The 57671-nt window shown below is 58.8% G+C and carries 36 protein-coding genes (2 of these 36 running past the window's edge); 10 read left to right on the top strand and 26 right to left on the bottom strand.

Features of this window, described 5'->3' with window-relative positions:
- Window positions 1-450 carry the beginning of a TolC family protein gene (locus Mal15_RS27690; protein WP_167547089.1) on the bottom strand. Its footprint begins 1032 nt before the window's first position, so only the first 450 of its 1482 coding nucleotides appear in the window; it begins with the start codon at window positions 448-450; the stop codon falls past the left edge of the window.
- A 390-nt stretch (window positions 451-840) separates the two neighbouring features.
- Between Mal15_RS27690 and Mal15_RS27685 the strand changes: the two genes are divergently transcribed.
- Window positions 841-1992, top strand: coding sequence for a BBP7 family outer membrane beta-barrel protein (locus Mal15_RS27685; protein WP_167547088.1), 1152 nt, complete (start codon window positions 841-843; stop codon window positions 1990-1992).
- A gap of 25 nt (window positions 1993-2017) precedes the next feature.
- On the opposite strand, the gene Mal15_RS27680 is transcribed toward Mal15_RS27685, so the two are convergent.
- The gene (locus Mal15_RS27680) at window positions 2018-3679 is read right to left on the bottom strand and encodes an Ig-like domain-containing protein (RefSeq protein ID WP_147870718.1); all 1662 of its coding nucleotides are present in this window, start codon (window positions 3677-3679) and stop codon (window positions 2018-2020) included.
- A 341-nt stretch (window positions 3680-4020) separates the two neighbouring features.
- Between Mal15_RS27680 and Mal15_RS27675 the strand changes: the two genes are divergently transcribed.
- A complete protein-coding gene (locus tag Mal15_RS27675) occupies window positions 4021-5466 on the top strand; it encodes a TonB-dependent receptor (protein ID WP_147872596.1) in 1446 nt (481 codons plus the stop codon).
- On the opposite strand, the gene Mal15_RS27670 is transcribed toward Mal15_RS27675, so the two are convergent.
- From Mal15_RS27670 to Mal15_RS27635, 8 genes are all read right to left on the bottom strand, one after another.
- Window positions 5433-6152, bottom strand: coding sequence for a class I SAM-dependent methyltransferase (locus Mal15_RS27670; protein ID WP_233903071.1), 720 nt, complete (start codon window positions 6150-6152; stop codon window positions 5433-5435). The genes Mal15_RS27675 and Mal15_RS27670 overlap by 34 nt on opposite strands.
- 255 nt (window positions 6153-6407) lie before the next feature.
- Entirely contained in the window at window positions 6408-7736 is a 1329-nt protein-coding gene (locus Mal15_RS27665) for a protein kinase family protein (RefSeq protein WP_147870717.1), read from the bottom strand.
- Window positions 7736-8314 (bottom strand): RNA polymerase sigma factor, encoded by a 579-nt coding sequence (locus Mal15_RS27660; RefSeq protein WP_147870716.1) that lies wholly within the window; start codon window positions 8312-8314, stop codon window positions 7736-7738. The genes Mal15_RS27665 and Mal15_RS27660 overlap by 1 nt, the downstream gene beginning before the upstream one ends.
- Window positions 8315-8544: 230 nt before the next feature.
- The gene (locus tag Mal15_RS27655) at window positions 8545-9078 is read right to left on the bottom strand and encodes a DMT family transporter (RefSeq protein ID WP_147870715.1); all 534 of its coding nucleotides are present in this window, start codon (window positions 9076-9078) and stop codon (window positions 8545-8547) included.
- Window positions 9075-9452, bottom strand: coding sequence for a response regulator (locus Mal15_RS27650; protein ID WP_147870714.1), 378 nt, complete (start codon window positions 9450-9452; stop codon window positions 9075-9077). The genes Mal15_RS27655 and Mal15_RS27650 overlap by 4 nt, the downstream gene beginning before the upstream one ends.
- The gene (locus tag Mal15_RS27645) at window positions 9449-11815 is read right to left on the bottom strand and encodes an outer membrane protein assembly factor BamB family protein (RefSeq protein ID WP_147870713.1); all 2367 of its coding nucleotides are present in this window, start codon (window positions 11813-11815) and stop codon (window positions 9449-9451) included. The genes Mal15_RS27650 and Mal15_RS27645 overlap by 4 nt, the downstream gene beginning before the upstream one ends.
- A 129-nt stretch (window positions 11816-11944) precedes the next feature.
- On the bottom strand, window positions 11945-14206 hold the full coding sequence (locus Mal15_RS27640) for an outer membrane protein assembly factor BamB family protein (RefSeq protein WP_233903070.1): 2262 nt from the start codon (window positions 14204-14206) through the stop codon (window positions 11945-11947).
- 124 nt (window positions 14207-14330) lie between these two features.
- Window positions 14331-14666 (bottom strand): cupin domain-containing protein, encoded by a 336-nt coding sequence (locus Mal15_RS27635; RefSeq protein WP_233903069.1) that lies wholly within the window; start codon window positions 14664-14666, stop codon window positions 14331-14333.
- Between the two features lie 1192 nt (window positions 14667-15858).
- Here Mal15_RS27635 and Mal15_RS34270 point away from each other — a divergent pair.
- Complete coding sequence (locus tag Mal15_RS34270; protein WP_167547087.1) at window positions 15859-16122, top strand: hypothetical protein; 264 nt, start codon at window positions 15859-15861, stop codon at window positions 16120-16122.
- Between the two features lie 138 nt (window positions 16123-16260).
- Here Mal15_RS34270 and Mal15_RS34955 read toward each other — a convergent pair whose 3' ends face one another.
- Complete coding sequence (locus Mal15_RS34955) at window positions 16261-16383, bottom strand: hypothetical protein (protein ID WP_261344528.1); 123 nt, start codon at window positions 16381-16383, stop codon at window positions 16261-16263.
- Between the two features lie 564 nt (window positions 16384-16947).
- Here Mal15_RS34955 and Mal15_RS27625 point away from each other — a divergent pair.
- Window positions 16948-18042: an Mrp/NBP35 family ATP-binding protein gene (locus tag Mal15_RS27625; protein WP_147870710.1), complete on the top strand. Its 1095-nt coding sequence runs from the start codon at window positions 16948-16950 to the stop codon at window positions 18040-18042.
- Window positions 18043-18223: 181 nt separating this feature from the next.
- On the opposite strand, the gene Mal15_RS27620 is transcribed toward Mal15_RS27625, so the two are convergent.
- Entirely contained in the window at window positions 18224-18424 is a 201-nt protein-coding gene (locus Mal15_RS27620; RefSeq protein ID WP_233903602.1) for a hypothetical protein, read from the bottom strand.
- 835 nt (window positions 18425-19259) lie between these two features.
- Window positions 19260-20045 carry a site-2 protease family protein gene (locus Mal15_RS27615; RefSeq protein ID WP_147870708.1) on the bottom strand — a complete coding sequence of 262 codons (786 nt, stop codon included), beginning with the start codon at window positions 20043-20045 and terminating at the stop codon, window positions 19260-19262.
- A 493-nt stretch (window positions 20046-20538) separates the two neighbouring features.
- Between Mal15_RS27615 and Mal15_RS27610 the strand changes: the two genes are divergently transcribed.
- From Mal15_RS27610 to Mal15_RS27600, 3 genes are read left to right on the top strand one after another with little or no spacing between them, the layout of a single operon-like run.
- Window positions 20539-22995 (top strand): DUF1588 domain-containing protein, encoded by a 2457-nt coding sequence (locus Mal15_RS27610; protein WP_233903068.1) that lies wholly within the window; start codon window positions 20539-20541, stop codon window positions 22993-22995.
- Between the two features lie 4 nt (window positions 22996-22999).
- Window positions 23000-24322 carry a DUF1552 domain-containing protein gene (locus Mal15_RS27605; RefSeq protein ID WP_147870707.1) on the top strand — a complete coding sequence of 441 codons (1323 nt, stop codon included), beginning with the start codon at window positions 23000-23002 and terminating at the stop codon, window positions 24320-24322.
- Window positions 24323-24354: 32 nt separating this feature from the next.
- Window positions 24355-25374 carry an NAD-dependent epimerase/dehydratase family protein gene (locus tag Mal15_RS27600; RefSeq protein ID WP_147870706.1) on the top strand — a complete coding sequence of 340 codons (1020 nt, stop codon included), beginning with the start codon at window positions 24355-24357 and terminating at the stop codon, window positions 25372-25374.
- A 191-nt stretch (window positions 25375-25565) separates the two neighbouring features.
- Here the strand turns inward: Mal15_RS27600 and Mal15_RS27595 are convergent, their stop codons facing one another.
- The 9 genes from Mal15_RS27595 to ccoN form a co-directional block, all read right to left on the bottom strand.
- Window positions 25566-27818, bottom strand: coding sequence for a heavy metal translocating P-type ATPase (locus tag Mal15_RS27595; RefSeq protein ID WP_199773746.1), 2253 nt, complete (start codon window positions 27816-27818; stop codon window positions 25566-25568).
- A complete protein-coding gene (gene ccoS / locus Mal15_RS27590) occupies window positions 27811-28023 on the bottom strand; it encodes a cbb3-type cytochrome oxidase assembly protein CcoS (protein ID WP_147872586.1) in 213 nt (70 codons plus the stop codon). Before ccoS ends, Mal15_RS27595 begins: the two co-directional genes overlap by 8 nt.
- Window positions 28024-28167: 144 nt before the next feature.
- Window positions 28168-30654, bottom strand: a complete 2487-nt coding sequence (locus Mal15_RS27585) for a heavy metal translocating P-type ATPase (protein WP_147870705.1) — start codon at window positions 30652-30654, stop codon at window positions 28168-28170.
- 282 nt (window positions 30655-30936) lie between these two features.
- Window positions 30937-31749, bottom strand: a complete 813-nt coding sequence (locus tag Mal15_RS27580) for a sulfite exporter TauE/SafE family protein (RefSeq protein ID WP_233903067.1) — start codon at window positions 31747-31749, stop codon at window positions 30937-30939.
- A gap of 2 nt (window positions 31750-31751) precedes the next feature.
- The gene (locus Mal15_RS27575; protein ID WP_147870704.1) at window positions 31752-32273 is read right to left on the bottom strand and encodes a FixH family protein; all 522 of its coding nucleotides are present in this window, start codon (window positions 32271-32273) and stop codon (window positions 31752-31754) included.
- Window positions 32274-33674, bottom strand: coding sequence for a cytochrome c oxidase accessory protein CcoG (ccoG, locus tag Mal15_RS27570; RefSeq protein ID WP_147870703.1), 1401 nt, complete (start codon window positions 33672-33674; stop codon window positions 32274-32276).
- A gap of 308 nt (window positions 33675-33982) precedes the next feature.
- A complete protein-coding gene (locus Mal15_RS27565) occupies window positions 33983-34594 on the bottom strand; it encodes a cbb3-type cytochrome c oxidase N-terminal domain-containing protein (RefSeq protein ID WP_233903066.1) in 612 nt (203 codons plus the stop codon).
- Window positions 34587-34766: a hypothetical protein gene (locus Mal15_RS27560; protein WP_147870701.1), complete on the bottom strand. Its 180-nt coding sequence runs from the start codon at window positions 34764-34766 to the stop codon at window positions 34587-34589. The genes Mal15_RS27565 and Mal15_RS27560 overlap by 8 nt, the downstream gene beginning before the upstream one ends.
- Window positions 34767-34790: 24 nt before the next feature.
- A complete protein-coding gene (gene ccoN, locus Mal15_RS27555; RefSeq protein ID WP_147870700.1) occupies window positions 34791-37148 on the bottom strand; it encodes a cytochrome-c oxidase, cbb3-type subunit I in 2358 nt (785 codons plus the stop codon).
- Between the two features lie 442 nt (window positions 37149-37590).
- Here ccoN and Mal15_RS27550 point away from each other — a divergent pair, with 442 nt between their 5' ends.
- Complete coding sequence (locus Mal15_RS27550) at window positions 37591-38178, top strand: hypothetical protein (protein ID WP_147870699.1); 588 nt, start codon at window positions 37591-37593, stop codon at window positions 38176-38178.
- Window positions 38179-38185: 7 nt separating this feature from the next.
- Window positions 38186-38818 (top strand): hypothetical protein, encoded by a 633-nt coding sequence (locus Mal15_RS27545; RefSeq protein ID WP_199773745.1) that lies wholly within the window; start codon window positions 38186-38188, stop codon window positions 38816-38818.
- A gap of 91 nt (window positions 38819-38909) precedes the next feature.
- On the opposite strand, the gene Mal15_RS27540 is transcribed toward Mal15_RS27545, so the two are convergent.
- Complete coding sequence (locus tag Mal15_RS27540; RefSeq protein ID WP_147870698.1) at window positions 38910-39380, bottom strand: hypothetical protein; 471 nt, start codon at window positions 39378-39380, stop codon at window positions 38910-38912.
- A gap of 75 nt (window positions 39381-39455) precedes the next feature.
- On the opposite strand from Mal15_RS27540, the gene Mal15_RS27535 reads away from it, so the two are divergent.
- Entirely contained in the window at window positions 39456-39788 is a 333-nt protein-coding gene (locus tag Mal15_RS27535; protein ID WP_147870697.1) for a hypothetical protein, read from the top strand.
- A gap of 57 nt (window positions 39789-39845) precedes the next feature.
- Here Mal15_RS27535 and Mal15_RS27530 read toward each other — a convergent pair whose 3' ends face one another.
- From Mal15_RS27530 to Mal15_RS27520, 3 genes are all read right to left on the bottom strand, one after another.
- A complete protein-coding gene (locus Mal15_RS27530; RefSeq protein WP_147870696.1) occupies window positions 39846-40235 on the bottom strand; it encodes a hypothetical protein in 390 nt (129 codons plus the stop codon).
- A 5-nt stretch (window positions 40236-40240) separates the two neighbouring features.
- Entirely contained in the window at window positions 40241-41659 is a 1419-nt protein-coding gene (locus tag Mal15_RS27525) for a polymorphic toxin-type HINT domain-containing protein (RefSeq protein WP_233903065.1), read from the bottom strand.
- A gap of 166 nt (window positions 41660-41825) precedes the next feature.
- Window positions 41826-57671: the 3' portion of a DVUA0089 family protein gene (locus Mal15_RS27520; protein WP_233903064.1), read on the bottom strand. 8118 nt of this gene lie beyond the right edge of the window; only the last 15846 of its 23964 coding nucleotides appear in the window; the start codon falls outside the window, past its right edge — the gene reads right to left on this strand; its stop codon occupies window positions 41826-41828.

Genomic DNA, 57671 nt, shown 5'->3' with positions numbered 1-57671 from the left:
CGTATCGAGATCCAGAACGAATTCGGGGTTCTGACGGGACGCGGCAAGACGCACCTGCGACTCGGCCTGATCAATCAAACGCTTGGCCGCAATCACCCGAGGGTGTCGCAACCGGGCCTGCGCGACCACCTCCTCAAGACTCAACGCGTCGGAGACCGGAATGACAGCTTCCTGGTCGTTCTCGTGGTCGCCCTCGATCGCGTGATCCGGTTCCGGACCATCGTCCGGCGTCTCGACGGGCTCGGCATGTTCGACCAATCGGATTTCCGGCGTCTCGTCGGTCGCCGGGTCGAGCGCAGGATCCGCGACCGTTGTCAAATACGTCGCCAGGTCATCTGCGTCGCTGGTTCCCGACACCAAACGGGCACAGCCGACACCGCACGCGCACACGACCACTGCCACCAGGGCAGAGCCGGCTGCGATTCGATGCGTGGGGAAAGAAAAACCCAAGACAATGACATTCGCCGGGGATTAGTCGGGCGGATCGCGATGAACTTTTTTCCAATGCTGGAAATCAACGTGTTCGATACACCAGCAACTCGGGTGGGGTCAAGACTGGAAAACCTTGCCGATTCCACAGCTTGCAGCGACTAAAGAAACTTTAACGATCAGCCGGATTGAGTGCCGATACTGCTCCCAGAGCCTTGCCGCAAACCCATTCCCCAACGCACCCCCGCCATGATCAACTCGGCTTTGATTCGAAACGCGACCGTGGCGTTTGCGACGATTTTACCTCTACTCGTCTTTCAGGTCGTCAACGCCGCGGATCGTTCACGCATCGCAACGCGTCCGCTGCCATTTCATGCGACGAGGGCAACGCCAGAAAGACGCGGACATTCCATGCATGGATTCCCACCCGAATCGCCGGTCTGCTGCGATGCCGCGTGGTGCTCGGACTGCGATACACGACAGATCCGCCCACGACAGCGAGCGACTGAATCCTACTGGGTCGATGTTGACTATTTGAATTGGGATTTGCGGGGAATCGATGTTCCCGTGTTGGTTTCGACCAGCCCATCGGGAACACTCCAAGAGGACGCGGGGGTACTGGGCGACGCATCAACAAGCGTCCTGGTTGGCAATCGCGCACTCGCCGACGGTGAACAGTCGGGCGGAAGCGTCTCGTTGGGTTTTTGGTTGGATCGCAGCCAGCAAATCGGACTGGAATACACGTACACCGGACTGGGGGATCACACCGAGTCATTCCGGGCTTCCAGTGATTCGTCGACCATCCTGGCGCGGCCTTTTTTCAATGTCGCGGAGCACCGAGAAGACGCCAGATTGCTCGGTTTTCCGAACACGCTGTCGGGCGATGTTCAAATCGACGCTTCCACGGAGTATTTCGCACAAGAGATCCTGCTCCTGTACCCCGTTTCACGCCATCGTCGCTGGCAGATCAACTTTGCCGCCGGTTACCGCACCACTGAACTCAACGATTCATTGGCGATCAACGATTCATCGCTGGTGCTGTCGGGGATCACGGCGGGCACGTCGATCAATATTTCGGAGCAGTTCGAATCACGAAATGAGTTTCACGGCTTCGAAGGCGGACTGTTAACGAGGATTCAGTTGCCACTTGACTGGAGGTTGGAGATTGACGCAAAAGTGGCTTTCGGAGAAACCGATCACTCCAATCGCATGATTGCCCGGACGGTCACGACAACGGCATCGGGGCAATCCGCTTCGAGCGAAAGCGGATTGCTGGTGCAGCCATCGAACCTCGGCACGCACGCGACGTCCTCCTACAGTGTCCAACACGACTTGGCGATCATGTTGCGTCGGAACCTAGGCTGGGGTGTTTCAGGGAACATCGGGTATTCGATCCATCATTGGACCGATGTCACTCGTGCCGGAGATCAGATTGACCGACAGATCAATCCGACTCAGATCCCTCCCGGGACTCTTTCCGGTGCGGCCCGCCCCAGCGTGAACGAGGTGACGAGCGACTTCATCGCACAGGGTCTGACGGCGGGAATCGAGTGGACTTGGTAGCCGAGCGGCACGATCGGTTGCCACCCTAAGGTGTGATAAACCCTTCCGGCGCTTTGCCGCGATTGGTATTCACGAAATCGCGAATCGTGGATGGAGCGTACTGATCGAGCGTGAGCAATCGCGCCCAGGAGGCAAGGGCAATCGCGTCGTCGTTGGCCGCACGCGGCGTCAGAATCACGCCGACTCCGTTGCCATTGGCGTCGCCGGTTCCGTCGCGAACGAGTTGCTCCAATGCGGCGATGTCGGCGGTAGAGATCAGGTTCGGGTTGTAGCTGATCCAGACGTGACCGTGTTCGAGGTTATGAATCAGATCTTCGTCAGGCTGCTCGGTCGTATAGATGCCTGTCGGACGCGGCGTGATTCCAGGATTGGAATCTGTACCGTTGGGATCAAACCCGTGGTGGTCACCGTAGGTCGGTGGGTTGGAATGGTTTGAGTAGTCGATCTCGCCGTCGACATGATTGGCGGTGATTGCCGGTGCCCCGGCGACAAGGTCGGTACGTGTCCCTAACAGACTCGGATCGGTGAAGGAGCCCGTCGTGACTGAAGCGAATGCGGTTCCGTCGTCGACGGGCGCCACCCTGATTGAAACGCTGGCCGCGCCAGAGGTTGCGATCCCATCGCTTGCGACATAGGTAAACGAATCGGTCCCAAAGAACGCTGCGTTCGGCTGATACGTGAATGATCCGTCCGAATTCAACGAGAGCGTCCCGTTGCTCGGCTGCGTCACGAGTTGGGCGGTCAACGCGTCGCCATCGGCATCGCGATCGTTGGCAAGCACCCCACCGGCCGCATTGATCACCAGCGACGTGTTCTCGCTGACTTCATACGAATCGCCGTCGGCGGTGGGAATCTGGTTGGAATCCGACGGATCGGTGACCGTGATCGTGACCGTGGTCACCCCGGAATCGGATCGGCCGTCTCCGGCCCGGTAGGTGAAGGTGTCCACGCCGACAAAATCCGTTTCCGGAACGTAGGTAAACGCTCCGTTGGAATTCAGCACGACCGTTCCGTGGTCGGGTTGCGAGACGATCAACGCGGTCAGCGGATCACCGTCCCGGTCAAAATCGTTTGCCAACACCCCAGCGTTTACACCGACACTCAACGGCTCATTGACATCCGTTTGATAGCTGTCGACCTGAGTGAGAGGTGGCTCGTTCACGTCAACAGGTGCTTGCTGACCGCCGGATCGTATCGACTCGGCCAACGCGAAATGCCCGTCCAATTCCTCTCCCAATGCGATCGCCCGGCGAACCAGTTCCGATTCCGGCGGAGACGACGCAAAGAACCAGCCGATGGTGATAAACTCCGGACGCATCGCTTGCTGGGCGAAGGGATCCACGTTGACGGTCGCACCGTCTTCCAATGTTAAACTTCTGACCGCGACATCGGTCGCCGACTCGACCGCCCGCATCGCCCGTTTGCTGATTCGATACTCCCCGTGCTCAAGTTCGTCAAACGCGTAATTGCCACGATTGTCGGTGATCGCCGATCGGCTGACCGCCCCGTCGCCGGAGGACAAATCGACCACGACGCCGGGAACGCCCGCCTCCACGGCGCCACGACTGCCATCGCCGTCAGAATCCCAAAAGACATTTCCGGTGATCACGCCCGCGGCGTGTAGCAGTTGCCGCCGCTCCAATCGTTGCATCAAAATCGAGCGGCGCATCCTTTTCTCTGCAGTCATGTTCAACGGTCTCTACGGTGCATTTTCGAGCGGGCCTGGAATTCGCCACTCCAATCCTGCTTACGCGTCGCAATCTGTCAATTCGATGATTTCAAGATAGCCAATGTTCCCGTGGATTCATCGATTTTGGGACAGAATGGTCAACTGGGCGCGATCGTGACCGTTTGTCCTCATTGCGGCCGAATCGCTTCTCGACGCCGGAATCAGCATGGATCGGGAGCAAATCGCGAGCCATGTTCTATCGCGAGCGGTTTGGCGGCCCCTGTGGTATTCACGCTTTCTGGCCGCTGATGCTCGCCCTCGATCGTCCCGACGCGTCCCACCACCGGCAAGAACAACAGATGCTCCGAAACCGTCAGCCTCTCCAGCACTCTGATCCCATCGACACCCACCAGAAGGCGTTGGACGTCAACCTGGATCCCCGTCGCTACGGCACCTTTGCCGAAATCGGCGCCGGCCAAGAAGTCGTGCGTTGGTTCTTCCGCGTCGGTGGCGGCGCCGGCACGATCGCCAAAAGCATGTCGGCTTATGACATGAAGGTCAGCGACGCGATCTACGGCCGCGCCGCACGCTATGTCTGCCGCGAACGCTTGCAGGCCATGCTGGACTACGAACACAAATTGAACTTGGACCGATTGAGCGACGTCCGCGGCGAAACGACGACCTTCTTCACCTTTGCCGATACGGTTTCGGCGCGAAACTATCACGGCACCAATGCCTGCCACGGTTGGATGGGCATCAAATTCCAAGCCCACCCGCAAGACGACGACAGCCAGATCATCATCCATGTTCGCATGCTGGATGACGAAGCCGCCCTGCAACAGGAAGCCCTCGGAATCGTCGGCGTCAACCTGGTCCACGGCGCGTTCGCCTTACACCACGAGCCGGAATTGCTGGTCGCCTCGCTGCTGGACGGATTGTCGACCTCGCGGATCGAGATCGACATGATCGAATTCTCGGGCATCGCCTTTCGACACGTCGACAATCGCCTGATGAGTCTGAAACTGGTCGAACTGGGACTCAGCGGCGCCGCCATGTTTGCCGCCAGCGGAGAAGTGTTGCAACCGTCGGAGTTCTTTTACCGCAAAGCCATCCTGGTCGAACGCGGGAGTTTTCGCCCGGTTTGCAACGTCAACCTGGACATGCTGCACAGCGCCGGCCAGCAATTCTCCAAACACCCCAACGTCGTCGGCAAGGAAGTGGTTCCCGTGATGGAACTGACGATGAACAACTTGAAAGCCGCCGGTGAGATCGACCTGAGCGACTTTCTGGCGCGGGCCGACGTGATGGCCGCCTGCGGAATGCCGGTGATGATCTCCGACTACTTTCAGTACTATCGACTTGCCGCTTACCTGTCGCGGTACACCAAAGAAAAGATCGCGATCACGATGGGAGCCGGCAGCCTGCTGGAACTGTTCGACGAACAATACTACACCGGACTGCAAGGCGGCATCCTGGAATCCTTCGGACGCATGTTCAAGAACGGATTGCAGGTCTACTGCTACCCCATGCTAGATGCCGAGACCGGCGATCTGATGACCTGTGACAACATGAAAATCGATCCGCAACTTCAACACCTGTTTGCGTACCTGCGTGACTGCGGTGGCATCATCGACGTCCAAAACTACGATCCGGCCTGCTTGAAAGTGCGTTCGAGAGACGTGCTGGAAAAAATCAAATCGGGCGATCCGGCCTGGGAGTCGATGGTCCCCGAGGCCGTCACCGAAGTGATCAAACGCAAGTGCTACTTCGATTACGAACCCTGCGAGGCGCTGGAAGGCATTTGAAGCTTCCTGCCGACCAGCCCCGTCGCGCATCCGAAGAAATACGATCGCCGGCTGGGATCCAATCCGGCCTGCTGAAACGCCGAAATTGCACTCTGGCAATCTCCGAAGGCGACGGTGTAGACACCCAGCATGCGATAGTTGTCGGGATTGCCCATCAAGACCCGACCGATGATCGGAATCAGCGTGTGTAAGTAGAACAGGTAGGGCACACGGAGCCAGCGTGCCGGCGGCACCGAGATCTCGATGAAGGAAAACGAGCCGCCGGGTTTTAGGATGCGATGGACCTCGTGTGCCAATGCAACGGTCTGTTCGTGCGAAAACGTCTTCAACCCGAACGACGACACGACCACATCGACCGACGCATCCGGGATCTGGCTGCCGAGCGCATCTTCTTCGCGAACGTCTAAATCGCAGCCGAGTCGTCCGTCGTGGTTCTGTCGTGCCTTGCCACACATGACCGGGGAGTTGTCGACCGCGACGATCTTGCCCCGTGGACCGATTCGTTTGGCGATCGCAGGGCAGAGTTCGCCCATGCCGGTCATCAAGTCGACCACGGTCAACGACTCGGCATACGATACCTGCTCGATGCACTGCCGTCGCCAACGACGACAAAAACCGAATGACGAAACCAGATTGACGATCCCATACGTCGCCGACATCTCGTTGAACAGCTGACGAACAAACATCGGGTCATAGATTTGTTGCGACGGCACAGGATTCCCCCACATGACACTCGGTGATTCTGGCGACTCGAGTTCCATCGACTCCTCATGCGATCAGCCCCTGAACACCCGCCATCGTCATCATTCTGCCCCCACATCATTCTGCCCCCACATCATTCTGCCCCCACATCATTCTGCCCCCACATCATTCTGCCTTCTCATCATTCTGCCTTCTCATCGTTTTGCCCCCATCGTTTTGCCCCCATCGTTTTGCCGGTCTCAATCGCGGCGAAATGGCTTCCGCCACCAAGCCCCCTCATCGCGCCGCTCCTCCGACGGCTCGTCGATCAGCCGCTGCAGCGACTCGCCGATCATCGCGCACGCATCCGCATCATGGAGCGGGATCCCGTCGGTGATCCGTCGGATCCAACGCGACACCTGCCGATCACGCGTCCGCAAACACTCCGTTGTGATCAACGAAACCAATCCGATCGTGTCACCACGGATGCGATCGGCGAGCGTGTCCGAAAGATCACGGTCCCACGCGGCCAGTGATTCCGACCAGGCGGCGACCCCCGACGCGGCATCGATCAGGTTGACCTGCGATCGGTGATCGACGACCAAGTTGTTGGTCGTCACACTGCCATGCGTGGCACCCACGCGGTGTGCCGCCGCGAGTGCAAACGCCACACGTACCAGCATCGAAAACCGTTGGGTCGCGTCTGATCCCGGAGCGGCCTGCCCGAACGGATTGCCAAAAACCCAGGGCCGAACCACCGCAAGGTGCCCGTTGTTGATGGCCGCGATCCGCGGCGCGCCCCAGGCGGGATGCGTCACGTTGCTGGTGCCTTCACAGATGTCCAAAATACGTGTCCGCTGCAAACGCCCCAGCGTCGCCGGCAGCGGGATGATCTTCATAGCCACCGTGTCACTGTGCTGGGTGTCACGTCCCTTGACCAACCAACAACGCCCACGCGGCAGTTGCATCGTGGCGATACAGCGGGCACCGACCATCCACTCAGGAGGCTTGATCGGGATCGGCACGTCGATCGAATCGTCTTGGGCAAGCTCTTCCTCCGGCCGGCCGCCGCGAGGCGGCGCCCCTGCGATCGTCATCTGACGCTGGGCCACCGAGCAATCCCATTCAAGACTGTCGCCGGGAGCGACCGTGGCAGGGCCCCGATGAATCTCGCCCGGCCGAAATTCCAAATGGATCAATTGGCGAATCGAATCGGCCAGCTGGGGGAAACGTTCAATAAAGAACTCGGCATCGCAACGCTCGCCAAGTTCCCGACGGACGCAAAGCTCGGCATCGATCAGATCCAGAAGATCATTCTCGCGGTCGGCAAGCCCTGGAACCTGTTGCAAGTAATCTTCGGCAATCACATCCCGGCCGCGTCGACGTTGGCCGATCAAGTCGACCGCAGCCAATTCCACCAGACCGCTTGCCGGCAACGACGTCGGGTCGACCAGTTCGACCAGCGGAGTGACCGGATGGATCTCGCGCTGACGCCGCAACCATCCGATCAATGCATCGATTGCGGCTCCCCCCAACGGCGTGTCGCGGCCGTCATCGGCGGACGAAGACGAGGGGCGGGGCTCACCCATCACGGCGACTCCGGCAAACCGATTTCATCGCGGGCCCGATCGAGTGCCCGTCGCACCCGCATCCGCGCGGTGTCAGGTTTGACCCCCAGCCTTTGGCCGATTTCGTTCCAGTCGTGGTTCTGCAACATCATGTCCAGCGCGAGTGCGTCGCGATCGCCCAGGATCGACCGAACCCGGTCGGCAACTTCCCTCCGCAACGCGATTTGGCTGGGCGAAGTCTGCCCGCCACGCAGTTTGATGTCTTCGACCGGCGTCGCTTCGTTGCGACGAAAATCGCGACAGTGGCGCGCCAGCGTGCGAAACGTGTCCACCACTTCGTTATCGATCGCGCGCAGGATGTACGACAACACATCGTCCGCCGTCAGCGACTCGGCGTCGGTTCGCTTTGCCAAGTCCACCATCACTTCATTGCAGATGTCCATCGACTCGGTTTGCCCGGTCAAACCGTATTGTCGCAGACGCGTGCGGGCGCGGCGGCGAAGCTGACCGCCAAAGTTTTGCCACACCTGATCCAACGACGCGTTCTCGGAGCGCTCGCCGGGCGAATCAGTGTCGTCGGCTTGGAATTCATTTGGCATGTGCACGGAGCCTCCGATTCAAGTTTATCGCGGTCAGTGCCATCGCGGCAAATCGGACCAATCATCCTGCATTGTCGGCCGCGTTGCAGGTCAGCCCGCGCCTGACAACGTGTTGGCATGTACCGCATACCAGACGCGGCTCAACCGTAGCGACCTTCGCCAGAAGGTGGATCCCCACGGTGTTGTCCACGCTCTGGCGAGCGCAGCTACGTTGCGGCCCGGTGTACCCCCTACTCCCCTTGGTGCTCTTGCTCGGTATCCAAGACCTCGACCGCAGTATCCTGCGTCGTCTCCAGCCGCCTTGCGCCGACGATCGCCAGGATGCCCAACACCAACAACAGCGTTCCGCCGACGCGCAACGTGGAAACCGGCGTCTTGGGGTTACCGAGCAAACCGTAGTGATCCAACAACAACGCCGCGACCGTTTGACCGGTCATGACCGCGGCAAACCAGGGCAGTGACCCGATTCGCGGGACGATCAACAGCGACGTGGACACCATCACCACGCCGATCGCACCGCCGAACCAAATCCACCACGGTAAACTGCGCGGCGACACCACAAACTGGGGCGGAAACCCGCCCAGCGCCAGCGTCAACACCAACAGAATCGCCGTCCCGCTGCCGAACGAAATCAGTGACGCTTGCAACGGGTGCGCGACACTTTTCCCGAGTGACCCGTTGATGCTCGGCTGTGTCCCGAGCAGCCCGCCGGCCAGCAGGCCGACACAAATGGCGATCAAAAAGAACGTGGTGGAATGGTTCAAGTCGAACCCAAAAACGGTTGAAGCAATTCGACGGTCCCGGGATCACGCAAGGCGAGTTTTCCGAACCCACGCACGCAACCGGCCTCCATCGCTGCCTGCTGGTGTTCTTCGTAATTGGTGACCAACATCACCGGCACTTGGCCGACCTGCTGATCGGCCTTAATCTTTTTGACAACTTCCATTCCGTCGGAATAATCGCGATCCAGTTTCCGGTTCACCGTCACCAGCGCGACATCGCGCCGGCGCAGCAACTCCAGGGTCTCCTCCGCGTTGTGCGATTGCACAACGACACAATCAAAATTGGAGGTCACGAACTGACGGATCGAATGAAAATCGGGACCGCAATTGCCACAGTCGACAACAGTCTTCGTCATTTCGATTGCTTCTCGATGGCGAACAACTTGTCTTTCGTGCTGATGTAGATCCGGCCATTGGCGGCGATCGGCGTGCTGTACACACTGCTGCCCATGTTGATCTCTTCGATCGGTTCGTTGTACTGCGGACCGAACTGGAAAATCGCGACATCACCGTCTTCGTCACCGACGTAGACGTGGCCATCGGCGATCAGCGGGCTGCCCCAGCTTTGGGCGAACATGTCATAGGTGAAGTGGACCTTCGCCTGGCCGTTCTCCCCACGGGCGTCCAGACAGTGCAGCAGCCCCGAGAAGTCGGCGACGTAGATCACGTCGTCTTTGATCGCACAGGTGCCGATCGTGCGGTGCATTTCCTCTTCAAAGTCGATTTCGCCGTCGTCGTTGTTGTCCGACAGCGAGTAGTGCCAGACCACGGCCGAATTCGGATTGTCGACCGCAATTTCTCCATTTTCCGGTTCAACCGCTTGAATCCGCTTGTGCGGGATCTCGGTCCGCGTGTCGCCTTCGACCTTCATCGCCAATTGCGGCGACACGTTGCCGCGTTTGTTGGGGTCGATGCACCAAAAGTGACCTTCGCCCTCACCGTGCTCGGGGTCCTGTCCGACAGCGATGTAAACCAGATCGTTGTAGACGACCGGGGTTGCGATCAAATTGTTTCGCGTTCCTTCACCGCCGATAACCCACTTGGATTCTTTGGGATTGCAGTCGAACTTCCACAGCAATTCCGGTTGTCCATCGACGCCGCCATCGGCCTTGAAGCTATACAACCAACCGTCACCGCCACAGAACAGGACTTGCGGGACGCCGCCGAGCACAGCGACGGTGGGGCTGGACCATTGACCGTGCAGGATGTTGGTTCCCGGCGAAGAATCTTGCCACAGCAGTTCGCCGGTGTTCTTGTTCATGCACAAGAACGTCGGTGCATCCGGAGCGGGCAAGTTCAAGTGGGATTCGTCCAAACCGTTGCTGGTGTTGACGAACAAGTAGTCGCCGTAGCTGGTCACGCTGCACGAGCACATGTTGTGTTGGCTGGTGCCCAGTTCCGTCATCATGTTGAAAATCCAAATCGTGTCGGCATCGCGTTTGTCCGACACGCCCAGGTTCTTGAACACGCTCAATCGCGGGCCGGCCTTTTTCAACTCGAATGACCGATCGACGCCGCCGAAATTGCCCGTCGCGACCCAGCTGGCGCCTTCGTTGACCGCTTCGATTTTGACATCGCCGCTGACTTCTTCGCCGGCCGTTGCGAGCGCTTCGACAAGTGCCTCGGAAAGCTTGCCTTCGCCCAACGCGGCCACCGCCGCCTTGCCTTCGTCGCTGGCGAGCATCAACTCGGCGACAAACGCCACCTCGTCCTTCACCGGACCGTCGTCTTCGTTGTCATGAAACCCTTCGGTGTCCAAACAGCGGACTTCGCCACGGCTGGTGACGAACCATAGCCGATTGCCTTCGACCAACGGGGCACAGCAAATCCCTTGCAGCGGCCAGTCGTGGACACGGCCGGTGATCAGTTTTTCGCTGCTGTGTTGCCACAAAAATTCGCCGTCGGCTTCGTTGAATGCCAACAGACATCCCAAGTCGACCTTGGACGGATAGCGTTTCAGGTGCCCGGCTCCGTTGTTGGTCCCGACGAAGACGCGACCGCCGGCGACGACGGGGTTGCCGTACGTCTGGCTGCCCAGATTGGCATACCAAACAATGTTCTCCACATCGCTCTTGTCCCACTCGCCGGTCCGACGGTCAAACTTGCCGATGTTCCAGGTCTGTGGCAAACCGGTCACGCCGGGCGTGTTGTTTCGCAGCCGTGATCCGCCCCACTGGGGCCAGTCCTTTCCGGCCGCAACCACTTCATCCGGGTCGGAATACTCGGCGACCAACGTGGTCGCGTCCGATTGACGCCCCGTATCGGCGTCACCGGCCGGCTTGGCAGCGACCTTGGCGACGGGCTCGCTGGCTGCAGGCTCGCTGGCTGCAGGCTCGCTGGCTGCAGGCGCGGTAGCCTCGGGCGTGCCGGCCACCGGCTCAGTCGTTTCGGTTTCGGCCGTTTCGGTTTCAGCCGGTGCAGGCGTGTCGGCGACCGGTTCGGCAGCCGGCAATTCCAGCGTTTCCGGTTCGGCCGGCATCGGGATCTCAGCGACCGGTGTTTCGGCCGCGACGGTGGTGTTGGCGGTGGTATTGGAAACCCAGCCGGTCGACACCGTCGTGTTGCTGCCGGTCGTGTTGCTACCCGATGTGTTGCTGGTCGCCGCGGCACGTGGCACCGCGGTCGGCGGCTTGCAACCGCTAAGCGTCACGGTGGCGAGCGTGCCGAGACAAAATGCAGCCAAAATCATCGAGAACGCCGAGAGTTCTTGTTTTCGCATTGCGATGGGGTCAGTTGACCGATGTGTGGGGTGGGAAAGAGCGATTCGGAGGGGACATCAATTCTAGGCGACATGACGGATGAATCAATTCCATCCGCGCTGTCACTTCCAGCTGGACTATCGTGGTGATTATTCGTCGGTGTTCTCAACGACTTCGATATTGTCCAGATAGATCTCTGCGACCTTGGCGTTACCGTACAAACCGGGGCTGGCGCTCAAGTTGGGCGATTCGTCCCGTACCGTCAACGTCCATTCCTTGGGTTCCTGCTGATCGCGAGGCCAAACTTTGCCGCGGACCACGGCGACCTGTGCGGGGGCTTGGCTTCCCAAATCGACACGCAACTTCATGCGGTACCACTGGTCTTCCGACCAGGGAAACTCCGCAACGGCCGAGGAGCGTTCCTCCGACGCCGCCCAGGTCCGAATTTGCACCTGTTGAGCCTCGCCCATTAAGTCGAGCACATAACCGTGTGCCGTCAACCCGATGTCCGGAAGCGCGCCGAGTGCTCGGGCACCGCGGACATCGGCCGAAATCGTGTACTCCGCCAAATCGCTCGGCCCCATCCAGGCGCGGCTTCGGGCCCCCTTGGGGATCGTGCTGATTTTCGTCAACGCCGGTGATCCGTCGATTTCGCGAATCACGTGGCGATAGCGGGCGCCGACCCAGGACAATGGGGGATCATTCAAGTCGTCGAAGGTGAATTTCCAGGGCAGCGGTGGGATGACCCGGACGCGTGCCGTTCCGGTGGCCTCTCCCAGCTGAGCGACGACCTGGACGCCGGTGTGTGCCGCGTCGGCTGCCGCGGTCAACGTGTTGCCGTCGATCGACGCCGCGCCGCCTTCGACACGAAAGGTGACACCGTCGGGGGTTTCCAGCTTCTGGCCGATCGCGTTGAAGACGTTGACTTTGTACTCGATCGTTTCACCGGGTTGGATCACGGCTTCGACCGGTACGATCTGGACCTGTGCGATCTCGGTGTCTTCGGAAACCGGCGTCTCCTCTCCATAGGCGTCGCTCATCCGCTGGTCGGTCTGCCGGGCCGATTCGTTGCTGATGCAGTACAGGTTGCGCGTTCCTTGGAAATACAACCGTCCGTCGGCGACGATCGGCGAAGCGACAAAACCTTCGCTGCGCAGGCGCCCGTCGTTGACCACTTCGAACCCGTCCTCGGTCGGTTTGACGACCGACCAACGACCATTTTCGGTCGTCACGTAGATCTTGCCGTCGGCGTACAACAGGGCCGATTTCTGGCGACTGTCGGCAAAGCGTTCTTGTTCGACGATCGCTTCGCCGGTTTCGGCATCAAAGATCCACATCTTGCAGCGGTCGTCGACCAGGTACAAACGGCCGTCGACCAGAACCGGTTCGCTGAAACCCGCCACGACTTCAAATTGCTTCCACAATTCGGTGGCTTGGGTCTGGTCACCGCTGCCGGAAATTTTCAATCCCGCGACGGCCCCCATCACGTTGGCCGACTCGCCGACGTTCTCTTCGTTGTGGCTGCAAAACACTTTGTCCCCGACCACCAATGGCGCGGCGAACAAGCCGCGCATCGACAATTCGTATTTCCAAAGCTGCTTTCCGGTGCGGGGCTGAATCCCCCACACCTGCCCGTCACCGAACCCCATGATCAACTGGCGTTGGCCGTCGATGGTGGCGATGCTGGGCGCGGAGTACGAGGTGTCGTAGGGCAGGTCGCGGGTGCCGCTGAACCAGACAAATTCGCCGGTCCGCTTGTCCAGGGCCAGCATACGGTGGTTGGGTTTGGCGTACTCGCCCCAGTTGATGATGATCCCGCTGATGATCACCAAATCCTCGTGAACGATCGGGAAATTCGTCCGGCCGCCGTAGGTACTGAGCATCCCGAACTGTTCGTGCAGCGGGACCTTCCACAAGGTTTCGCCCGTTTTTCCATCCATGCACTGGAAGATGTCACAGGCACCCAGCACGTAGACGTTGCCGGAATCGGGATCGGCGACGACGCTGGTCCAACCGACACGTTCTCCGGGAACGTCGGACAGCCAAACGTTGTAGCTGTTCTCCCAAATCGTCTCACCCGTTTTGGCGTCCAAGCAGACAACTTTTTCGCCTTCACGCTCGGTGTCAGGCAGATGCCGCTGGATCGAATACAACCGGCCATCCATCACCACAGGCGTGCAGAAGCTGCCGATGTCGTCGCGTTTCCACAACAAATTGCTGCCCTCGCCGCCCTTGGGATCCCAGTCGTCGGGCAATCCGGTCACCTCCGCCGTCCCGTCCATGTTCGGACCGCGCCAGTAGGGCCAATCGGCTGCATCGGCCGAAACACCGAGCCACAGCATCGGCACCATCAAAAGAGAACTCAGCGCCGCCTTCAGTCGACTACTGCAGTGGAGAATGGATCGCGTCATAAGGAGGGAGGGTTGCAGGAGGGGAGTTGGACAACGCACGTGGGTCTCGTCAATCGTTAGTTTAACTGGACGATCAGCTTCGCTGGGCTGATCGAGTGTCGCAATGCCGCCAATCGGAGCGTCATCAGTCGAAATGCTCGTCGGCGGGGTCAAATTTTGGCAGGCAAACGATCACCACTTCCATCCGCCCCACCGCACGATGGCGTGTGCCGGGGGGAATCAGGATCGAAGTTTTCGGTCGCACCGGATGCAATCGGCCATCCAATTCGATCGCCGCATCGTCATCACACTCCAGTACGACGTACACCTCGGTGTGTTCGCTATGGTAATGCGTTTGGGCCGATCGATCGATTCGCGTTAGATGAATTGTCCCGGGAAAATCCTCACGCTCGGCAAATCCTCGGCGGGCGATGCCACAGGGACATTGAACCCCCGGCAACGCTGCCAAATCGACAACCATGGGGCCGGCACTGGTAGGGCCAGCAATGGTGGGGCCTTGATCGGTCATGAAGCGTCGTCTCCATCGCTCGGGGCTGTCAAATTGGCGGTGATCACAACATTATTCTCCACACCAGAGGGACCGATTGGGGTGGCGAACGATAAAACCGCGTGAAGATTTCTGCTCGCGACTAATTTCGCCTAACGCTCATAATTGAATTTTCGGCGTTCGCCCCGCCACGGTGCGACATTGTGTCACCACCGCTGGGACAGCGTTTCAGGTGATCGCTTCCGGGAGAAGCCGATGCGGGGATCACGCTGATGCAGACGGCGACCACCCTGACGAGCGGACCAGCAACGCCTCACCCGAACGCCGCTTGGTAGTTTATAGCGTCCAGGCGGATTGTTCCACGCGACTAATCCGGGGATCGCTTCTACCCCCGAGATCACGAGAAAACTACGCAACCGTCAAAGCTTCGCAAGCTGGCGAAAATGGGGCGGAACAGTAATCTCCGACAGCAAGCGGTCCGATACGGTTAGTGATCCCAGCTGGCAGTTTGTCCCGAACACGGACCGACACGTCAGCGAACGATCGACCCAGAATTCCCCGATGCACAGGACGTATCGGGGGATTTGAAAAGCGATTTGGGGTGTGAGTTCGATTTGCCGATGAACAGGCAAGACGTTGTTCCACCGCGACAAATTGCCATCGAGCTGAACGAAGTCGGCGGACTGTGTAACCCACACCGCGGTCCGCGGGTGCTCGAAGGGTGTCTCAAATCGGATGTGATCGCCGGCAACTTCGTCCAGCGAACGCACCCGAATGGCAGATCAAACTCGAACGACAAATCCCGCTTTTCAAATCGACCCGCGTAACAAATTAAGGGAGACGTGGCTCCGATGATCCGGACACTGATGATGATGGCCCTCGTTCTTGGCACCACCGCGTGTTGCCAAACTCAAGGGATGGACTTGCTCCAAAAACTGATGAAGGGCAGCAGCTCTTCTTGTTGTGACAGCGGTTGCGCCGCCGCACCGTGCTGCGAAGCTGATCCCGCATGCGGCTGTGAAGCCCCCTGCGGTTGTGCCGCCGAACCGGCATGCGGTTGCGAAGCTCCCGCTTGCGGGTGTGCTGCCGAACCGGCATGTGGTTGCGAAGCCCCGGCTTGCGGATGCGCAGCTGACCCGGCTTGCGGCTGCGAAGTCGCTGCACCTTGCTGCGAAACCGCGCCGGCTTGCGGCTGCGAAGTCGCTGCACCGGCTTGCTGCGACGCACCGTCTTGCTGCAAGAAGAAGGGCGGACTGCTCGCTGCCCTGTTCGCCAAACACAAGAGCGGTTGCTGCGAACCGGCTTGCGGCTGCGAAGTCGCTGCACCGTGCTGCGAAACCGCTCCCGCTTGTGGCTGCGAAGTCGCTGCACCCTGCTGCGAAACCGCTCCCGCTTGCGGCTGCGAAGTCGCTGCACCGTGCTGCGATAGCGGTTGCGACGCTCCTTGCGGCTGCGGCCCCAAGAGCGGCGGACTGCTGAAGAAGCTGTTCGGCAACCTCTGCAAGAGCTCCTGCGACAGCTGCTGCGACGCCCCGGCGTGCGACAGCGGTTGCGGATGCGGAGCGACCTACAGCGCCCCGATGGCCCCCGCACCGGCTCCGGCTGCTGCACCGGCCACCGACGCCGCCCCCATGCCGCCCGCTCCGATCGTCGATCCGAGTGCGAGCATCTCACAGAAGCGTCGCGTCATTCAAGCCAGTGCTCGCTACGTCCGCTGAAAAAGCGATGCGTAGCAACCGGGTGCTAAACCCGGCTGCTGGTCTTCAGACGTGAACCGCGAAAGCGGCTCGGCAGTTCGCTGCCGAGCCGCTTTTTTTCGTTTCAGGTTTCAGGTTTTGACTCGTTCCCGGGCTCCGCCTGGGAACGGGTATTTCCAGAGGCTCCGCCTCTGCTTGCACGCGGTGTGCGTGGCGGGAGCCAAACCCGCGGTGCGTTCCAAGGCAGAGCCTTGGAACGAGGCTGATGCCCACGGATGGCAGCGCGACCCCACGGATGTTGTGCGGTCGGTGATCCGTGGGTTCGCGCTGCCATCCGTGGGCCTTCTCGCTCTCCCAAGACTTCCACCCCAAAATGCACTCCCTCCATGAAGAACTTTCCTGGCACGGCGGGTAAAAAACGCCAATTGTCGCTTTCTCCCGTCCCGGTCACATTTCGTTGACAAAACGTTACGCTGTAGTCGAAGCGACAGCCCTACTTGGCCCCGCCAAGGTGGAACCTGAAACTTGAGACCTGAAACTTCAAACGACAAGAAAACATGTCCGATCTTTCCGAATCGTCCGTCCGTGAACTACTCGATCGCCACGTGGATCCCGAAACAGGCCGCCCGATGGGATCGATGGGGCAAGTCGTTTCGGTCAGCATCCGTGACAAGCAAGCCGACATCACCCTCGGGCTTTCCTCGCACTCGCTTCCGATCCAAGACGACGTTCGCGACGCCGTGACATCGAAACTTGTCACGGCGTTCCCCGGTGTCCAAGCCAACGTGACCTTTCAACCTCACGCGCGACCGGCGGCGCGGGTCGGTCAGACCGCCCTGCGCGCCAAAAGCGTGATCGCCGTGGGCAGCGGCAAAGGTGGTGTGGGTAAAAGCACGGTCGCGGCATCGATCGCATTGACCTTGCGACGTCTCGGCAGCCGCGTCGGATTGATGGACGCCGACGTCTACGGCCCTAGCATCCCGCACCTGCTGGGACTTTCCGGTCGTCCCGGGTTTAGCGAGTCCAAGCGGATCGACCCGATCATGCTCGATGACAATCCCGATCTGTCGCCGATGCCCGTGATGTCGATGGGATTCCTGGTCGACCCCAACGAAGCGGTGATTTGGCGGGGACCGATGCTGCACGGGTCGATCAATCAGTTCTTGGGCATGACCGAATGGGGCGAGCTGGATTACTTGATCATCGACATGCCGCCGGGAACGGGTGACGTCGCGCTAACACTGTCACAAGCCATCCCGCTGGCCGGCAGCGTGGTCGTCTGCACGCCCCAAGAGGTCGCCTTGCTGGATGCCGTCAAAGCGATCGCGATGTTCCGCAAGGTCAATATTCCGATCTTGGGGATGGTGGAAAACATGAGCGGATTCCTATGCCCGGATTGCGGCAAAACCTACGACATCTTCGGCGCCGGAGGGGCGCGGGAAAAGGCCGAACAGATGGACGTTTCGTTCCTCGGCGGTCTGCCGCTGGACATCAAATTGCGGATCGCCGGCGACGAAGGCAGACTTCCAGCGGTGATCGACAGCGACGCCGCCGCCCGCGCACCGCTGGAACGCATCAGCCAAGCGATGGTCCGCACCCTGGCCGCCCGAAACGCCGCCACCCCCCCCAAACCAACGCTCCCCACCCTTTAAGCCCCTGCTGGGCCGTCGGCTTAACGTACGACGGTCCCTTCCGGGCCGTCGACCGCGGGCCTCTCCGCAACGCCGAGAGTCCTCCCACAGTTCCACCAACAAAAAAAAACCGCCCGGGGGGTAACCCGAGCGGTCTGATGGATGGATGATGCCGATCGAGAATCGGCGAAGGACAAGAAGTCTACTTGCGCTTCTTGGCAGCCTTCTTCTTGGTTGCCTTTTTCTTAGTAGCCTTCTTCTTGGTTGCCTTCTTCTTGGCAGCCTTCTTCTTAGTCGCCTTCTTCTTAGCGGCTTTCTTCTTAGCAGCCTTCTTCTTGGTTGCCTTTTTCTTGGTTGCCTTCTTCTTGGCAGCCTTCTTCTTGGTTGCTTTCTTTTTAGCCACGTTTTTCCTCCGCGGAATTGGAAACGATGGCGAGTCATTGTGACTTGCTTGGGGACGTCCCCGACAAGCCACCGGCCACGGCTCACCATTCGCTAGTAAGTGCCAGACAAACGTTGATGCCAGTTATCCAACGGACCATTCAATGCTGTCTGACGTAAACCTGCGATATTTGTACGCGCTGCATGAAATTCCGCAACATGTTTTCGCAAAAATTATGCTTGCAAGACAGTTCGTTCCTGCTACCGCGCGCTCGTTGAACACCGACCGCGCGCGTCACCGCTTGCGCCATTGCAACGTCGCGCGTCGAACCATGCATTGATACCGTGATCGACTTCGCTGCGTTCCGCATCACCGCGCGCGTGTTGACGCAAACATCGATACAGCAATGCGTTGTGCGCATTGATTGATTTGCGTGGTCGGAACATCGACCAACAATCCATGCCTTGCGAAGTGATGTTGATCGTTGATCATTCGATGCATCCACGCATGTCTGACAACACTCCATGCAGCACTCAGAAGACAGATCGAACGCATGCAAAACTTTTTAGGAAATTTTTTGTGATCGACCGCTTGTTTGAACTGTCTTGCCATCGTTGGTCGTCCATTACACCAACGCTTTGATGCATCGATGGAAGCGCATTACGTCGACACAACCCATCGATTGATCACTGCGTTCGACGTCCACCGATCACCTCGTGACGCAACCGTTAGCCGGCCAGTTGATTTAATCACACGTGGGATCAGCCGTTTCGCGTGAGCGTACTGGCCACCAATACCAAGAAAATGCACTGGGCCCGTAGGCTCGCGCCATACGGCTGATTCAATCAACAGGCCGTTAACGCCACCCGTTGTTCATCGGGTTGAGCATCTGGTAGCTGCTGAAGCCGAACATCAAAAAGAACACGCCCATCATCGGTTGGCCATGGTTGAACGCATAGAAGGCCAACAAACCACTGCAGATCACACTGACCCACAACGATTGAGCGACCGTGCCACCGTTGATCACGATCAGACTGCGCGCGATTCGACCGCCATCGAGTGGCCAGACCGGAACAAGGTTCAACAACGCCCACAAAACGCTCGGCAGGATGTAGAACGTCACCAACGCCAACATGCCGCGACTATCCATCACCGCACCCTCGGTCACCCAGGGCAGGTTTGCCAAAAACGCGGGCATCCAACGGAACGCTGACACTTCAAATCCTGCCAACTTGACCGCCACGATCACCAACAGCGCCGACAACAACTGAAACGCCGGCCCTGCGGCCGAGATGATCAACTGCTCCTTCTCGCCGATCCGCGCGATCGAACGCCCCGGCGTGTACGTGCTGGTGGGAATCGCCAAGCCGCCGAAGTGATACAGCACGATCGACGATTGAATGCCATAGTGGCGGAACGCCAACGCGTGACCGAGTTCGTGGATCAAAATGGACACCAACAAACAGAGCGCCCAGGCAATCATCAGCGGACCGACGCCCAACTCTTCACTGGAAAAGAACCGGCACAGGCTGTAACCGAAAACGACCGCACCCAACCAAAAGGTCACTGCAATTCGGACCGGGAACCCCAGCAACGTGAAACGGATGTCGTAGGCGGTCTCGGGGGGCTCGGATAACAGCATTTTTGATGCCTGTGCGGACAAAGTAGACGACTCGGAGCGTGGTCCTATTCGCAAAGCAGACCACGACCTTGCCCAGAATACCGCCTGATGCCCCGTCTTCACAGTTCAGGCAACTCGCCGGCGAGCCTCTGCCGACGCACTTGCATCGTGAATTCCTGTCCGAGTAGCTATAATGGAGACAGCGGCATCATCGACCCATCCCGCCTTCCACATGGGTCGCGACACCCGCGATCACCTGGATCGCCCCCTGTTGCCGCGCTCGATCCCACCTCCAATGACCTGCCGAGCGATGATTCAAGCCTTCCCGCCCATCAATCCGAAGACTCGATGCAAGGCGAGCCGGACATCGCCAGTTTGCGCGAGATACATCGTTAGCCGCCCGTCAAACGTAGCTACCTTCGCCAGAAGGTGGATCTCAGACGTTGTCCACGCTCCGGCGAACGTAGCGACGTCAAAGTGGCGCTGTCCAGCCAAATATGCGCGTGACTCGTTCATGACCGCCACGCGACGTTACGCAACGACGACGTTCGCGATTTTGGCAGTGATCGTCACCTCGCATCCGCCACTGCAACACGCGACCGCCGCAGAAGCGGCCCACAAGAAACAAACGCAACCTACCGATGGACGCAACCGTCACGCGATGACGTTCTTGCAACAAAACTGCCTGGACTGCCACGACGGCAGTGAAGGCGAAGGCGGCTTCGACCTCAACCGACTTCAACCCGATGACCTGACAGGCTCTTCCGCCCCCAAGAACCTTGCGACTTGGGTTCGCGTGATTGATCGCATCGCCGACGGTGAAATGCCGCCATCGGAATACGGTGAAGTCGATACAGATCAAAAAACGCGGTTTCTGAAGACCACCTCCAAGTCGATTGACAACCTGGTCTCGTCACACCATCAATCTCTCGGACGCGTGCTCTCGCGACGACTGACCAACCAACAACTCGAGCGCACGCTCGGTGACCTGTTTGCGATCGCAGCCCCGCTCTCGCAATTGATGCCCGACGAACAGCGCACCGATGGCTTTCGCAACATCGCCGATGCTCAGTCGATGTCCCACTATCATCTCGAAGACCATCTTCGTGTCGTCGATGCGGCCTTGGACCTGGCCTTCGCCCGACTTCGCGACAACCAGGACGAGACCGTCATCGATCTGCCCGCGGAGCGAATCGCCAATAAGCGTCCGGGCCAACGAAATCGCGACCCCGAACTGCGTCAAGGCGCGGCGGTCATCTGGTCCGGTGGCGTCTCCTTTTATGGACGCATTTCCCGCAGCACCGTCGACAAGCCGGGCTGGTATCGCATCACGCTCGATGCGTCTTCGTTGAAGATGCCCGACGACCGCGGCCTTTGGTGTTCCATTCGAAGTGGCAAATGTGTTTCCAATGCACCGCTGATGCACTGGGTCGGTGCCTTCGAAGCGACCGAGTCGCCGAAAACGTTTACCTTCACCGCGTGGATCGAAGAAGATCACATGCTGGAAATCCGCCCCGCCGATGTCACGCTGAAAAAGGCGAGTTTCAAAGGCGGTCAAATCGGATTCGGCGAAGGCGAACCGCAAAACGTTCCCGGTGTCGCGATGCACGCGCTAACGATCGAGCGGATTTATCCGGGCGGAGACCGAGCCGCCGTCAAGCATGCCCTGTTCGGCGATTTGGATGTTCGATACGACCGAAAATCAAAACGCTTTGAACTCCGAAGTGACACACCGGCGGAAGACCTGAAAAAACGTCTGCATGACTTTGCCGCCGCAGCCTTTCGCAGCCCCGTCACGCCGGAGGTGTTGCAACCCTACACTCGCCTGATCGACCGCGGCATCAAGGACAACGACGATCCGATCGATGTGCTGCGACAAGCGTATCGAGCCGTGCTGTGCTCCCCGCGATTCATTTATTTCACCGAAGCGCCCGGACGATTGAGCGACCACGCCGTCGCCAATCGGCTCAGTTACATGTTGACCGGCAAAGCCCCTGACACGGAACTGCGTGGGGCAGCCGACGCAGGCCGTCTATCCGATCCGGCTGAGATTGTTGCCCAGACACGCCGTTTGCTCGATAGCCAAACGCTGCAGTACTTCATCAACGATTTCTCCGACCAGTGGCTGGACCTTGCCGACATCGATTTCACCGAACCGGATCGCCGGATGCATCGGGACTTTGACCTAGTCGTTCAAAACGCGATGGTCGGTGAAACGCGTCGCTACCTGGAAACGTTGATCGTCGAAAACCAGCCCGCGCGGATGCTGGTCGATTCCGACTTCACCTGGCTGAACAATCGTCTGGCACGCTACTACGACATCCAAGCCGACATCGCCCCGTCGCAATGGAAACGTGTTTCGATCGCGGACCACCCCTTCCGCGGCGGTCTGATGACTCACGGATCGATCCTGAAGGTGACCGCCAACGGGTCCAACACGTCGCCGGTCGTCCGCGGCGTCTGGATCTGCGACAGATTGCTCGGCATACCCATCCCCGATCCACCGGCCAACGTGCCCGCGATCGAACCCGACGTCCGCGGTGCCACGACGGTTCGCCAGATCCTTGAAAAACACCGTTCGCAAACCGAGTGCGCGTCCTGCCACGCGAAAATCGATCCGCCGGGGTTCGCGTTGGAACACTTTGATGCCGCCGGCAAGTGGCGGGATCATTATCTGACGCGTAAAGGCAAGTCGTACAAGAAAGGCCCCCCAGTCGACTCGGCGTACCGGCTTGCCGACGGTCGGGAGTTCGATTCGTTTGTCGCATTTAGAAACCTGGCCGCCGACGATGACCATCGCATCGCCCGCAACTTTGCCGCGCAATTGCTCATCTACGCGACCGGCCACGAGATCACCTTCGCCGACCGTAAAACTCTGGACCAAATCGTCTCTCTAACCACAGCCGACGGCTATCGATTGCGCTCGCTGATCGAAGCCGTTGTGACCAGCCATACTTTCCTTACCAAGTGATACGATGACGAACCAACAAGCCCACGCCGAAAATCGCGAACCGACCCGTTTTCATTCTGCCAAAAGTCGTCTGGCCCGGCGCACGGTGCTGCGTGGCAGCGGCGTCGCGATGTCACTGCCGTGGTTGTCGGCGATGCAAGCATCTGCGGGAACGCAGACCGATCCCCCGCCCCAACGATTCGTCTCGGTTTCGATCGGGTTGGGACTGCTGGCCGAAAACTTGTTCCCCGAACAATCCGGCCAAACGTATTCGCCGTCCCGCTACTTGAAACAACTGGACGACATCCGCGATCAATTCACGGTCGTCTCCGGCAGCAGTCACCCGGGCGTTTCAAACGGGCACCGCGCCGAAGCGAGCATCTTGACCGCGACACCGATCGGAAACAGCGGCAGCGCCAAGAACACCATCTCGGTCGATCAATACCTGGCCAAGCATCTCGGCGGTGCCACGCGTTATCCGTCGTTGGTCCTCAGCACCAGCGGAACGCAAAGCCCCTCCTACACCGACACCGGGGCGATGATCCCTTCGGAAAGTTCGCCCGCCCGGTTGTTCGCCACGCTGTTCATCGACCAGTCACAAGAGGAACGCCTGCGGCAAGCCGATCGGATTCGCAGCGGACGCAGCATCATGGACGTGGTCAACGACGACGCCAAGCGATTGCAACGCGATCTGGGCGCTGGTGACCGCAATCGACTGGATTCGTACTTTTCCAGCGTCCGTGAACTTGAATTGCGCATGGCCGCCAACGAACGCTGGGCAAAACTGCCCAAGCCGGTCGTCGACGCCAAACCGCCGACCCCGCCGGACGCAAATGACCTGGTCGGCTGCCAGGCGATGATGCTGAGCTTGATGAAACTGGCTCTGCAAACCGACTCGACGCGATTCATCACGCTGAACCTACCCGGCGGCAACGCCAAGCTGCCGATCGAAGGCGTCGACGAGGGCTATCACACGCTCAGCCATCATGGTCGCGACGCGGACAAGCTCGCTCAGTTGGCGTTGATCGAAGAAGAAATCGTTGCGGCCTATGGCGATTTCCTCCGCAGCCTGGCTGGCTTTGAAGAAACCGAAGGCAACTTGCTCGACCAGACCTCCGTCTTGATGACCAGCAATCTCGGCAACGCCTCCAGCCACGACAACCGCAACCTGCCCGTACTCGTTGGGGGTGGTGGCTTCCGCCACGGACAACATCTCGCCTTTGATCGCAGCAACAATTATCCTTTAGCCAACCTGTTCGTCTCGGTGTTGCAGCAATCCGGACTGCCGACCGATGAGTTTTCGAGCGGGAAATCGACGATGAAGGGGCTTGAACCGACACGGGCGTAGCCCGCCTCAAAGACTCTTGCCGAACCAGAGTGATGGCCAACGTTCTCGTCACCGGCGCGACCGGTTTCATCGGTACCCAGTTGGTCCGCCATCTTTCGGCCCGCGGTGATCGCGTCACGTGCCTGGTTCGATCCACCTCAGATCGACGCGGCCTGCAAGCGTTTGATCCACAGTTCATCGTCGGCGATCTGTCCGACCGGCGATCGCTGGACGATGCCGTCCGTGATTGCGACGTCGTCTTCAATCTGGCCGGAACGACCAAAGCGCTGCGGAAACGGGAGTTCGAACAAGCCAACCTGCTCGGGCCGCGGCTGTTGGCCGAGGCCTGCGCCGATCGCGACACGCCGCCCACGCTGGTCCACGTGTCCTCCCTGGCCGCCGCCGGACCATGCAACGGATCCACCCTGCGGAGTGAAACCGACGAACCCGCGCCGGTTTCCGATTACGGGAAAAGCAAACTGGGCGGCGAATCGGCACTGCTGGAGTACGCCGATTCCGTTCCGATCTCCATCCTCCGCCCGCCGATCGTGCTGGGCCCCGGCGATCGCGATGGTTTCGAGATGTTTGGCGGGATCGCGAAATGGAACCTGCACTTGGTCCCCGGCATTGCCGACCACCTCTTCTCCGTGATCCACGTCGACGACCTCTGCCATGCGCTGGTCCTGGTCGCAACGGCCGGCATGCGTGTTTGCCACAACGCGACCGATCGCCGAGGCATCTATTTCGCGGCCGCCGATGAAACACCGACGTACGCGGAACTTGGACAGATGATCGGCCGATCGTTGGGCAAACAACACGTCTGGATCGTCCGCAGCCCTTCGCCGCTGATCTGGACCATCGCAACGATCAACAGTGGTGTTTCCCGGCTTCGCGGTCGGCCGCACATCCTGAGCATCGACAAAGCCAGAGAGGCGACCGCAGGATCCTGGGCCTGCGACGCCGCACGGCTCCGCCGCGAGACCGGGTTCCAACCCGCCAAGACGCTTCAAGAAAGGATCGATGAGACCACAAGTTGGTACGTCGACAACGGTTGGATTAAAAGGGGCCGGTGATCGACACCAGAGATCGGTCCACGGATTCCAACCGACTTGACCGGGAACGATCAGCCGGTGGAGAGGTAGGAAGATTAAGGAGGTAAGAAAATTTATTTAATCGAAGGGATGGTGCATTTCAAAATTTTCTTACCTCCAAAATCTTCTTACCCCCTTTCCGCCGCCCCTTCCCTTCAATAGTCGACGGAGCACTAGTCCACCTTCGCCCGTCGCAGCCGCAGTGCGTTACTCACAATCACCAGATCCGATCCGACCATGGCCATGGCGGCGGTGATCGGATGCAGTTCGCGCAACCAGTGCGGAGCCGAATCGACACCGGCCAACACACCCGCGGCGACCGGGATCAGCGCGACGTTGTAGGCAAAGGCCCAGAACAGGTTTTGCTTGATGTTCCGCATCGTCATCGCCGACAGATGGACCGCCCGCGCGACGCCGCGCAATTCCCCGCCCAACAGCGTGACATCGGCCGCTTCGATTGCGACGTCGGTCCCGGTTCCGATCGCGATTCCGACGTCGGCCTGGGCCAGCGCCGGAGCGTCGTTGATGCCGTCGCCCACCATCGCCGTGAACTCGCCCCGCGACTGCAAGTCCCGAATTCGCTTCGTCTTGTCGCCCGGCAACACTTCGGCCATCACGTCGTCGATGCCGACTTGTTCGGCGACCGCTTCGGCGGTGTGCTGGTTGTCACCGGTCAGCATCGACACCACGATGCCCTTGCCGTGCAACCGCCGGATCGCTTCGGCGGATTCCGGTTTGATCGTGTCGGCGACCGCGATCAAACCGATGATCGCTCCGTCACAGGCGACCCACATCACGGTCTTGGCCTGTCGCTGCAACCCGGCGGCGCGATCCTGCAGTTCTGCGTCGACCTGCGAATGCTGCTCCACAAACCGCAGGTTGCCCACGTGCACCTGTTTTCCGTCCCACCTGGCGGAGACACCTTGGCCGGGCGTCGACTGGACGTCATCGGGCATCGATGTTTCGACGCCCAATCGCTGGGCTTCATTCAAAATCGCCGCGGCGATCGGATGCTGGCTGCCCCATTCGACACTGCCCGCCATCGCGATCAATTGTTCCGCGTCTAAATCAGACAACGTGATCGTATCGGTGATCACTTGCTCGCCGCGCGTGATCGTGCCGGTCTTGTCCAGGACCACATGATCGATCCGGCCGACACGCTGGATTGCTTCGCTGGACTTGAACAGAATCCCGTTCTCCGCCCCGCGTCCCATCCCCACGGTCACCGCCAGCGGTGTCGCCAAACCCATCGCACAGGGGCACGAAATGATCAACACCGCGATCATCCGCAAGATCGCAACGACGGTGTCTCCGATGATAAAGAACCAAACGCAGAATGCGGCCAGCGCGACCGCGATCACGATCGGAACGAAGACCGCAGAGATCTGATCGGCCAGCTTCTGGATCGGTGCCTTCGTCGCCTGGGCGTCGGCAACTTGCTTGACGATTCGCGCGAGTGCCGATTCAGCCCCCAAGTGCTGCGCTTCGATCGTCAGCACCCCATCGCCGTTGATCGTCGCACCGATCACATCGCTTCCGACCGGCTTCTGGACCGGCATGCTTTCGCCGGTGATCATGCTCTCGTCGACCACGCTTTGGCCGGCGATCACGACTCCGTCAACGGGGATCCGCTCTCCCGGACGTACGATCACATGGTCGCCCAGCACCACCTCTTCGATCGGCACGTCGACTTGGTTGCCATCACGCACGATCCGCGCCGTTTTGGCTTGCAGATTCAACAGTGATGTGATCGCACCATTGGTTCGCGTCTTGGCACGACCTTCGATCCAATGACCGACCATGACCAGGGCGATGATCGTGGCGGAGGTTTCGAAGTAGACGTGAGTTCCCAACAGCTCGCTGCCCGCGGTCAACAACAGCATCACCGCCACGCTGAACGCGTACGCCACCGACGTGCTCATCGTCACCAACACGTCCATGTTGGCCACACGGCTGCGCAGCGACCGAAAGGCGCCTTCGTAAAACGTCCGGCCGACGTAGAACTGCACCGGAGTCGCCAAGGCGAACATCAGGTAATTCACCCAATCGGCGTGCGCCCACGGCCCCCAGAGGCCGAAGTCTCGGCCCATGCTGAGCACAAACAACGGCAGCGTCAGCGCCACACCCAACCACATCACCCGCGTGGCGTGCAGCTCCCTCCGGCGGTCTTCCTCCGTCGTCTCGCGATCCCCCGTTTCCACCTGAAATCCGGTCTGGCGGATGACGTCTGCCAATTGGGCTTCGTCCGTTTTCGCCGGGTCGTAGTTGATCACCACGTTGCCGCCGGCAAAGTTCACGACGGCCGATTGCACGTCCGGTTGCCGCAACAACGATCGCTCGATCGATTGTGCGCAGCCGGCGCAAGTCATGCCCGACACGTTAAATTCCGCGCGGCGGTTCCCGTCAGCAGTGTTCAGTTCAGACACGTTCTTGATTGCTTCCTGATAAATCTTCGTCGACCGGCCCGTCACGCGCATCTTGATCGTCCACCCGGTGTTCATCCACCAGGATTCGGACCGAGGGCGAATCCAGATCGTCGTACTGGCCGTCGCGGATGCAATACAGGCATGCCAACAGCCCGCCGCCACCAAGCAGCAACGCGATCGGCAATGCGATGTACAGCACACTCATTTTGAAAAACACCTCAATGGCTCGGATACAAGCAACAAGCGATTCAGCGAACGTTGGTGTCTAGCCTTTAGGCGATTCCCGGTCGCTGCAAGGCAGCGACAATGGGCGGCTAAAGCCTGGACACCAACACATTCGCTCGGACCGCTATTCTGCCTGATCGGCAAACGTCGGCCAGGCGAGTGTCAATGACAACACGGACACCGAACTGATCGGCATCAACACCGCCGCGACCAGCGGGCTGATGAATCCCAACATCGCCAACACGACGGCGACCACATTGTACGCCAGCGAAACCGCAAACGTCGTGCGGATCAAATGGTTCGTCCGCCGCGACGCGTCCACGAGGTCCGCCACGCTCTCCAGCGTCCCCGACGCGACGAACACCGGTGCCGCCTGCAGGCTCACCTCGGCCCCCCCACGCACCGCGATCCCCACGTCCGCCGCCGCCAACGCCGCCGCGTCGTTGGCCCCATCGCCGATCATCACCACCGGCCCCGCGCCATCGGCAGTCACCTGTTTCAACTTGTCTTCCGGCGAAAGGCCGCCCAACGCATTTTGCGGATCGATGCCGACCCGGCGCGACACTTTGTCGACCAACTCGCGGTGGTCACCCGATAAAATCCCCACCCCCCAGCCGGACCGGCGGATCCGATCGACCGTCGATTTGGCGTCACGTTTGATCGGATCGGCGATCGCCAGCACCGCGATCGCTTGGCCATCGATCGCGACGATCACGGGTGTGGTTTGATTTTCCAAACAACGCTGCGTCTGATCCAAGATTTCCGTCGACGGCACGGCGCCTTGACGACGCAGAAACGTTTCGTTGCCTACGTCGACCCGGCTTCCTTCGCAGCGGCCCGAAATCCCCCCCATCTCCAACTCGATCGCGTCCACCTGCGCCGGCGGCGCAAGATCCAACCGATCCGCTTCACGCAGAATCGCATCGGCGATCGGGTGACAACACTCGCGTTCGATCGCCGCGGCCATCTGTAACGCTTCGGTCGGTCCATAGACAAGTTCCGCCCGCGGACGTCCTTCGGTCAACGTGCCCGTCTTGTCAAACCACACGGTGCCGCGACCGCTAAGCTGCTGCAGCACATCGCCGTCGCGAATCAAGATCTTTCGTTTCGCCGCCCGACCGAGCGAAACCGCGATCGCAAGCGGCGTCGCCAGTGCCAACGCACACGGACAGGCGACGATCAACAACGACGTCGCATGGGCCGTCGCGAGGTCGATTCCGTGACGCGCCCAGGCGGCGAACGCGATCACCGCCAGCAGCGTCACCACGACAACAAAAACGCCGCCGATGCGGTCGGCCAATTGCACAATCGGCGTTCGCTGAGCCATCGCCGCCTCGACCGATTCCATCACCCGCCCGATGCGACTGTCCGACCCGATCGCTTCGACACGCACCGTGATCGGTCGCGACAGGTTGACCGTGCCCGCAGTCACGCCGTCGCCGACGCTTGCTTCCACCGGGACGCTTTCACCGGTCAATAACGATCGATCGACCATCGTTTCTCCCTCGACGATCCGCCCATCAACGGGAATGCTCTCGGACACGTTGACCCGGATCACCTGCCCCGCGGTCAATGAATTGACCATCACCCAGCGCGCGGGAGCATCGGCGGAATCTTTATCGATCAATCGGGCATGCTGGGGTGTGATCCGCAGCAACAGATCGACCGCGCTGGCCGCACGATGCTGTTGTCGGAACTGAATCCAACGCCCGATCAGCAACAAGAACACCAGCATCGCCAGCGAATCAAAATAGACTTCGCCGCTACCGCTGATCGCGTTGACCAATCCGACGATCGTGCCCACCGAAAGCCCCAACGCGACCGGCAGGTCCATGTGCGGCGTCCAGTTTCGCAGCGCCGCCAGCGCACTGACGAAAAACGTCCGGCCTGGAAACGCAACCGTGGCGACACCCAACACCGCCGCGGCGATCCGCAAAAACAGTCGGTGCTCGCTGGCAACGCCCGATGCGTCACCGGCATACAGTGCGATCGCGATCCACATCGCATTGGCCGCACAAAAACCGGCCGCGGCGATCTGCATCAACAACCGGCGGTTCTCCTGGCGGAAACGGTCCACCGGTTCGGTCGTCAGCGGCGACAGCGTGTAACCCAACTTGCCGATCAGATGGGCGATTTCGCTGAGCTTGATCTGCTCGGGATCGAAGACGATCTGAACGGTGTGACGATTCAATCGAACCCTCGCCAGGTGCCATCCCCGCGTCCGCCCGGCGACGTTTTCGATCAGCCACGCGCACGCCGCGCAGTGTAAGCCGCTGACCGACAGCTCTGTCGACAGGCTGCCGTCGGATCCACGTCGGGGCGCCGACGCCCCCAGATACTGATCGTCGTCAAAGCAGTCGTAGCGAGACGCGTCCGCTTTGGCAAACACGCCGGTCGATCCGCCCGACCGGTCGCGGATCGCGTAATAGTCGTCCAACCCCCAACCATGAATCAACTCGTACGCCTGACGGCAACCACCGCAGCAAAACACCCGTGTCGGATCGTCGGCGCTGCTGCAAACGGTCGGCAACCCACAATGCACACAAGGGATCTCACAGCGCTGTGGCTGGGAGGTCGAATCGGCTTGCGGCGTGGATGCGGTCGATGACATGTCGAGATGCTTCGTCCAAACTTGTTTTTGGGGTAGGACAGAGAAAGGGGATTCAGCAATCGCTCGTGTCTAGCCTTTAGGCGATTCCCGGTCGCTGCCTCGCAGCGACTGGGGGCGGCTGATGCCCACTACCGCTAAGTTTAGGCCACTCGCGCTCGCGCGAGCCGGCTGATGACAATCGATTGTCAGCCGTTTGGCGCGAGCCCAATGCCACCTAAAGTATGAACCGACGGCGCTAGCCGCGGGCCTTGGATTGCCATTCGAGACTCGTAAGGCCCGAGGCTAGCGCCTGCGGCTCAGTTTGTGATCGAAAGAATCCTTCACCTGACAGCACGGCAACGGTTTCTCCCCTGATTGTTCGACTTGCTCGATCGTCGTTCCCGACGACTTCAATTCCTCCAGCGAATCCAAACCACTGAATCCGCGCCCCGAGGCCGTGAAGCAGCCCGCAAAAATCAGCATCAGCGCGGCCAGCCCCGGGACCAGTCGTGAAAATCGAAGCGACAACACGCGCACCCCGGCGACCAGACCGACCAACGCCGGGACACTGCCCAGCCAAAACGCCGCCATCACGATCGCCCCACGCATCGGGCTGCCCGTTCCAGCCGCGATCAACGCGAACAAATACAACCAGCCACACGGCAGCAGCGTCGTCAACAATCCCGTCGCAAATCCGCGACCGGCGATCGGCAACCGAAAGATATACGGCCTCAATTTGACCAGCACCTTTCCCACCGCCGACGGCGCCGCGGAGACGTTTTTCGATCGGCCCCTCCAGAGGCTCCAAAGCTTCCACAATCCCATCGCGATCATCGCCGCGCCGACAACCCTGGCCGCGGCGACCTGGATGCCCAGCGTGTCGCCGCCGATGTCGATGATGTTGCCGATCAATCCGGCCACACCTCCGGCCAGCGTGTAGGTCAGCAATCGTCCCAGATGGTACAGCGTGGTGGACGCCGCCAAGGTGCCGCGGCTGACTTGGTCGCCGCCGCCGCTGGCCCAAATCGCCAGCGGCCCGCACATGCCGACGCAGTGCATGCTGCCCAAAACACTGGCGGTCACGACCGCCGTGACCAATACAAGGATTGTGTCCATCGCTAGCGTTTGATGTTGAAGGTCAACGACTGTGCCACCGGCTCCGAAGCCCCATCGATCTTGAGTTCCAGTTGCCAAATGCCCGCTCGCCCGGCCGGCACCAACGCCAAATAATTTCCCTCGCCGATCGACTTCAGCGAAACCGGGCTGACCTCGTCGGCCCGCGCGTGGTGGTACAACTTGCCGCCGACCACCAAGTTATCGATCCCATCGCCCTGCTCGTCGGTGATGTTCAATTCGATCGCCCGCATGCCCCGATCGTCTGCGACATCGGAGGCTTCAAAGCGGATCTGCCACCCCAGCCGATCGGCAGCCTCCAGGGTTCGCCGCGCCTCATCCCAGTTCAGCGCCCGGTTATGGTAATCGGGCACCACGGCGGCCGACGGATCGCCGATCGCCAGGTGCATCACCAGCCCCATGATGGTGCATTGGATCGCAAACAGAAACACGACCAACGCGATCCAAAACCGCTTGGCGCGTCGTTCTGCCGACTCGATGGATTCGATCCCTGTCGCCGTAGCCATTTACCGGGGTCCTAAAAGTGAGAATTCGACTTCGCGAACATTGTCGCTTTTGTCTGAAATCGTCGCCGGCACGACCTTGCGACCGCTGCCACGCGTCATCGAGCCCTTGAACGTGACGTGGACGGGAACCAACACCGACTGGCCGGGTTCCAGACTCATCTTGTCTTCATCCAACACTTCGATCGTTACATCGTCCGACTCGGAAACCAATCCATACTTTTGCGGCTCGGAGGTGCGATTGACCAGACGAATGCGAAACTCGTTGGATGCCGTGCCGTCGGGATACATGGTAAACGGGGCACCACCGGGACGAATGATTCGCGCGTCAAACCCCGATTTGGTCGAAATCGCAAACACCAGCCCGCTCATCAATAACAACAGAATCAGCGGATAAACGATCGTTCGGGCGCGGAACATCTTCATCGCCTTCCCTGCGATCGAATCCTGGGAACTGTAGCGGATCAGCCCCTTGGGCGACCCGACCCGCTCCATCACCACATCACAGGCGTCGATGCACTGGGTGCAATTGACACATTCCATCTGCAACCCGTTTCGGATGTCGATACCGGTCGGACAGACGACGACGCACTGGTTGCAATCCACGCAGTCCCCCGCGCCGTCACCGGAGGTGTGTTTGCCACGCTTTCGAGGTTCGCCGCGGACGTGGTCATAGGCCACGATCAACGACTGTTCGTCCAGCATGACCGACTGGAACCGACCGTAGGGGCAAGCGATCAGACAAAGCTGTTCGCGGAAGAACATGAAATCAAACAGCATCAATCCCAACGTTGCCGCCATCACCACAAACGCGACCGGATGTTCGATCGGTGAACTGGTCACCCACTCCTTCAGCTGGTCGGTGCGAACAAAATAGGCCAGGAAGGTGTGGGCCAAAAATCCGCACAACAAGACATACACCGCGAAGCGAGCGATCTGCAGCGGGAACGAGACGCTCCGTTTCGCCTTGCCCCCCTTGCCCACCGTGCCTTCAAACAACCGATCGATCGGGCGGAACAGAAACTCCATGTAGACCGTTTGGGGACAGGCCCAGCCGCACCAGGCGCGCCCGGCAATCGCGGTGACCAAGACGATGGAGACGAACACGGTCAACATCAACAACGCCAGCAACAGCGTGTCGGTCGGCAGAAACGTGCGTCCCAGAATCGTAAACTCACGACCGGCGATGTCCAACAAGATGACGGGCTTGCCGCCGATCCGCAGATGCGGGACCAGCACAAACACCACCATCAATAGATAGGCAACGATGCGTCGACGTTGCCACCAGGCCCCCATCGACAATCGCGGACGCAACCAGCGTCGACTGCCGTCACGCTCCATCGTGCTCAGCACGTGTTCGGGAGCGTCCAACAACGCGTCGTTGCCCGGTACAGTCTTGTTCATCTCTGTTCTGTTCAAATCCTCCACGTATCCTCGTTTATCCTCGTTCCAAGGCTCCGCCTTGGAACGCAATGCCCGAGTGGCTCCGCCACACGTAGCCGACCCATACGAGGCGAAGCCTACAAGTCGGTGTGTCCCCAGGCTGAGCCCGTGAACAAGGTTCAATTTTCCTCGTTCCAGGCTCCGCCTTGGAACGTAATGCCCAGAATCAATTTTCCTCGTTCCAAGGCTCCGCCTTGGAACGTAATGCCCAATTGCCTCCGCCATTCCGCCGCAGCGAAACTCTCGGCGAGTTCCGCTACCCGAAACGATCACGACTTCGCGTCGCCCTCTTCGTCCGACTCTTCCTCGACCACCGGCTCCGGCCACGGCGCAATCTTGTTGCCCTCTTCCGGTCGGCCGCCTTCCACATTCTGCCCCCGTAACTTGGCGACATAGGCAGACACCAAAACGATCTCGTTGATGTGCAGCCGATTGGACCACTTCGGCATCGCCCCGTTTCCGGCGCCGTTGTTGATCACTTTGCCGATGTCCGCCAACACGGTGATGTTCTTGAACGCCTCGTCGGTCAAATTCGGGCCGACCTTGCCTTCGCCCTCGCGGCCGTGACAGGAGACGCAATTGGCGCGGAACACCGACTCGCCGACCTTCACCCAGCTGTCTTTGGCCATGAACCTGGCGATCGTCGGGCCGTCCAATTTCAGGTCCCCGATCTCGGCGAACTGCAATCGCGTGTTCTCCGCCAGCGCGACGCCGTACTGATCTTGGATCGATCGTCCTTTCGCGCCGTTGTGGTAATACACCCAATAGAACGGACAGAACACGATCGACGCGATAAACAACCATTTCCACCAACCCGGCAGCGGATTGTCATACTCTTCGATGCCGTCATAGGCGTGGTCGGTCTTTGGTGCTTCACTCACTGCGAGGATCCTCGATATGATCGCTTAATGGAATGGCGGCAAACTTTTCCGTGGCGTGATTGCTGAGACGAAACGCGCCGAAAAAGATCAGAATAAAAGTGACGACAAACAGCGCCAGCGCGACCTCGGCACAGGCGGAATAGTCGATGAAGGAAACTAAATCTTTGATCATGGCTCTGGGTTTGCTGGAGGTTTCTCACTCGGTCTCGTCGTCGGCTTCGGCTTCGGCCGCTGTGTCTCCCGATTCAACCGCGGTCCCGGCCGCCACATCACCGCCGCTTTCCTCGGGCTTCGGTTCCGGCGTGGCGAACAGATCGATCCCGATCCGTTGCAGGTAGGCGATCAACGCCACCGCTTGCGTGTCCATCGTGCTCGCCGGACCGCCCTGGGCGACGATCTCCGCGGCGACCCGCTCGGCCTGCTTGTAAGCGACCTCGGCGGTGTTGTTCAGATCCTCGTCGCTGTACGGGGCGCCCAGTTGCCACGCCGCTTTGACGTGCGGCGCGATGGCGTCGAAGTTCATTTCTTCAGTCAACAAATGCTCGTAGCTGGGCATCACCGAACCCGGCGAGACGTAGGCCGGATTCTCGAAGTGACGCCAGTGCCAGAAACTGCTCTGCCGGCCACCCTCGCGCGCCAGGTCGGGACCGATGCGACGGCTGCCCCACTGGAACGGGCGGTCATAGATGAATTCGCCGGGTTTGCTGTATTCGCCATAACGCTTGGTTTCGGCCACGATCGGGCGGATCATCTGCGAGTGGCAGTTGTAACAACCCTCGGAAACAAAGATGTGACGTCCGGCAAGCTCCAGCGGCGTGTACGGTTTGACTGTCGCGATCGTCGGCACGTTGGACCGGATCAAGAACGTCGGCACCAGCTCGAACAACGTTGCAATCACCACCGCCAACGTCGTCAACACGGTGAACCGGACCGGCAATCGCTCCCAACGGCGGTGCCAGCCCATCCTGGCCCAGACGCTCAAACTTTTCGCCGAGTCCAACATCGGCACGTCGTCCAAATCGCTCTTCGGCTTGGGATCGTCCTGATAGTCGTCTGTCAGCCGTGGCGCCGAGTAGACCGGGACGTCGTAGCTGTCCGGACGCCCGAACCAAGTGAACAACGCGTTGATGCACAACATCACGATCCCGCCGACATACAACGCACCGCCCAGCACACGCACCCACCACAGCGGGACGATCGATTGGACCGTTTCGATGAAGTCCGGGTATTGAAGGTTTCCGGTCTCATCCATCGCACGCCACATCAGACCCTGCATCAGACCGGCGGCGTAGATCGGCACGATGTACAGCAGAATCCCCAGCGTGCCGGTCCAGAAGTGCAAACTGACCAGTTTTTCGCTCCAGATCTTGGTCTGGAAGATTCGCGGCAGCAGCCAGTACAGCATGCCGAACGCCATGAACCCGTTCCATCCGAGCGCCCCGGAGTGGACGTGGGCGATCGTCCAGTCGGTGTAGTGGCTGAGCGAGTTGACCGATTTGATCGACAACATCGGGCCTTCGAACGTCGCCATCCCATAAAAGGTTACGCCGACGACAAAGAATTTCAGCACCGGGTCGGCGGCGACCTTGTGCCAGGCACCGCGTAGCGTCAGCAAACCGTTGATCATGCCGCCCCAGCTGGGCATCCACAGCATCAAACTGAACAACATCCCCAACGTGCTGGCCCACTCCGGCAACGCCGTGTAGTGCAAGTGGTGGGGACCGGCCCAGATGTAGATGAATACCAACGACCAAAAGTGGATGATGCTCAATCGGTAACTGAACACCGGCCGGTCGGCCGCCTTGGGCAGGAAGTAATACATCAAACCCAAAAACGGCGTGGTCAGGAAAAACGCCACCGCGTTGTGACCATACCACCACTGCATGAAAGCGTCCTGAACCCCCGCGTAAACGCTGTATCCTTTGAACAATCCGGCCGGAACGACCAGGTTGTTGAACACGTGCAAGACCGCGACCGTGACGATCGTCGCGATGTAAAACCACAACGCCACGTACATGTGACGCTCGCGACGATTGATCAACGTCATCAGGAAGTTGCCGCCGAAGATCAGCAACCACACCACCGCGATCGCGATGTCGATCGGCCACTCCAATTCGGCGTACTCACGCGACTGGGTGATTCCCAACGGCAACGTCACCGCCGCGGCGACGATGATCGCCTGCCAGCCCCAAAAGTGCAGCCGGCTGAGCGTGTCGCTCCACATCCGTGCCTTGCACAATCGCTGGGTGCTGTAATAAACCGCCGCGAAGATCGCGTTGCCGGCGAACGCGAAGATCGCCGCGTTGGTGTGCAGCGGTCTCAACCGCCCGAATGACAGCCACGGGATCCCCTCGGTCAACGTCGGCATCACCAACAACAATGCGACGAACAGCCCCGCCAGGGTGCCTACCAGCGCCCAAACGATCGTCGCCGTCGCGAACAGGCGAACGATCCCGTCGTCATAGCTGAATGACTCCAATACAGTCGAGCGTTGTGTCGTGGTCCCATCTGCTGCATCGGCTTGCTCCGATTGATTCGCGACATGCGTGTCCATCAGCGGCGTTCATCTTTGGTCAGTGATTTCCTTGCGGCCTTAACGGGGACGACCGCGACAAGCCCGCTGTTTAACAAATTTGGTGCCGAAGGCGGAGTGTTAATTCGAATTCTGGACCCCGCAGCGGCGAAACGCCGCGAAACGCACACCCAGCGTGACGGTTTGCCGCATCTAAAATACCGAATTTCGTGCCCCGGTGCACACCCAGGCGGGCCGGCGCGCCCAGCCGCACACAGTCTGGGCGACCTCTTCCTCGCTCCACCGCCACGCACCGCCGTGGCGACAACATCGACCACGCGTTTCGGGTCTTTCACAACGCATCAAACGGAAAATGGTCCCCGATCGCATCCGGATCGGCACTCCGTTTGCATTGTAACGGTTGAAACTCGATTTCAGCCCCAACGCGAACGCACGCAACGGAACGTCACGCAACAGAAGGAACATGAAGATGATCGAACGGGACACGATTCACCGACGTGGGCAAGCTCTGGAAGATCAATACTTCCAACGTGTCGACCAGGAACTTTTGCGCAAGCTTCGCGAGAAAGATGAACGCGACGAACGTCTGGCGGAACTGACCAAGGCGACCGGGGTCCGCGACGAACGCGTGGCGACCCACTTGGTCGAAGCCGGCATCAACGCGTCCAACATCGCCGCGATGACGCTGACCCCGCTGGTGTTCGTCGCCTGGGCCAGCGGCTCGGTCACCCCGGAAGAACGCAAGAGTGTGATGAGTGCGGCGCTGCGGCGAGGGGTCAGCTCCAACCCGCTCGCGTTCCGGTTGCTGGAACAATGGCTGCAAGCGCGTCCGCCACGCGACATGTGGGGGTTGTGGAAAGAATACGCCGCGGGCGTCCACCACACACTGCCCGCCGAGACCGCCAACAAGCTACGCCAGCGGTTGTTGGAACAGGCCAAGGAAGTCGCCATGGCCTCCGGTGGCGTGCTTGGCGTGGGAAAGGTCTGCCCGGCCGAACAACGCGTCCTGGACGAAATCGAATCCACGTTGCCGGCGCGGACCGACGGCTAACCGGACCGTGCCGGTTTCCGATCATGCCAGCCCGAAGCGTCAGCGAGGGACGCCACGTGGCCCCTCGCTGACGCTGCAGGCCGGCATCGGCAAGATCACCCTTTTCATCCTACCGCCCCAAAAGTCACCCATGCGCCGCACCAACCTTCTCTCACTCACCCTGATCGCCGCCGTTTTGATCCCATCGCTTGCCGCGTCCCCCGCGGCCGCGCAAGACCCGATCGGCGGTGAACGCGTGGCCCCGGACAACGTCGCACCGTTGATGCGTCGGAAGCTCGATCGCGCCAAAAACATCTTGGAAGGCTTGACGTTGGAACAGTTCGACAAGATCGCCAGCAACGCGCGTTCGCTGCGATTGCTCAGCATGGAAGCCGGCTGGAATGTCGTGCAGACGGAGGAGTATCGAAAACAAAGCGACGAGTTTCGCCGCGCTTGCAATTCCGTCGAAAAAGCCGCCGACGGCAAAGACGTTCACCGCGCGGCGTTGGCTTATGTCTCACTGACGGTTCGCTGCGTCGAATGCCACAGCTACATGCGCGAGAACAAAATCAAGCTCGCCGGCCTGGAGATTCAAGACCGTCGCACCGACGCGTCAAAGCTCCATTCTGCCGAACCGTTCTCCCCAGCTGCTCTCCCCTAAGCGCGCCCTCCATTCTCCCCAGCAGTTTGTCGAAGCGTTGTCCCCAGCGGCTCCCCCCTGGCCGTGGTCGAAGGTGAACCAAACGACGAGGTCAGAAATGAATCTCAGTCTCGAACTCAGCATGAAATGACAACTCTTCGTTGTTAAATTCCTTTGACGACATGCCGTCGCGACCGCTGATCGATTCTCCGTCGATATCCACGTCGACCGCCGGTCCGCGATTAATGCTCAACGACGAATTGCCGATCCAGACATTCATTGACATCAGTGAACCGTCGGGGGTCAGCGTCAAAGTAACGTTCAGGCCGGTGGGGAGAAAGAACGCGTTTTCCGCGTCTTCTTTCAATTGCGTTTCCAATTCGCTTTTTTCTTCGGCCGACACCTCCTGGGCACTCAAGCTCAACACGATGCACGGCTGATCGAAGAACACGCCGTTGTAGGCAAATGAGTGGTTGAGCCCGCTGGAATTGTCGCCCAATTTCATCATGCCGATGTCCCCGTCCCCCGTGTCACTGAAGTCAGTCCCCAGATCGTCGAGTGACGGGTCCGGCAGAGGCCCCATTGCCAGGTGCAGTTCTCTTCCCGAAGCCTGAAAACTCAAGTGCAGATGGAGCACTTGCAATGCACGAGCCCGCAAATGGTTCGCAAGAAAATCCACCGACATAGGATTGGATTCGATCTCGTCCGCGCTGCGATCATGGCATCTGCGTTGAAGTTCGGGCGATGCCCGACAAGACAGAACTTTACCGACGCAATGCAAGCGATTGAGGAGCTTGCAGTTTTTCTTCGACTCCGCTGCCGACACCCGAGCCAACAATTCGACAACCTACTCGAAACGATCTCCGAACTCGTTATCGGCAATCGACCAGGTCACCAAGAAAAACGGGAACTCAAACGCAGGCAGAAAAACGACAAGCTCATGAAAGCGAAACGCAGCCCGAACCGAAACCGCTACGCCACAGCAGCTTAGGCTTATGCCCGTGCGATTCTCGTCTGACCCTTTTCTCATCCGCGGAAAGACGGGTCGCTAGTCTTCTTCCTCAAAAATCTCATAGCAAATTTCACTGATTGCTTGCGAGAAGCTTGAGTCCATAGGAACTACTTTTCCTGTGTTCTGGACTTCGACGATATTCCATGTCCACTTGTCGAATCCGATACACCTGCCCGACATATTGTCCCCAATAAGAATGATGTCTTGTGGTGTCGCTGCATCGTATACCTCACCAAACGTTTTTGGTGATCTATAGATCACATAGCACATGGCGATTGCCCCCCAACCTACCTCCCGAAGGAATGCGATGTAGTCCTGGGGAATTTCTGGATAGTCGGATTCAATTTCGGCAATCGTAGTGTCTGAAACTGAATCAAAATCGGTGTCCTCGTCTTCGAGGATCTGCTTTTTCAGTTCGTCGTACAATATCGTCATCCTCCAAACCTATCAACTATTTCGCCATAAGCTGCGCCAGTACCGTGAATGCCTCCTTGATGACGATCAGGGAATCGGGCCGGCACAAGATTCCACCACTGATGAGGAGCGTTAAATTGATTTGGAATGTACTCATGGGCATCATAATGCCAACCGACTTTACGCGCATCGTTCATGTTTGGCACGGTGTCTATTTCGGTTTGAGTGTATGTGGGCCAAGTTTGTTGAGTTTCCCTTGCCCATCGTTTGCGTAGGGATCTTAGTTGCGAATTTGTCCATCGGTGGGCCTCGGTGGCTTCCGGCGAGAGAAATTGGATTTCGTCACCATTTTCTCGGAAATGTTTTATGATTTCCTTTCTCTGCTTCCGACCAAGGCGAAATCCAGTATGTGCCTCGATCTCCTTAACGTACCGGAGCATTAGTCGGGCATTACTGCGTATTTCCGCCGCTCGCTCGGCTGAGATTCCAACCTTTGCGGCAGGGTCGCGGCCAAACGCACCGGTGCCATTGTAGCGTTGTGTATTGTGGACCAGGACGCCTCGGTCCCCCACGTAGTACACGTGCTCCCCGTGTACTTCCAGATTGAAGACAGCTTGCGGGCCGGGTCTGGGGAGTTTGGAGACGACTTGTTTGGTGTCTCCGGCGTGGGTTTGGACTTGTTCTCCGATTTCTAGCGTGGCGGCTTGGACGTACTCTGCGCGGTCTGCGGACCAAAAGGGGTGGTTGCTGGTGGTGCCGATGGTTTCGGTGGAGACTTGGTCGCCGATGGTCAGGTCGATGACGTCGCCGCTGGAGTGATGGAACGTCGCCGTGACGACACGGCCAGTGCCCGGCTGCACTTGCGGTGCGGGTCGAAGGTCAACGATCACCGCCGGGCCGGTGATCGCCAACTCCGGAAGGTCCATCTCCGCGGCCAACCCGACCAGTTCCAACCCCGCATCGGCAATGACGAAATCCGTGATCGCCAAATCACGAAAGATGGGCCGCAACGGAGACAACGGAACCGACAATTCCGCTTGGCCGATATCGATCGTCGGCACTTTGGGAAACGCGACCTCGGTTGATGCGTCTTCCTTCTCGTCGACGATGAAATTGATTTGCGATCGAACCCAGTCTTCGCTGCGCAGCAGTTCGATCGTCAGCTCACTGCCGTCCTCCTTGGGCATGACCAGGGAAAGCTGCAGCCAATCATTCCAATCCGGTTCGCTCCACGAGGCGCGTTCTTCGTCGGAGACTTCCGGGTTGTGCGCCAGGACACGATCGCCGACACAGATCTCTTCGATCGGCCTGGTTCCGACCAATGGGTGTGCGGTCGGCATTGGTCTCGCGGAAGAAAGCGAGACGAGCTGCTCGGCGTTATCCGACGCTGCTGCCTCCTTAAGATGTTGAGGCCGGCGCTCGGGTGCACCGAACATCAAGTAGGCAGCGACGAGCAGCCCGGTGACAGCCGTAAGTCGACCGACGATTTGAATTCGGCGGATACGGTCGTGATTAGGGTTTGAGGACATGACAGTTACCGGAAAGATGTGTTGAGCGGATCAGAGGTATGAAACAAATTCACGAAACGAATTCAAACGTTCGTCATGCAAACCTGGGCCTCCCTCGATTGCCCATTACTGCCGCCAATTCATTGGCGACCTGATCCGCAGCTGATTCGATCGATCCTGAAAAACTTGTGTCACCCGCACCAAGGCCGCCTTGCCCCCACAGCAGCTCGACCTGATCGAGCCAAGATTCGTTGTTTGCGAAGACATCGTCGTCGCCGTAACGGCTATCGCGAGTTTCCTGGGCGCGCCGTCGCGTTCGCGCTGCGTAAAACTCTGAGGCTGCGAGTGTAGCCAAGCCGAACACACCGGCCCCAATCCCCGCCGGCAGACGCCAACCGGCGCCGATTGCCATGTTGGTGGTGCTTGCCCCCAACATGGCCATGGCAAGTCGATCGTCGGGATCGATTGGCACGTAAACGGGTGTCCCTGCAACAAAGCACTTACTGTGTTTGCTAGCGCCAATTCCCATCGATTGCCTAGCAAGACTTGATGCACCGGTCTTGGCGCGGAAGTGCCGGTACTGGGCGATTCGCCCCATTCTTGAACTGCGCCCTGCCGCCAGGATGGCGTTGCGACCGAGCGACGTCGTCGCCGGACCACCCACAAAGGACATCGCTGAAGCAACGCCCATCACACCGCGGTCAAATCGCTCATCGGATGACAGTTGGTTTCCGGTGAGAATGTCAACTCCGTAGTAAGATTCACCGATTCCGGTCAATCCGAGCAATCCGGCGGCCGCGGTCGCGACACCATTGAGTCCGCCCCCTCCGGCGTCGTAGTAGCCGCTGGCTGTGGCACTGATCCCCTGGACCGTACTGATCGGATCAACAAGCGTCGACCCAAGATTGAAGAGCCCTTCAACAAATGCGCCTTTGACGGCCCCTTCCATGGCGGTCAACGTGCCGGCATAGTGACCGCTCTCGTAAGCGCGATCGTAGGCGTCGTTACGAATGACATTGCCGACGTATCTTCCAGCCGACCGAACGGCTTCCGCGTTCGCAGATCGGTATGTGTTGAACGCCTGGACAAAATTCGCAGCAAGCGTCGTATGATTTACTGACCCAGCGATGGTAACGGAGGACAACGTGCTGAAGGCTGTGTAGCCATTTGCGCCTCCGCGGTCAATCAAAGAGCGGTTGTTTTCGGGATCGTAAGCTCCTACTCCCGCCCCATGATAGAGCAGGAGTTCATCGTCGAACAGTTGCCCACGCCAGATCTGCGGTGCGTTGATTAGCAGTGGGTTGCCTGTATTTCCAACGACCTTGTGCTCACCGGACAGGATCAAACCGTCTTCGCTGAATGTGCGGTGTAATACTTCCCAGTTTGAATCGACCACGTGTGCGAGTGACCGGACAGACCCTTCGATGTCGGCATACATCCAGATTGTTTGCGAGTAGCCGCTATCAGAGACATCAACCGCGTAGTTGACACCATTGAATGTTAGCCACGATCGACTTATTGTTCCTTGCGGATTGGTCTCAAACTGCACATCGCTGCCATCGTAGAGATATCCTGTGACGCTGCTTTCCGGTGAGTTCGTTACCTCGCGCGAGATTAAGCGATCAAGTGCATCGTATCCGAACTTGATGTTTGCATCTCCCAGAATCGCATCCTCAATCGTCGCCTGCGCGAGTCGCCCGAGCGCGTCCCATTCATACTCAGCAGTGAACCTGCGGGGCACAATTCGAATCGCGTCGAATGCAACCAGCCCGTCACCATCGGGCGTCACTTTAACGTCTACCCCGGTTGCAGTGGTAAGCGTTATGCCTCCTACCAGTTCCCATTGGAGACCGGAGCTATCGACTCGCCCCGATGGAGTGTCCCCGAAAAAGAGCGACCGCGAAATGACTTCGTGGGAGCCGACCGATACCGTCACAGTTGCAGTGCCTGGGTCCTCAGATGGATCTACGGCGAGTGGATCCGGGTCAACGATTGGGTTCCAAATCTTCCAAACCTCGTAGTATCCGGCTTCGACATTGGATTCTGTGGCGGTTAAGGTTGCAGTAGAATCGTGTGACTGCCACTGCATGGGTGGATCGCTATCCGGCGAGTACACTCCGTCAGCTCCAGTCCAGCCAGGAGATGGGCTACTCAATTTCTCACTTATGGTCGCGTCAATCACAACATCTGTCAGTCCCGAGACTTGTGTCTTTCTCGTGACTCTTCCTTCCTTGTCGTACTCATATTCGTAGAAAGCATCGCGGAAGATGCGATTGCCATGAATCCCAATGGAGGCCTCGCTTTCTCGGTTGCCATTGGAGTCGAGAACATACTGTTGATCGACCAGCAGTGGAGCCGGATCAGCCTCATAACGCACCTTGGATTCTTTTAATCGTCCGAAACTGTCGAAGTCATTGTCTCGCAGGTGATCGAGAATCCCGTTCATGCCGTTTGCGGCAAAACCTTCCATAAATCGGGTGTCGACGTTCAACTCGGAAGCATAGGAAATTCCGTGATTGGCAATCTTCAACGCACCATTTTGCGTATGTTCGAGCTCCTCGGTTCGTCCCTTGTCGTCATATTGGAACTGTGACACTCCGCGCGGGAGCGCCATGCCGGTATACCGTTTTGTTTCGCGGTACGTTCCGTCGGCGTTAAAGTACCAATCGATTGTATGGTCCTGCGCAACGCTGCCATTAACCCAATATGCGGACTCGGAACTCACGTGGTCAGCGAACACCGATATAGGTGCACCTACATTATTGAACGTTACGGTTTCTTTCAAAACGGGTATGCCGGTCGACTCGGAATTGACAAAGAAATTCCCTAGCAATCGCATTCCTTCTGGATGATAGGTGTTAGTAACGATCATGTTCGGAAGATCGCTGTAAACTCCCCCCGCACTCACTTGAGTGTCCGAGGTAACTCGGCCCAGCGAATTAAACTCGAATTCAACGGTGGCGGTTCTGGAGTCGTCATCAGTCTGTTGCGCTTTGGTTGTTTCGCCAAGAGCATTCGTCGTGAATGTCTGCTTCGTCGTAGCGGCAGCTCCCCAAGTTTCGTTGCTAGTCCAATCGTTACCCTCCGGCAGGTCGTCGTCGTCGAACGGTGCCAGCGTATTGGGATCGAAAAGATATCGCGACAGCACGGGGGATCCGGGCACAGCATGTGTGACGATAACCTCGCCATCACGGTTCGTGTAACGAGTCATTAATCCCCCATACTTCCATTGTCGCTGGACAGAACTTGCATTCGCCTGACCAACATCCAGCTTGACAAGTGATTGTTCGTTGATCTTGCGTCCCAACTCATCGTAAGTCGTATTGATGTCTGGGGAATCGCCAACCGTCAGTCGCGTCACATGGCCTGCGGAATCGTAGATATACCGAGTCGCTGAATTGAGCCCGGAGACGGTATCTCCTGACTTCACCGTTAGGGCCTTTCCCGTTATCGGATCGAAATCGCCATAGCGAGTGCCGCTGCCCTGTTGGTCCTGAACGAGGACGAGACGACCCTGCGGATCGTAAGAAAAATCTTGATGCTTCTCGGGTGTCGGATTTGATACCGCCTGGCCTACGTAGAGCGGGTGATACGACTCCAATTGTTGTCCCCGAGAGTTAACCAGGGACCAGAACACTGCGTTTTCGTTGAGTAGATCATCGTTTTTTGCGTTCTCGATCGTAGTTTCAGTCTTCAACGTGACATTTTGACTGTCATATTGATAGTTGATTCTGGTCACATAGGAGTTGAAGTCGGTTAGATTTCCGTCCACTCGAGTGACTTCTCCAGATGAAGGCGACAGAATCTCAAATGTATTACCCGCAGCATCCAGTTTTACCTTGGTTGCGAAGTCTTCAAGATTTGCCGAGATGTCTTCGGGACGTCCGGACATTGCCGGCAGAGTGACCAGATTCCATTGGTCGATTGCATCGTAATAATCAGTAGCTGTAAAGATCGAATCGGTGCCCGTTCCAAGGATCACCGCGCGCTGTCGCCCCAATTGGTCGTAGAGATATTCGGCCCGGCGGCTGCTGAATGAGGGATCGCCGGAATTGATTGTGTACGTCTTTGCCAACCGACCGGCGGTGTCGAACTCGTAGTGGGTCTCACCTCCAAGGTGGTCATCCACCTGTACCGTCCGCCCGAGTCCATCAAAATAGGTTACTGTTTCGACCTGGTTACGGTTGGTCGATCTGACTTCGAGCCAACCATTAAAGAAAGTGTAGACGTTGCTCGCATCGACGGTATTGGGTTCGTCGCCGGAGAGTGGGTCCTCGACCAAAGTCAATCGCCCCGCCTGATCAAAAGTGAACGATGTTACGATTGGGACTTCGTTCCAACCGCTGCCATCGTAAGTGAAGCGATTTTCGGTTACGTTTACGACGTCCCCTGAAGCGTTATTGACATACTCTGTCGAAACCGGTTGCTGCACGAAGACCGGCAAACCGTTTTGAATCGCAGGAGAGTTCACGAGTTCGGGGTGAATAGTGGTCTCCAAGACATAACCGAGCTCATCGTAGTCAGTCACGACAGGAGCACTCGGTTTCTGAGCTATATTGCCGAGAGTTACCTTGGACAGCTGGCGACCGAGCGAGTCATTCAGGAGGGCACTTGTGACCCAGATAGTGCCTCCGGAATACGTTCCTAGATTGACCAGTTGCTGAACTTTGTTCGGATCGCTCGAAAACGTCGAAGGATAGGAGAGCCGCGATCGTTCACCGGTAAGCAGGTTGTGTGAGGCAATCTGGCGTCCAGTCCGGTCAACATCGGTACGCATAACGTCCTCGCCGAATGCATCGTCATCGCGCACCTTCGAAGTTGTCACCCATGTCGTTGTTACCGGAGTTGGCGGCGGGACCGGGCCGATGTGCAGCGATTCTGGGTCTACATATTGGCTATCAGGTTGGATGAAGAATCGCTGGTCGGAGGAATCGGGAAGCTCGGTGCGTTTCATCGAGCCATCGGCATAGTAGGAATAGTGCGTGGTCTGTTGGATATCGACGGGTGGATCCTGGGCCGGGTCGTTTGTGACGGCTGCCTTGTAGGTCTGGCCAGCCGCGGCTGTGACGGACGTTAAGAGTCCCGCTCTATTCCACACCGAAATCGTATCGACACGATTGGCAGAGGCGGGAGCTTCACCACTAGCTTCGTAGGTGTAGAGCGTCGGCGTTTGAACCTGAGTAGACTTGGTCGTGTTGCCGTCGGCGGCGTATTCCAGAAAATCTTCCGATATCACCAAACCGTCCGGATTCACAGTGCGACTGCGGCGCAGCCTACCGACCCTGTCATAATCGTAGTCTTCGATCTGGATATTGCTGCCAGAGGCGCTGTCGGTCTTGGTATTGGAGTAGCCAAAGCTGTCATAGGCAACGGCCGAGGTGATCCCCAGAAATGGCACCTCTACTGTGGCCGATTTAGCACGGAAATAGGTCTGATAGTTCGTGACAAGTCCGCGCGCGTCGATGTGTTGCTTCAGTTGACCGTTTCCTTCGGTTCCGTAGTAGGACCAAGTTTCCAATCGGTCCTCGTCTTTCTTAGAAACCGGACCAGTTCCGTCGGCATCGGATCCGTTTCGGATCTCGCGTATCGTAAGTATTCGGCCATCTTTCTGCCGAGCATATTCGGTGCGCAAGTAAGGATTGACCACGGCGGGAGATGCTGACGCTAATGGTTTGTTGTACACCGTCAACGCTACCATGACCGTACCCACTGCATCCTGCATATCATCTCGCGTTTCGTATTCGTAGATGGTCGTCAACAACGGCGTCACGATGTGGGTGACGTTGCCGCGGTAGTCGTCCATGTCAAAGACATTGGATTCTTTGATGCCATTAGGTGCTTCCGCGGAAGGCGGTTGGTCGACGGGCTCCCGTTTGGCATCCGGGATTTGGTAGTCGTAGCGGAGATGCGTGATTGACTCCGCCTTGACGTTCTCGATCCTTTTTGCGTCACCCGTTGCGTTGAGCTTGTACTTGACGTCGGAGAGCGTTGTTGACTCCGAGTCAACGCCAAAAATATTTCGCACCTGAAGAAGTCGACCGTGGATGTCGTAGTTGTTGGCATCAATCACCTTGCCATGAACGTCGGCTCCATCTGGATTAGACGCATCGTACTTCTTGTACTTTGGATCGACGCGGGACTCGCCAACCAGCGGGAAAATCACAACGCTCGATGTCGCGCTGTTTGCCGAACCATTACCATTGCGGCTCCTTTGCATTGCTCCCAACACGCCGGGAACAATCTCATAAACGATATCACTGTCCCCATAGTTGATTTGCGCCAGCCCGGTCTGATGCGTTAAACCGTGCGCGTATTCAAAGACGGTCTGCCGGTCCGATCCCCACTCGTACTTCGTCAGTAACCCATCGTTCAAGGGATCTGTGTCATCTGCGGCATCGCCGTATTCAAACGTCCGCACGACGTCAGGCGCCGCAATCCCGGCCAGGTCCATCGGCGCCTCATTGAGATGGGTCACGCTTCTCAGCTTGTCCCCCGTCACATCAAGCACAACTTCACGCACCTTCGTCACGTCATTGCCGTTCTCGTCCTGAACTTGGACTTCGTACTTGAAGTCTTTGACGTACCCTTCCTGACCACCATTGGGAGCACCTTCAGGAATGTAGGAGACGGTTGTCTCTGCGCCGTCGGATGCAACGATGCCGACGAGTCGTCCAAAGAACGCATTGTCTTTGTCGTCTTCACGATTGAACACGACGCCTCGACGCTCCGTCGAGGCGGCGTCCAGGGGATCGGAAGCCGGATCGAAGTCGATCCCCGGGAGCTCAATTCGATTCAACAGGTAACGTGGAACTCGGATTGTTTCCGAGTCATTTGGTTTCACATCGTATCGAAAGAAGACATATTCCGTACCGTCGCCCATGCGATAAACAAACTCGTCGGGCAACCCGGATTCACTATCGTGAGGTTCTCGTCCGTATTGGGCCGACCGCGCTGTCAGCGTGCCGTATTCCTGGACGTCGGCGAACGTATGTTCGCTGATTGTTTTACCACCTGGTTGCAGGCTGGAGAGTTCCATTTGGGCGCCGGACGTGTAAGCACTGAGGTCGAAAATGCGTGTCTCGGAGCCTGGGAAAGAAAGAAGGATTCGGTCGTCATAGCGGTTGTCGACGTGGTCGTCGCGATCAAATCGATCGAGCGTAAGGGTGGGAACGCCGTCCAAAGCCCATCCCTCGCCGAACACCGCACTCTGCTCCCATTTGACGGGGCTCTGGTCCTTGAAGTCACCGGGCTCCACCGTCTGGCTGACAATGACCGGCGACTGACCGTGTGTGACCAACGTCCCGAATGGCAACTCGACTTCCAGCTCCCAGGAGTAGAGGCCTGAGAAGAGAGGAGTAACCTCAGCGGGAATCGCGATGGTTGCCGAATTGTCCGTCCAGTCGAGAGTAAACTCGCGTTTGTCCTCGGGCGTTACATAAGGCTTTCCGTAGGGCGTCCGCAAATTGACCTGTTCTTGGTTGACATGGTCGTACCAAGTCAGTTTGGCTTTGACCTGATTGGCCGTCACACCGTCCGGTTTCGCGATCTTTGCCACAACGACCGGGCGATGGTCATCAGTGTAGACGGTCGATGAGTCATAAATCAGACCCGGCAACCCCAGTTCCGACGCCCCGCCGGACCCATCGAGGATCACGCCGTGATCGACAAGGAACGATCCGCCTGCGAGGTCGACCGCCGTTCCTCCGACCGAATCGAAAGCGCGGTTTGCGCCTACGTAGTGACCGCCAAAATGCCATAGGGAAGGATCCGGTGGGTTCAGGTCTTCCGGCTCCCAATCTTCAAACGGATCTCCGTTCTCATCAATGGGATTTCCGTCCTCGTCGCGATCGACGAACAAATTGGGATGTCGTTCAGGTAGGGCTGGATTGACCAAGTCCACCCAAGGTTGTGTCGTTTGCGAAATTGCAGTGCTCTGCGCCGCTTCGGTCCGAGCTTTAACTTCGACTTCGACAATTCGGACAATTTTTTTACCATCTGCATTCACCCGGTTCGGATCGTGCACCAGCAGTTGAACGGTGACCTTGCTTCGGCCCGGATTGGGGTTCCAGCGTCTGTTGGCGCTCATCGACGAAACGACGTCATTTTCGGAAAGCGGGTTGTGCAGATCCAAGAAGTTGCCCACCACTTTCGCTCTCAGGCTTGGTTCATCAACAACGCGCCACGTCACGGCTTCGGCGACATTGGCGAACGGATTGATACTATTGAGCCCTCCAATGAACCCACTGAGTTCTTCATGCTTCGTGGAACGCTCGACCTCGCCGAGTTTGTAGAAGACCGAGAAATCGTCGGTTCGTATCGGTCCTTCGCTGAACCCCGTGGAGCCGGTCGCGATCCCCAAGATTTTGAATTCGTCGCCGTCCTCGTCGACCAACAATTCCGACAGGTCGACTCGCATCGTTGTCTCGAAATCGACAAAAACCGGACCGTCTGTATACAGTCGTTTGGTTTGGGAGTCAGGCTCATGGGTGCGGTCACCGCGCAGCACCGGCAGCGTATCGGTGACCAACATGTCGACGTTTGCTTCTGCAAGTGATGTCGATTCTCCTTCAAGGAAAACGCCGACTTCGAAGCTACGCAGCATGTCGTACTGGAAGATCGCGCCACCTCCGTCGCGGCGTGGCTTCAAATGAGGTTTGATGCCGCTGCTCGGGCGAAAGGTGACGGTCATATCATCATTGACCGTGACTCTGTATAGCTCGACCGGCCCCACTTCGGGGTCGAATACTTCCGTGTGGGTGTAGGTTCCTTCGATCCATCCTCCGGTCGCCCCTTTGACCTTCATCTTGATCTCGGGGTTGGCCGTCATATTCACAGTTTCGGGAATCGCGTAAGAAGCAATCGGATTGAACTTCAGTTCCCCCTTGTGCGAGACGCTGTAGTCTTGAACGATCGCACCCAAGTCAAAGTTTTGCGGGTTTGGAACCTGCTCATGCTCGATCCAAGGGGGCAGTTCACGATCGGTTTGCACCGGTTTACTGTCCTTGCGTTTGGGTTCGTAGTAGCGGCGTTCGGGCGCCTCGGTCGACTCTTCCTCCTCGTCTTCCGGCAACGGGACAGAGCACGTGTTCCACTCAAACAAGTAACGTTGCATCGTCCGCTGCGAAGCGAGGAACATCAGCTCTCGCGGCGGTTGGTTGGAGAGGAACCAAAACACCGACTCTTCGCCGTGGTCGTCCCACGGAACCCCGGAGAGCGCGTCAAAGAACTGGTCATCCATCTGAGTGATGAAGTTCGATTGGGCTTTGATCGACGATGCCCAACGGGCGTATTCCTCGGAATCCGGAGTGCATTCCCCCGGTCCTGGTAGCGGCGGGAAGGGCCGAGAGTCGAACATCTCAGGCTCCCAGGTGGGGTCCGGTTCGGTCGGCCCGTCCCCAGTTCCGTCGCCAGTTCCGTCCCCAGTTCCGTCCCCAATTCCGTCCCCAGTTCCGTCCCCAGTTCCGTCCCCAGTTCCGTCCCCAGTTCCGTCCCCAGTTCCGTCCCCAGTTCCGTCGCCAGTTCCGTCGCCTGTTCCGTCCCCAGTTCCATCTCCCGTTCCGTCGCCATACAGGTCGCCTTCACCGCCTCCTTCGCCGTCGCCATACAGATCGCCGTATCCATCACCTCCTCCGTCGCCGTACAGGTCGCCGTTTCCGTCCCCTCCTCCGTCGCCGTCCCCGTAGAGGTCGTCGCCACCGCCGCCTTCGCCGGTGCCGTCGCCGGTGCCGTCGCCGGTGCCATTGCCCGTGCCGTCACCACTGTTGAGGTGATTGCTCCAGTCCGCCGGAATTCCTTCTTCTTCCAGAATGATGCCGTCCCACCATGTTGTTCCCACGGCGCGACGCTGAGCGGGGCTGGTGGCCACGATCGATCGCGTCTCGATGTGAATTCGCATGCCAAACCCTTCCGACTGGTCGACGGCGGTTGCAAACGTCAGTTCCTTCGTTTCGCCCTTGAATCCGGCGAACGAAAAGACAGCTTCGTAGTGGTCGTAAAGATTTCCGAACTGGTCGACCAGATTCTGTTCGACCAGACTCACTTCGAATGGCATCACAAGAGTGTCAAGCAGATCATAGACGTAGATGTCGAGCGGCGTTGTGAAACCGTTTTCGACTGCATGGCTCAATTCGAACGTGGCCACCAATTCCGTCATGTCCGGAAAGGTATTCGGATCATTGTCATCGCCGTCGTCTTCCCAGACCTCGCTCTCCCCGGGCGTGAGCAGCTCGGCCGAATCGTCGTTGGCGATGGTCACATAAGCGACATCATGTTTGTAACTGGATAACAGCGACGCATTGCGCAAGTAGACGCCGAATCCCTGTTCCGCTTCAACGATGTCGTCGCCCTGCACGTGCACTTGCACGATCTTGTACGCCTCACCGGGCGCAAATTCTACGGTGCCGGAGGGGAACGCACCGCCGACAAAATCGGAAGCCGTCGCGGGGTAATAGCCATGCCCCTTGACCACATAATCGACCGTCAACGCCTCGCCGACCTCTCCGCGGGTCACCGCAAACGTGAATGTTTGCGTCGAGCCTTCATCGGTTTCCACGGCCAGCGCGTCTGACTCGGGACCGATGTTCAGCCAGCGGTACAGTTCGATCGCACCGATATCGCGTTTCATCAATCCGTCGCGTGTGGTATCGACGAAACGATCCGAACGTCTCTGATCGAATCGCTCGATCGAGCCTTCTGGCCTGGGCCCCACATCGACGACGGGGCTGCCGACCAGCGGCAGGTGTGACTGCGTGGCCCCACCGTTGTTGGCCAGCGGCGCGAGTCCCGGTTCGAGCGGCGAGACAACCGACCCGACCAGATCGCCTTCACCCCAGAAATGGTCGTATCGAATCTCCGCCCCGACTTGCGGGTTCCAGGAGGATGAATTGGCGAAGTCCTGGTCCAGATAGAGGGTGTTGGCCGTGACCTTGTCGACCAGGAATTCGAGACCGTCAACCAGAATTTTGAAGGGCGTCTCCGGCAACCCGAACGGATCGGTCACGGTGATCGTGTGATCAACAGCGAACAAGTCGTTCTCGGCTTCGTAGAGTTGTGTCGTCGCTGTTTGGTTGATTCCCACGAGATTGTTTCCGGCCGATTCGAATCGTCCGCGCACGTCGGGCGATCCGCTGCCGGCGTGCTGGTTGTCGGCGATGATCGTCAGTTCGATGTCGACCATGCTGTCGGCGATCACCCCGCCCACATCCCCAGCGCTGTTCTGGACGATCGTGCTCGATGAGATCGTGGCGACCGAGGACGCATCGAAGTAGATCGCCCCGGCAGCGTTGTCCGCTGTATTGCCGGAGATTGTCGAATTGGCGATCTCGATCTTGCTTTCGTAGGTCGCCATCGCTCCGCCGTCGGCGGAGGCGTGATTCCCGGAGAACTCCGAACGCGCGATCGAGATGGTGCTGTTCTGGGCGTAAATCCCAGCCCCCAGGACGGCCTGGCTTGTGCGAATCGCACTATCGATTGTGATCAACGTCCCATCGACGACGCGGACCCCGCCTCCCACATCGGCCGTATCGCCGCCTCGAATTAACACATTGATCAGTTGCAATGTGGCGCCGGGGTGGACATCGAAGACGCGATCGAGTTGATGGCCATCGATCACTGCCAAGCCCGAACTTGGACCGATGATCGAAATCGTTCCGGTGATGTCCAGGTCACCCACTTCCTCGCCGATGCCCTGGTCGACTCCCGCCAGGGAGATGCCATAGCTTCCGGCCCCCAGGTAAATCGTCGCGCTGCCACCCAAGGCATTGGCTTCCATGATCGCGGCGCGCAACGACTTGTTGCCGCTGGTTGTCGTCACGTACCCGTCACCGGGGTGAAGATCCAGACTGTCTTCTTGTGAATCGACGCGAATGTAAATCGGCTCGACCGCGCCAAAGTCGATGCTGCGGCTTCCCTGATCGTCGCCATCGACCATGCGGTTGCCGCCCAGCTTGTCAGCCAGCACCAGCACCTTGGAATCCTTCAACAACAGGGGCTCCTCCGGGGTCCCATGTTCCGCTCGCCGGACTTCAAAGGTGAACGTTCCGTCGAAGTTGTCGGTGACTCGCGTGACCGTCATCTCCTCGGCACCGATGTGAATATCAAACTGTCGGACTTCGGGCAGACCATGAATCGCCTTGACCAAGAAGGAATCATCGCCGGCCGACAGCGGCTCAAGCAGTGTGGTTGATGTCCCGGCAAATCCCTGCAAGACGTTGGTGCCGATTTCGTGCCAGGTGGCCTTTGTCCCCAGCACGCCTCGTTCGACGATCAGCTTCATCGTCCATTTGTCGTAACCGAGCACACGCATCGTTTCCGAGCGAACCTGGATCTCGTACGGAAAGGGCGGCGCCAGCAGGTTGGCTTCGCTGTGGATGAACCGCTCCGGTTCACTGACGGCCAGATAGACATCGTCATAGTCGTCCGAAATCGGCGCGTACAACTCCGAGTCGATCCCCTTGAACAGCTGATCAATTCCCTCATCGATGAGCGGCGCTCCCTCGCCGGGGCGTTGGCCCACGACGTCGTCGCGCAGATAGGTCAGCGACGACAACCCCGCACCGCCGGTATCGATTCGCTCGAGACGGATCGCATCGGCGGCGATGCCATTGACGTTGCCATTGATCGTCACCGAGAGTTCACTGCCGCTGATCGTGACGGTATCGAGCACCACCCAAAACTGCGAGAGGGCGTCATCTGGAGGCGGTTGAGTGAAATCGTTCCAGGTCGGTGATTCGGGGTCGTGTGGTCCGCGCACATCGACAAATTCTTCCAAGAAGACGAGATCGCGCCCTTGGTTGTCCGAGTTGCCGCCGCTGCGATCAATCTGTCGTTCTCCCTGGCCGTCAACGCTGAAGTTGAGTGTCCCCTGTGCCAGGACCGCGCCGCCAGTGGTCGTGGCGGTAAACGGTAGCGTCGGTTGCCCGAGGTAAGGGATCGAACTCGATGCGATGAAATACGTGCCCGGGGCGAGATCGCTGAACGTCCAAGTTGCCGATGTCTGGTCGCCCAGGATCACGTGCGAGCCGGCGAAACCGCCCGGCTGGACCGTCGCGTCAGATCCGTCGATCGAGAACGACACATCACCCAGTCCGGCAACTTGGTCGTCGGAGATAAAGCGTGTCTGCTCGGTTCGCAGCGACTCCGCATACCCGAACTCTTCCGCCGCGGCCCGCGTGATGCCTCGGAACAGGTTTTTGTATTGGTCCTCGGTGATCACGCAAACCTGTTCGCGGAGATCGCCGCCGATCGGCACGCCGGGCGAGTTGGCGCGAACGCGAAGCTCGCCGTTCCGCACCTGGACTTCGGAAAACAGGTACCAACCGGTCCCGGCGCTGGGCAGCGTGATGTCATCGGGGTCCCACGTGCGATACAGTTCCAGCCAGGCATCATTCAGATTGAACGAAACGCCGTCGGGTCCGGGCGTGGTGGAAAGATACTCGCCGGTGATCGGATCATAGACGGAGACCTCACCGTCATCGGTACCGTCCCAGGTGGTCAACACGAAGTAGTCGTCACGGGCAAGGTCGGGGAAGGTCCAATCGGTCCACTGACCACTCGAAACCACGCTGACCGCATGTGACTGCGTGGCACAGGGTTCCAGGTGGGGCAGAAACTGGAAATACGGAGACCTCAGACGCTCTGCTTCATTCAGCGGCACGTCCGTCGATTGCGAACCGGTTCCCGAATCGTCGCTGGGGGACGAAACATCGGGATCGCCTTCGGACCCCGTATCCTGTGCGCTACCGCCATAGAGATCGTAGGCTGCTCGGGGGGCTTTCGGCATCAAGGTTTCAGAGACGTCGAGCTGTTGCAGCCGCATGGCATCGGCCACAAACTCGTCACCGATGGCATTCGGGTCGGCCGACATCTGCACGAAAACGAGCGAATGTTCCAGCTCGATCGAATCAAAAACTCGAATCCACTCGCGATCGAATTCCGGATCGTAGACGATCCGATTCATCATCACGACCTGCGCCGATGCGGCATGACTTTCCGGGGCGGTGTCGTTGACGCCGCGAATGACATCGTAGGTATGGGTGCCGTCGCCGTTATCAGTAATACTGACGACTTTGAGCTGCTCCTGGCCGATTCGCACGAATTGTCCGGGATGCCCTTGAGTCGCGTCGACGATGATCGAGGTGGTGATCAAATCAAGATCCGCTCGGAGGCGGGTTGCGACTTCCACAATTTGCTCGTACTCGACCGTCCGCCAGCCCACTTCGTCGTTCAGGTCGAATACATCGGTGCCTTCGGCATGCGAAACGGCCTCCGTCCCCTCGAATCCGCGGACCACGGTGCGGTACAGAATCCCGTTTTGATCCACCGTCTCGCCGGTGAGCTTGAGGACTTCATTGCCGATTTGAATGATCGCGTCTGCAATCCCCGCCGTTCCATCGTCATCGACAAAGGCGATTTGCGTCGCGCTGGCATCCACGTCATGCAACAACGTCGATCGAAATCGAACGGTCTGGTCGACGTCGTGATTGGGCAATCGGACGCTGCTGTTCCAGCCCTCGACGATATTCGCGACACCGTGCGTCTGTGCGACAGTTCCCTCGACACCTCTCAGTACCGTGAAGGTTTGCGTCCCATTACCGTGATCGGTGACCTGCAACACCTCCATCAGTTCGTCGTTGATTTTTAACAACGGAACGCCAAACGTCTCGGTCTGGCCGACGACGATCTCGGTCGCATCGGCGGCGACCGCCGTATGGAGTTGCGTGACGAAGCGTTCATCGCGCCAGTAGTTGCCACGATCGTCAATGCGTTCGATCGAATCCAACGCCTGGTGACTCTCGATCGGGCTGTATCGGACACCGCGAACCACATCGATCATCTGATTGTCGTGGTCGACGCCGACAACCTTCATGATCTCGTTGTTGACCCGGATCCGTGAGTTGACCGGAAAGCTCGGGCTTTGGACTGCAAACCGGGTGACAACCTGATCGACAGAGTTGGAAAGCTGCGAGACGTCCGTCTGGGTTTGGAACCCAGAGTCCTTCAGGGGCAGGGTCGCAAACTCACCCGCGTCGTGCGCCGACGCGGTGGTCAGCTTGACACCTCGATCGACTTGATAGACCCCGCCACCCAGGTCCGCAGTCACCTTCATCAGTTCGTCGCCGATCCTCAAGTACTGGCCAGTGACCGCGGCAGAAGCGCCCCCCAGGTAGACGACGGTAGCCTGGTGATCGACGGCCGTGTCCAACTGCCACGATCCGCGATTGATGCTACGAGGCAGCTTACCCTGTAGTGAGGTGAGGATGGCGCCGGTGGAGTGGCTGACGGGCGTTGTAAAGTTTACGCCACGAACGACTTGGTACGTGTGGTTGCCGCTGTCGCGATCGATGATCCCGGCAACGATCATCTCTTCCTCGCCGATCCGGATCACTTCGCCTGGATGCAGACGGGTTTCATTGACGACCAGGACGTTGGTCGAGGCATCGATACCCTGCTGCAAACGCGTTTCGAATTCCATCGGCAGCAAGCGGTTGACCAGTACAACCTCCTGGTCCGTGGTATGGCTCACCGCCATGGTCCCATCAACGCCCCGGACGACGTCGTAGCGATGCGTTCGGTCACCCAGATCGGTGACGCCAACGACCTCCAGCACCTCATGCTCGATACGCACGATTCTGTCGGGCAAGACGTTCGATTCGCGAACCAGGATGCTGGTCGCCGAGGCGTCCACATCGGCCAGCAATGGCAACTCGACTTCAACGGGCGGGACACGCTCCAGATGCAGCACACTGTTGCTTTGCAGTTGACCGTAAAACAGGTCGGGAAGATCCACGCTGGCGGGATCCGCCGGCGTCACTTGATAGGTTTCTGTGGCATCCTGATTATCGACAACACTCAGGACCTCGTAAATGCTGGCGCTGATCTGGATGTATTTGTCCGGCGGCAAGACCGCTTTGTCGACGGTGATCAGACTGTTGCCCTGGGC

Origin of the sequence: Stieleria maiorica, assembly GCF_008035925.1 — a bacterium.
In the GTDB taxonomy this organism is placed as follows: domain Bacteria; phylum Planctomycetota; class Planctomycetia; order Pirellulales; family Pirellulaceae; genus Stieleria; species Stieleria maiorica.
This window is presented reverse-complemented; position numbering and strand designations above follow the sequence as displayed.

Excerpts from the sequence above, each read along its gene's own strand:
- Mal15_RS27685 (WP_167547088.1), top strand. The coding sequence starts at position 841 with ATGCATGGATTCCCACCCGAATCGCCGGTCTGCTGCGATGCCGCGTGG.
- Mal15_RS27680 (WP_147870718.1), bottom strand. The coding sequence starts at position 3,679 with ATGACTGCAGAGAAAAGGATGCGCCGCTCGATTTTGATGCAACGATTG.
- Mal15_RS27675 (WP_147872596.1), top strand. The coding sequence starts at position 4,021 with ATGCTCCGAAACCGTCAGCCTCTCCAGCACTCTGATCCCATCGACACC.
- Mal15_RS27670 (WP_233903071.1), bottom strand. The coding sequence starts at position 6,152 with ATGTTTGTTCGTCAGCTGTTCAACGAGATGTCGGCGACGTATGGGATC.
- Mal15_RS27665 (WP_147870717.1), bottom strand. The coding sequence starts at position 7,736 with ATGGGTGAGCCCCGCCCCTCGTCTTCGTCCGCCGATGACGGCCGCGAC.
- Mal15_RS27660 (WP_147870716.1), bottom strand. The coding sequence starts at position 8,314 with ATGCCAAATGAATTCCAAGCCGACGACACTGATTCGCCCGGCGAGCGC.
- Mal15_RS27650 (WP_147870714.1), bottom strand. The coding sequence starts at position 9,452 with ATGACGAAGACTGTTGTCGACTGTGGCAATTGCGGTCCCGATTTTCAT.
- Mal15_RS27645 (WP_147870713.1), bottom strand. The coding sequence starts at position 11,815 with ATGCGAAAACAAGAACTCTCGGCGTTCTCGATGATTTTGGCTGCATTT.
- Mal15_RS27640 (WP_233903070.1), bottom strand. The coding sequence starts at position 14,206 with ATGACGCGATCCATTCTCCACTGCAGTAGTCGACTGAAGGCGGCGCTG.
- Mal15_RS27635 (WP_233903069.1), bottom strand. The coding sequence starts at position 14,666 with ATGGTTGTCGATTTGGCAGCGTTGCCGGGGGTTCAATGTCCCTGTGGC.
- Mal15_RS34955 (WP_261344528.1), bottom strand. The coding sequence starts at position 16,383 with ATGACGCGACGCTTCTGTGAGATGCTCGCACTCGGATCGACGATCGGA.
- Mal15_RS27625 (WP_147870710.1), top strand. The coding sequence starts at position 16,948 with ATGTCCGATCTTTCCGAATCGTCCGTCCGTGAACTACTCGATCGCCAC.
- Mal15_RS27615 (WP_147870708.1), bottom strand. The coding sequence starts at position 20,045 with ATGCTGTTATCCGAGCCCCCCGAGACCGCCTACGACATCCGTTTCACG.
- Mal15_RS27610 (WP_233903068.1), top strand. The coding sequence starts at position 20,539 with ATGACCGCCACGCGACGTTACGCAACGACGACGTTCGCGATTTTGGCA.
- Mal15_RS27605 (WP_147870707.1), top strand. The coding sequence starts at position 23,000 with ATGACGAACCAACAAGCCCACGCCGAAAATCGCGAACCGACCCGTTTT.
- Mal15_RS27600 (WP_147870706.1), top strand. The coding sequence starts at position 24,355 with ATGGCCAACGTTCTCGTCACCGGCGCGACCGGTTTCATCGGTACCCAG.
- ccoS (WP_147872586.1), bottom strand. The coding sequence starts at position 28,023 with ATGAGTGTGCTGTACATCGCATTGCCGATCGCGTTGCTGCTTGGTGGC.
- Mal15_RS27585 (WP_147870705.1), bottom strand. The coding sequence starts at position 30,654 with ATGTCATCGACCGCATCCACGCCGCAAGCCGATTCGACCTCCCAGCCA.
- Mal15_RS27580 (WP_233903067.1), bottom strand. The coding sequence starts at position 31,749 with ATGGACACAATCCTTGTATTGGTCACGGCGGTCGTGACCGCCAGTGTT.
- Mal15_RS27575 (WP_147870704.1), bottom strand. The coding sequence starts at position 32,273 with ATGGCTACGGCGACAGGGATCGAATCCATCGAGTCGGCAGAACGACGC.
- ccoG (WP_147870703.1), bottom strand. The coding sequence starts at position 33,674 with ATGAACAAGACTGTACCGGGCAACGACGCGTTGTTGGACGCTCCCGAA.
- Mal15_RS27560 (WP_147870701.1), bottom strand. The coding sequence starts at position 34,766 with ATGATCAAAGATTTAGTTTCCTTCATCGACTATTCCGCCTGTGCCGAG.
- ccoN (WP_147870700.1), bottom strand. The coding sequence starts at position 37,148 with ATGGACACGCATGTCGCGAATCAATCGGAGCAAGCCGATGCAGCAGAT.
- Mal15_RS27550 (WP_147870699.1), top strand. The coding sequence starts at position 37,591 with ATGAAGATGATCGAACGGGACACGATTCACCGACGTGGGCAAGCTCTG.
- Mal15_RS27540 (WP_147870698.1), bottom strand. The coding sequence starts at position 39,380 with ATGGGGCCTCTGCCGGACCCGTCACTCGACGATCTGGGGACTGACTTC.
- Mal15_RS27535 (WP_147870697.1), top strand. The coding sequence starts at position 39,456 with ATGGTTCGCAAGAAAATCCACCGACATAGGATTGGATTCGATCTCGTC.
- Mal15_RS27525 (WP_233903065.1), bottom strand. The coding sequence starts at position 41,659 with ATGTTCGGTGCACCCGAGCGCCGGCCTCAACATCTTAAGGAGGCAGCA.